Annotated in this window: 46 protein-coding genes and 3 pseudogenes (2 of these 49 running past the window's edge); 29 read left to right on the forward strand and 20 right to left on the reverse strand. The window is 69.7% G+C overall.

Annotation, left to right across the window (positions count from 1 at the left end; all coding sequences use genetic code 11):
* From P6166_RS07225 to P6166_RS07245, 5 genes are all read left to right on the forward strand, one after another.
* Positions 1-2447: the 3' portion of an SdrD B-like domain-containing protein gene (locus P6166_RS07225; RefSeq protein WP_277763797.1), read on the forward strand. Its footprint begins 7111 nt before the window's first position; only the last 2447 of its 9558 coding nucleotides appear in the window; its start codon lies off the left edge, out of view; its stop codon occupies positions 2445-2447.
* A complete protein-coding gene (locus P6166_RS07230) occupies positions 2444-5839 on the forward strand; it encodes a hypothetical protein (protein WP_277763798.1) in 3396 nt (1131 codons plus the stop codon). The genes P6166_RS07225 and P6166_RS07230 overlap by 4 nt, the downstream gene beginning before the upstream one ends.
* A gap of 22 nt (positions 5840-5861) precedes the next feature.
* A complete protein-coding gene (locus P6166_RS07235) occupies positions 5862-6884 on the forward strand; it encodes an OmpA family protein (RefSeq protein ID WP_277763799.1) in 1023 nt (340 codons plus the stop codon).
* A 133-nt stretch (positions 6885-7017) separates the two neighbouring features.
* On the forward strand, positions 7018-7719 hold the full coding sequence (locus P6166_RS07240; RefSeq protein WP_277763800.1) for a hypothetical protein: 702 nt from the start codon (positions 7018-7020) through the stop codon (positions 7717-7719).
* Between the two features lie 74 nt (positions 7720-7793).
* Positions 7794-8357 (forward strand): DUF488 domain-containing protein, encoded by a 564-nt coding sequence (locus P6166_RS07245; RefSeq protein WP_345781862.1) that lies wholly within the window; start codon positions 7794-7796, stop codon positions 8355-8357.
* A gap of 13 nt (positions 8358-8370) precedes the next feature.
* On the opposite strand, the gene P6166_RS07250 is transcribed toward P6166_RS07245, so the two are convergent.
* Positions 8371-9747, reverse strand: coding sequence for a hypothetical protein (locus tag P6166_RS07250; protein WP_277763801.1), 1377 nt, complete (start codon positions 9745-9747; stop codon positions 8371-8373).
* Between the two features lie 132 nt (positions 9748-9879).
* On the opposite strand from P6166_RS07250, the gene P6166_RS07255 reads away from it, so the two are divergent.
* The 3 genes from P6166_RS07255 to P6166_RS07265 all read left to right on the forward strand — a co-directional run bounded on the left by P6166_RS07255 (position 9880) and on the right by P6166_RS07265 (position 11469).
* On the forward strand, positions 9880-10272 hold the full coding sequence (locus tag P6166_RS07255) for a dihydrofolate reductase family protein (protein ID WP_277763802.1): 393 nt from the start codon (positions 9880-9882) through the stop codon (positions 10270-10272).
* A gap of 17 nt (positions 10273-10289) precedes the next feature.
* Complete coding sequence (locus tag P6166_RS07260; RefSeq protein WP_277763803.1) at positions 10290-10508, forward strand: dihydrofolate reductase family protein; 219 nt, start codon at positions 10290-10292, stop codon at positions 10506-10508.
* Between the two features lie 199 nt (positions 10509-10707).
* Positions 10708-11469: an alpha/beta hydrolase gene (locus P6166_RS07265; RefSeq protein WP_277763804.1), complete on the forward strand. Its 762-nt coding sequence runs from the start codon at positions 10708-10710 to the stop codon at positions 11467-11469.
* Between the two features lie 278 nt (positions 11470-11747).
* On the opposite strand, the gene P6166_RS07270 is transcribed toward P6166_RS07265, so the two are convergent.
* The 3 genes from P6166_RS07270 to P6166_RS07280 all read right to left on the reverse strand — a co-directional run bounded on the left by P6166_RS07270 (position 11748) and on the right by P6166_RS07280 (position 13083).
* Entirely contained in the window at positions 11748-12392 is a 645-nt protein-coding gene (locus P6166_RS07270) for a UdgX family uracil-DNA binding protein (RefSeq protein ID WP_277763805.1), read from the reverse strand.
* 70 nt (positions 12393-12462) lie between these two features.
* A complete protein-coding gene (locus tag P6166_RS07275) occupies positions 12463-12693 on the reverse strand; it encodes a DUF1653 domain-containing protein (RefSeq protein ID WP_277763806.1) in 231 nt (76 codons plus the stop codon).
* A 57-nt stretch (positions 12694-12750) separates the two neighbouring features.
* Positions 12751-13083, reverse strand: a complete 333-nt coding sequence (locus tag P6166_RS07280; protein WP_277763807.1) for a YegP family protein — start codon at positions 13081-13083, stop codon at positions 12751-12753.
* Positions 13084-13296: 213 nt separating this feature from the next.
* Between P6166_RS07280 and P6166_RS07285 the strand changes: the two genes are divergently transcribed.
* From P6166_RS07285 to P6166_RS07295, 3 genes are all read left to right on the forward strand, one after another.
* On the forward strand, positions 13297-14223 hold the full coding sequence (locus P6166_RS07285) for a CorA family divalent cation transporter (RefSeq protein WP_277763808.1): 927 nt from the start codon (positions 13297-13299) through the stop codon (positions 14221-14223).
* Between the two features lie 301 nt (positions 14224-14524).
* On the forward strand, positions 14525-15721 hold the full coding sequence (locus tag P6166_RS07290; RefSeq protein WP_277763809.1) for a YadA-like family protein: 1197 nt from the start codon (positions 14525-14527) through the stop codon (positions 15719-15721).
* A 110-nt stretch (positions 15722-15831) separates the two neighbouring features.
* Positions 15832-16647 (forward strand): OmpA family protein, encoded by an 816-nt coding sequence (locus P6166_RS07295; RefSeq protein WP_277763810.1) that lies wholly within the window; start codon positions 15832-15834, stop codon positions 16645-16647.
* Between the two features lie 44 nt (positions 16648-16691).
* Here P6166_RS07295 and treA read toward each other — a convergent pair whose 3' ends face one another.
* On the reverse strand, positions 16692-18263 hold the full coding sequence (treA, locus tag P6166_RS07300; RefSeq protein WP_345781865.1) for an alpha,alpha-trehalase TreA: 1572 nt from the start codon (positions 18261-18263) through the stop codon (positions 16692-16694).
* Between the two features lie 304 nt (positions 18264-18567).
* Here treA and P6166_RS07305 point away from each other — a divergent pair, with 304 nt between their 5' ends.
* Together P6166_RS07305 and P6166_RS07310 are read left to right on the forward strand one after the other, a co-directional pair.
* Positions 18568-19287, forward strand: a complete 720-nt coding sequence (locus tag P6166_RS07305; protein ID WP_277763906.1) for a lytic transglycosylase domain-containing protein — start codon at positions 18568-18570, stop codon at positions 19285-19287.
* 166 nt (positions 19288-19453) lie between these two features.
* Positions 19454-20458: a hypothetical protein gene (locus P6166_RS07310; protein ID WP_277763811.1), complete on the forward strand. Its 1005-nt coding sequence runs from the start codon at positions 19454-19456 to the stop codon at positions 20456-20458.
* Between the two features lie 168 nt (positions 20459-20626).
* On the opposite strand, the gene P6166_RS07315 is transcribed toward P6166_RS07310, so the two are convergent.
* On the reverse strand, positions 20627-23548 hold the full coding sequence (locus tag P6166_RS07315; protein ID WP_277763812.1) for a pitrilysin family protein: 2922 nt from the start codon (positions 23546-23548) through the stop codon (positions 20627-20629).
* A 352-nt stretch (positions 23549-23900) separates the two neighbouring features.
* On the opposite strand from P6166_RS07315, the gene P6166_RS07320 reads away from it, so the two are divergent.
* Positions 23901-25550: a M28 family metallopeptidase gene (locus tag P6166_RS07320; protein WP_277763813.1), complete on the forward strand. Its 1650-nt coding sequence runs from the start codon at positions 23901-23903 to the stop codon at positions 25548-25550.
* Between the two features lie 157 nt (positions 25551-25707).
* The gene (locus P6166_RS07325) at positions 25708-26112 is read left to right on the forward strand and encodes a DUF1801 domain-containing protein (protein WP_277763814.1); all 405 of its coding nucleotides are present in this window, start codon (positions 25708-25710) and stop codon (positions 26110-26112) included.
* 5 nt (positions 26113-26117) lie between these two features.
* Here P6166_RS07325 and P6166_RS07330 read toward each other — a convergent pair whose 3' ends face one another.
* Genes P6166_RS07330 through P6166_RS07345 form a run of 4 tightly spaced genes read right to left on the reverse strand, consistent with a single transcriptional unit; the run spans position 26118 to position 31736 of the window.
* Positions 26118-27236 carry a hybrid sensor histidine kinase/response regulator gene (locus tag P6166_RS07330; RefSeq protein WP_277763815.1) on the reverse strand — a complete coding sequence of 373 codons (1119 nt, stop codon included), beginning with the start codon at positions 27234-27236 and terminating at the stop codon, positions 26118-26120.
* Positions 27233-27814, reverse strand: coding sequence for a chemotaxis protein CheB (locus P6166_RS07335; protein WP_277763816.1), 582 nt, complete (start codon positions 27812-27814; stop codon positions 27233-27235). Before P6166_RS07335 ends, P6166_RS07330 begins: the two co-directional genes overlap by 4 nt.
* Complete coding sequence (locus P6166_RS07340) at positions 27811-28635, reverse strand: CheR family methyltransferase (RefSeq protein WP_277763817.1); 825 nt, start codon at positions 28633-28635, stop codon at positions 27811-27813. Before P6166_RS07340 ends, P6166_RS07335 begins: the two co-directional genes overlap by 4 nt.
* The gene (locus P6166_RS07345; protein ID WP_277763818.1) at positions 28632-31736 is read right to left on the reverse strand and encodes a response regulator; all 3105 of its coding nucleotides are present in this window, start codon (positions 31734-31736) and stop codon (positions 28632-28634) included. The genes P6166_RS07340 and P6166_RS07345 overlap by 4 nt, the downstream gene beginning before the upstream one ends.
* 187 nt (positions 31737-31923) lie before the next feature.
* Here P6166_RS07345 and P6166_RS07350 point away from each other — a divergent pair, with 187 nt between their 5' ends.
* Positions 31924-32283 (forward strand): response regulator, encoded by a 360-nt coding sequence (locus P6166_RS07350; protein ID WP_277763819.1) that lies wholly within the window; start codon positions 31924-31926, stop codon positions 32281-32283.
* A gap of 2 nt (positions 32284-32285) precedes the next feature.
* Here P6166_RS07350 and P6166_RS07355 read toward each other — a convergent pair whose 3' ends face one another.
* Positions 32286-34031 carry a hypothetical protein gene (locus P6166_RS07355; protein WP_277763820.1) on the reverse strand — a complete coding sequence of 582 codons (1746 nt, stop codon included), beginning with the start codon at positions 34029-34031 and terminating at the stop codon, positions 32286-32288.
* Between the two features lie 152 nt (positions 34032-34183).
* Here P6166_RS07355 and P6166_RS07360 point away from each other — a divergent pair, with 152 nt between their 5' ends.
* A complete protein-coding gene (locus P6166_RS07360; protein WP_277763821.1) occupies positions 34184-34378 on the forward strand; it encodes a hypothetical protein in 195 nt (64 codons plus the stop codon).
* Positions 34379-34444: 66 nt separating this feature from the next.
* On the opposite strand, the gene P6166_RS07365 is transcribed toward P6166_RS07360, so the two are convergent.
* Positions 34445-35635 (reverse strand): FAD-dependent oxidoreductase, encoded by a 1191-nt coding sequence (locus P6166_RS07365; RefSeq protein WP_277763822.1) that lies wholly within the window; start codon positions 35633-35635, stop codon positions 34445-34447.
* A 204-nt stretch (positions 35636-35839) separates the two neighbouring features.
* On the opposite strand from P6166_RS07365, the pseudogene P6166_RS07370 reads away from it, so the two are divergent.
* From P6166_RS07370 to P6166_RS07385, 4 genes and pseudogenes are all read left to right on the forward strand, one after another.
* Positions 35840-37057: pseudogene (locus P6166_RS07370) on the forward strand (histidine kinase); the annotation flags it as partial.
* A 134-nt stretch (positions 37058-37191) separates the two neighbouring features.
* On the forward strand, positions 37192-37968 hold the full coding sequence (locus tag P6166_RS07375) for a LytTR family DNA-binding domain-containing protein (protein WP_277763824.1): 777 nt from the start codon (positions 37192-37194) through the stop codon (positions 37966-37968).
* 27 nt (positions 37969-37995) lie between these two features.
* Positions 37996-38364 (forward strand): hypothetical protein, encoded by a 369-nt coding sequence (locus P6166_RS07380; RefSeq protein ID WP_277763825.1) that lies wholly within the window; start codon positions 37996-37998, stop codon positions 38362-38364.
* A 119-nt stretch (positions 38365-38483) separates the two neighbouring features.
* Complete coding sequence (locus P6166_RS07385; protein ID WP_277763826.1) at positions 38484-40094, forward strand: APC family permease; 1611 nt, start codon at positions 38484-38486, stop codon at positions 40092-40094.
* 68 nt (positions 40095-40162) lie between these two features.
* Here the strand turns inward: P6166_RS07385 and P6166_RS07390 are convergent, their stop codons facing one another.
* Positions 40163-40765, reverse strand: a complete 603-nt coding sequence (locus P6166_RS07390; RefSeq protein WP_277763827.1) for a hypothetical protein — start codon at positions 40763-40765, stop codon at positions 40163-40165.
* A gap of 228 nt (positions 40766-40993) precedes the next feature.
* On the opposite strand from P6166_RS07390, the gene P6166_RS07395 reads away from it, so the two are divergent.
* The gene (locus P6166_RS07395) at positions 40994-41911 is read left to right on the forward strand and encodes an oxygenase MpaB family protein (protein WP_277763828.1); all 918 of its coding nucleotides are present in this window, start codon (positions 40994-40996) and stop codon (positions 41909-41911) included.
* Between the two features lie 165 nt (positions 41912-42076).
* Here the strand turns inward: P6166_RS07395 and P6166_RS07400 are convergent, their stop codons facing one another.
* Positions 42077-44182 (reverse strand): M13 family metallopeptidase, encoded by a 2106-nt coding sequence (locus P6166_RS07400; RefSeq protein ID WP_277763829.1) that lies wholly within the window; start codon positions 44180-44182, stop codon positions 42077-42079.
* 194 nt (positions 44183-44376) lie between these two features.
* Here P6166_RS07400 and P6166_RS07405 point away from each other — a divergent pair, with 194 nt between their 5' ends.
* The gene (locus P6166_RS07405) at positions 44377-47355 is read left to right on the forward strand and encodes an EAL domain-containing protein (RefSeq protein ID WP_277763830.1); all 2979 of its coding nucleotides are present in this window, start codon (positions 44377-44379) and stop codon (positions 47353-47355) included.
* Positions 47356-47374: 19 nt separating this feature from the next.
* Here the strand turns inward: P6166_RS07405 and P6166_RS07410 are convergent, their stop codons facing one another.
* Positions 47375-48370: an aldo/keto reductase gene (locus P6166_RS07410; RefSeq protein WP_277763831.1), complete on the reverse strand. Its 996-nt coding sequence runs from the start codon at positions 48368-48370 to the stop codon at positions 47375-47377.
* 196 nt (positions 48371-48566) lie between these two features.
* Positions 48567-49544 carry a hypothetical protein gene (locus P6166_RS07415; RefSeq protein ID WP_277763832.1) on the reverse strand — a complete coding sequence of 326 codons (978 nt, stop codon included), beginning with the start codon at positions 49542-49544 and terminating at the stop codon, positions 48567-48569.
* A 193-nt stretch (positions 49545-49737) separates the two neighbouring features.
* On the opposite strand from P6166_RS07415, the pseudogene P6166_RS07420 reads away from it, so the two are divergent.
* Positions 49738-50549, forward strand: a pseudogene (locus P6166_RS07420) (class III extradiol ring-cleavage dioxygenase).
* A gap of 1 nt (position 50550) precedes the next feature.
* On the opposite strand, the gene P6166_RS07425 reads toward P6166_RS07420, so the two are convergent.
* Positions 50551-50937, reverse strand: coding sequence for a YciI family protein (locus tag P6166_RS07425; protein ID WP_277763833.1), 387 nt, complete (start codon positions 50935-50937; stop codon positions 50551-50553).
* A 163-nt stretch (positions 50938-51100) separates the two neighbouring features.
* On the opposite strand from P6166_RS07425, the gene P6166_RS07430 reads away from it, so the two are divergent.
* The 3 genes from P6166_RS07430 to P6166_RS07440 all read left to right on the forward strand — a co-directional run bounded on the left by P6166_RS07430 (position 51101) and on the right by P6166_RS07440 (position 54528).
* Positions 51101-52735, forward strand: a complete 1635-nt coding sequence (locus P6166_RS07430; protein WP_277763834.1) for a Na+/H+ antiporter — start codon at positions 51101-51103, stop codon at positions 52733-52735.
* A gap of 99 nt (positions 52736-52834) precedes the next feature.
* Positions 52835-53770 carry an ABC transporter ATP-binding protein gene (locus P6166_RS07435; protein WP_277763835.1) on the forward strand — a complete coding sequence of 312 codons (936 nt, stop codon included), beginning with the start codon at positions 52835-52837 and terminating at the stop codon, positions 53768-53770.
* Positions 53767-54528 (forward strand): ABC transporter permease, encoded by a 762-nt coding sequence (locus tag P6166_RS07440; RefSeq protein WP_277763836.1) that lies wholly within the window; start codon positions 53767-53769, stop codon positions 54526-54528. The genes P6166_RS07435 and P6166_RS07440 overlap by 4 nt, the downstream gene beginning before the upstream one ends.
* Before the next feature lie 159 nt (positions 54529-54687).
* Here P6166_RS07440 and P6166_RS07445 read toward each other — a convergent pair whose 3' ends face one another.
* Complete coding sequence (locus tag P6166_RS07445; protein WP_277763837.1) at positions 54688-54942, reverse strand: DUF3297 family protein; 255 nt, start codon at positions 54940-54942, stop codon at positions 54688-54690.
* A gap of 123 nt (positions 54943-55065) precedes the next feature.
* Between P6166_RS07445 and P6166_RS07450 the strand changes: the two genes are divergently transcribed.
* Complete coding sequence (locus tag P6166_RS07450; protein WP_277763838.1) at positions 55066-55611, forward strand: hypothetical protein; 546 nt, start codon at positions 55066-55068, stop codon at positions 55609-55611.
* Positions 55612-55666: 55 nt separating this feature from the next.
* Here P6166_RS07450 and P6166_RS07455 read toward each other — a convergent pair whose 3' ends face one another.
* A complete protein-coding gene (locus P6166_RS07455; protein WP_277763839.1) occupies positions 55667-55960 on the reverse strand; it encodes a DUF4031 domain-containing protein in 294 nt (97 codons plus the stop codon).
* Positions 55961-56025: 65 nt separating this feature from the next.
* Positions 56026-56451, reverse strand: a pseudogene (locus P6166_RS07460) (hypothetical protein); the annotation flags it as partial.
* Positions 56452-56572: 121 nt separating this feature from the next.
* Here P6166_RS07460 and P6166_RS07465 point away from each other — a divergent pair.
* Positions 56573-56893: the 5' portion of a BlaI/MecI/CopY family transcriptional regulator gene (locus tag P6166_RS07465; RefSeq protein ID WP_277763840.1), read on the forward strand. It continues 66 nt past the right edge of the window; the window shows 321 of its 387 coding nt (coding positions 1-321); the start codon lies at positions 56573-56575; the stop codon falls past the right edge of the window.

The following is a 56893-nucleotide window of genomic DNA, read 5'->3' on the forward strand; positions in this document are numbered from 1 at the left end:
TCACCAGCGCCGGCACGATCGACGGCGCCGCGGTGGGCACCGCCACCGGCCGCGACACGCTGCCTTCGGCGATCTCCGCCATCGTGCTGCCGATCGGCCGCAGCGCGGTGGACCACAACTTCGGCGAGATCGGCGATTCGCCGGACATGGTGGTCAGCAAGGCCGCCACGCCGGAACGCTTCACCGTCAACAACGGCGCCACCTATCTGATCAGCGTGCGCAATGCCGGCCAGCAGCCGACCCGCGCCGAGTACGTGGTACGCGAGCGCCTGCCCGACGGCGTGGTGCTCGCCGCCGCGCCCAGCGGCAACGGCTGGACCTGCGAAGGCGCGGTCGGCCAGGCGCGCTTCACCTGCCGCAGCAGCGCGGTGATCCCCGCGGGCGCCACCGCGACGGACCGCATCACGGTGCCGGTGGCGGTGAATGCCGCCGCGGCGACCGGCGCGCCGGTCAACAACGCCGTGCTGGTGGAAGGCGGCGGCGAAAACGAGAACCGCGCGCCGAGCGCCGACGAACGCGCCGCGTTCGAAGGCGACGTCACCGCGCTGCCGCTGTGCGATGCCGCCCAGCCCATGCACAACGCCTGCCGCCTGCCCACGCAGGTGCAGCTGGCCGCGTCGGTGTCGGGCACGGTGTGGTTCGAAAGTGGCGAGCAGACCCGCATCCTGGACGGCGGCGACCAGCGCCTGCCGAACTGGACGGTGGAACTGGTCGACCCGGCCACCGGCCAGGTGGCGCGCAGCGCGATCACCGGCGCCGACGGCACCTATCGCATCGGCGACGTGGTGCCCGGGCAGAAGTGGCAGCTGCGCTTCCGCCACCCGGGCTCCAACGCGGTGTGGGGCTGGCCGGTCAGCGGCGAGACCGCCGCGGGCGCGGTGGCGCCGTGCAATGCCGACACCGCGATGGCCGGCGGCACGGCGAGCAGCTGCCGCAGCACCGAGGGTGGCATCAGCGCGCTGGAAGTCGTGCTGAAGGCCGGCGAGAACCTGCCGCAGCAGAGCCTGCCGGTGGACCCGGCGGGCGTGGTGTACGACGCGGTTACCCGCGATCCGGTGCCGGGCTCGATCGTCACGCTGGCGCCGGTGGGCACCTGCGCGGGCTTCGACCCGGCCGGCAGCCTGCTCAACCTGGGCAGCGGCGGCTATCGCGTGGAAGGCAACGCGGTGTCGATGACCGTCGGCAGCGACGGCGCCTACCAGTTCCTGTTCGGCGCCAATGCGCCGGCGCGCTGCGAGTACCAGCTGACGGTGACGCCGCCGGGCGGCTACACGTTCGCCTCGACGATGATCCCGACCGAAGCGCAGACGCTGGCGCCGCCGGCGCAGGCGGGCGGCCGCTACGACGTGCAGCCCAACGCGCAGGCACCGACCGGCGCGGTGGGTACCGCCACCGCGTACTACCTGCGCGTATTCGCAGGCTCGGGCATGGCCGACATCGTGCACAACCACGTGCCGCTGGATACCGCGGTGGCCACGGGCTTGGCGATCACCAAGACCGGCGACCGCCAGACCGCGGAGATCGGCGACACCGTGCAGTACACCATCACGATCCGCCAGACCGCCGGCAGCCCGCTGCAGACGGTGAACGTGGTCGACCGGCTGCCGCGCGGCTTCACCTACATCGAAGGCACCGCGCGTGCCAACGGCGTAGCCGTGGCCGAGCCGCTGGGCAAGCCGGGCCCGAGCCTGGGCTTTGCCACCGGCCCGATCCAGGTGGGCCAGCAGATCGCCTTGACCTACCGCGTGCGCGTGGGCGTGGGTGCGCAGCAGGGCGACGGCATCAACCGCGCGCAGGCGCATGGCTGCTCGATCGCCGGCGGCTGCATCGACCCCGTGTCGCTGGCGCCGCGCCCCGGTTCGCTGCCGTCCAACCAGGCGCAGTACCGCGTGCGCGTGACCGGCGGCGTCTTCAGCGACGAAGGCTGCGTGCTGGGCAAGGTGTTCGTGGACTGCAACCACAACCACGTGCAGGACGCCGAGGAGATCGGCATTCCGGGCGTGCGGCTGTATTTCGAGGATGGAACCTGGGTGGTCAGCGATTCGGAAGGCAAGTACAGCTACTGCGGCCTGCCGCCGCAGAGCCACACGCTGAAGGTGGATGGCAGCACGCTGCCGGCGGGCGCTCGCCTGACCACCAGCAGCAACCGCAACCTGGGCGATGCCGACAGCTTGTTCATCGACCTCAAGAACGGCGAGCTGCATCGCGCCGACTTCATCGAAGGCAGCTGCGCCAACCCGGTGCTGGAGCAGGTCAAGGCGCGCCGCACGCAAGGCGAGGTGCGCGCACCGGAAACGGAACCGGGCCAGGCACCGCTGCGCTTCAGCAGCAAGCCGGCGCGCGCGCCGCAGCAGGCCACCGACAGTGCGGCGCAATCGCCACGCATCGTGCAGCCGCGAGGCGCCACCGCCACCGATGCGGCGGCCGGACAGGAGGTGCAGCCATGAGCCGCCGCCACTTGCCCGCCCCGCGCCGTGGCCACGGGCGTTCGCCGCGGATCAGCGTGCTGGCCTGCGCGCTCGCCGCGTTGACCAGCGCGCCCGTGCTGGCGCAGCAGAGCGTGGGCAGCAGCCGCTTCACGCCGGTACTGGGCGAGGGCAGCACGCTGTATCCGCGCTCGCCCGCCAGCGTGGACGCCGACGCGCGCCGCCCGCTGGCGCGCGGCGAGTCGCCGGCGTTGTCCGGCATGGACCAGGTCGTGGTCGAGGTCGATCGCGATGGCGTGCCGGCCGACGGCCAGAGCGCGGTGCAGGTCACCGTGCATCTGCTCGATGCCCAGGGCCAGCCGCTGCCCGGCCAGCGCTTTGCCACGGTGGAGATCAGCGGTGGACGCCTGCGCCTGCCCGGCTCGCGTACCGACGAGTTCGGCCCCGGCGCGGCCGATGCCGACAAGGTGGTGCCCGGCGTGCAGGTGCTCGTCGAGGACGGCTTGGCGAACTTCGCGCTGATCGCGCCGGACCAGCCGCAGGACGTGACCTTGCGCGTGAGCGCGGAGGGCCAGAGCGCCGAGGGCACGATCGGCTTTGTGCCGGAAATGCGCGAGATGCTCGCCACCGGCCTGATCGAGGGCGTGATCAACTTCGGCCGCCGCGACAACAGCGGGCTCATTGCGCCGGTCGACCACGACGACGTATTCGAACGCGATATCCGCCGCTGGGAGAAGCAGTTCAACCACGGCAAGGCCAACGCCGCCGCGCGCACCGCGTTCTTCGTCAAGGGACGCATCAAGGGCGAGTACCTGCTGACCGCCGCCTACGATTCGGACAAGCAGGTGCGCGGCCGCCTGCTGCGCGACATCCAGCCGGAGGAGTTCTACCCGGTGTACGGCGACTCGTCGCTGCGCGGCTTCGACGCGCGCTCGGCCGAGCGCCTGTACGTGCGCATCGACAACCAGCGCAGCTACCTGCTCTACGGCGATTTCCAGACCGGCGACACCTTGGCCACGGCCACCGGCGTCGGCGCGCATGGGCCCATCCCGCAGCGCAGCCTGGGCACCTACAACCGCACCGCGACCGGCCTGGGCTGGCACTACGAGAATCCGCGCGTGCGCTCGAACGTGTTCGCGATCCAGGATTCGCTGCGGCAAGTGATCGAGGAGTTCGCCAGCCAGGGCAGCGGCCCGTATGCCTTGCGCAACAACGCCGTGCTGGAAGGCAGCGAGCGCGTGGAAGTGGTCGTGCGCGACCGCAACCAGCCTTCGCGCATCCTCTCGGTGCAGCCGCTGGCGCGACTGGTGGACTACAGCTTCGAGCCGTTCTCCGGGCGCATCCTGCTCAACCAGTTCCTGCCCACGTTCGACAGCAACCTCAATCCGGTCTCGCTGCGCATCACCTACGAACTGGACCAGGGCACCGAGAAATTCTGGGTGTACGGCGCCGACGCGCAGTGGAAGGCGACCGACGCGCTGGAGATCGGCGGTTCGGCCGTGGACGACGAGAACCCATTCGCGCGCTTCCGCATGGGCAGCGCCAACGCCGGCTACCGGTTCGGCGAGCACACCGCGCTGGCGGTGGAGTTCGCGCGCACCGAGAGCGAGATCAACACCAACAGCATCAACCAGAACGCCACGCCGGGGCTGCAGGACCTGACCGGCCTGGTCGATGGCGATGCCTGGCGGGTGGAGTTCGGCCACGACGGCGAGAAGCTCGACGCCAACCTGTTCGCCGGGCGTACCGATCCGGGTTTCAACAACCCCGCTTCGCCGCTGTACGGCGGGCGCGGCGAGTACAACCTGGACGTGACCTGGCACCTCAACGAGCGCCTGGACCTGTACGTGGAAGGCCTGCGCAGCGAGGACCGCAACCCGGACGGCGGCAAGCGTGACGCCGGCGGCGCCGGTGTGCGCGTGGAAGCCACCGAGCGCCTGACGCTGGACGTGGGCTGGCGCTCGATCCGCGAGACCATCGGCGCGTATTCGCCGTGGACCACGCCACTGGGCTACGGCGATGCCGGCGGCCTGACCGGCGGCTTCGCCAGTGGCGCCGGCGGTGGTGCGCTGGGCTACGGCCAGCAACCGCTCGATACGCTCACCGGCTTGCCGGTGATCGGCAGCAGCAGCGCGCTGACCGGCACCGCCAGCGACCTGCCGATCGGCACGCGCCTGTCTTCGGACAGCGCCCGCCTGGGCGCCGGCTACCGTGCTGGTGAAAAGCTCACCCTCGGCGGCGAGTACGAACAAGGCGTGGCCGGCGAAGCGCGCCACCGCGTGGCGGCCGGCGTGGACTACCAGGTGTTCGAGCGCAGCCGGTTGTACGGCCGCTACGAGCGCCAGACCGGCTTGACCAGTGCCTACGGCATCACCACGACCGACCGCGAGGCCGACGCGCTGGTGTTCGGCGTGGACACCAGCTACGTGCGCGATACCCAGGTGTTCTCCGAATACCGCATGCGCGATGCAATCAGCGGCCGCGACGTGCAGGCGGCCTCGGGCATCCGCAACAACTGGGACATCGCCGAGGGTGTGCGCCTGAATACCTCGGCCGAGCACGTCAAGGTGTACGACGGCAACACCGGCGATGCGACCGGCCTGTCGATCGGCCTGGACTACAGCGCCAACCCGCTGTGGCGCGGCGCGGCGCGGCTGGAGCACCGCATCAGCGGCGACGTGGCACGCACCGAGACCGACGAAGCCTTCGATACCACGCTGGCGCAGTTCATGGTGGCGCGCAAGCTCAGCCGGGACTGGACGCTGCTGGGTCGCAACTACCTACTGTTCACCGACTACGCCGCGCGTGGCGACGTGCTGCAGAACCGCTTCCAGCTCGGCGTGGCGTACCGCGATACCGATACCAACCGGGTCAACGCGCTGGCGCGCTACGAGTACAAGCTCGAGCGCGACGAGAGCGGGCTGACCCTGGTGGACGGGCAGGCGGTGGATGGCAGCAGCCAGGACATCCGCACCCGCGCGCACATCGTGTCCACGCATGCCGACTGGCATCCCTCGCGCGCGTGGTGGATGACCGGCCGGGTCGCGGGAAAGTGGCAGCAGGATCGCTTCGCCTATGCCGATGGCGGGCGCGTGGACAGCCGCTTCCATGCGGTGCTGTTGTCCGGCCGCCTGGTCTACGACATCACCGAACAGTGGGACATCGGCGTGCTGGGCGCCACGTTCCGCGGCCAGCAAGGCGGCAACCAGTACGGCTATGGCCTGGAAGTGGGCCGCCTGCTGCGGCAGAACCTGTGGCTGTCGGCCGGCTACAACTGGTCGGGCTTCGAGGGTGACCGCGACCTGTCCGGCTACGAGTACACGCAGCGCGGCTTCTTCCTGCGCCTGCGCTTCAAGTTCGACGAAGACCTGTTCCGTCCCGATCCGGTGCGCTACCGCGACCCGACGCGCTGAGGACCCCATGACGATGACTGCCATGCCTATCCGTTTCGCTTCTTCCGCCCTTGCCATGGCGCTGCTGGCCGCCGGCGCGCTCGCCGATGCCTCCGCGCAGACGCAGTTGGCGCCGCCCCAGGCGCGTATCACCGACGAGGTCATCGCCGCCGACCTGGACGCCTACCAGGCGCTGCAGGAACGCCTGCGCGCGCTCAACGCCGCCGGCCGGCCGTTGCGCGACTACGGCATGGCGAAGGCGCAGTGCTGGCTGGACGTGTCGTTCCACGAGTACACGCGCAACGATCGCAGCGCTTTCCCGCAGGCGGCGCTGGCCGAATCGGAGAAGCTCGTCGTGCTGATGGAGCAGGGCGCCCACCCGTTGCCGACCGAGACGCCGCTGGTCAACGACGCGCGCTACCTGCGCGATGACCTGTGGCAGCGGCTGCGTGCCTTGCAGGCCGGCCCGGCGGCCGCATGCGCCGCGCAGGCCGTCGCCTGCGGCGAGGTGGAACTGGTGCACGCCGGCAACGAGTTCAACCAGCAGCAGTGGCGGCATGCCAAGCCGTACATCCAGATGGCCGAGGATCTGGTCAACGAGGCCGAAGCGGCCGGCCGCCAGTGCGCGGTAGCGCCGGCAACGGCGGAAGGCGTGGCCGCCACCGCGCCGTTGGATCCGCTGGTGGCCAACGTGCTGTTCGACTTCGACCGCCATGCCTACGGTGATATCCGCACGTACTCGCTGGAATCGCTCGACCGCGCGCTGGCGCGCATCCAGGCCGAGGGCCTGAGCGTGCGCGCGGTGGAAGTGATCGGCCACGCCGACCGCATGGATGGCCGCGGGCATGACTACAACGAAGCGCTGTCCGCGCGCCGCGCCGAGACGGTGCGTGCCGTGCTGGTGGGCCGGGGCATCGACAACGCGCTGATCTCGTATGCGTATCGGGGCGATCGTGAGCCGGTGCAGCGCTGCGAGGGCGTCAAGCCGCGTGCGGCCCTGCTGGAATGCCTGTTGCCGAACCGGCGGGTCGAGGTGCGCTTCGTGGTGGCGCGGCCGGATCGCTGACCGCCCGTCCGCTTTCGGCGGACCGGCACAGTGACTTCAGGCAGATGACTGCCTCCCGCGCGGCGTGTTGCCATGTCGCTACACGCCGGGTGGGTGATCGGGCCTGGCGCCCATGCCGAAAGGAGGCAAGGTCATGCATGCATCGCGTTCGATTTTGTGGCTGGCGCTCGCCGTCGCCACGCCGGCCCTGGCCCAGCAGAACCTGAGCAAGGTGTCCGGCGACATCACCACCCAGGCCGGGCAGCAGTACGGCGCGCTCTCGTCGGTCAGTGGCGATGTCCACGTGGCCGGCAATGTGCAGGCAGCGGGTGTCCACACCGTCAGCGGCGATATCCGCATCGACTCGGGCGCCACCATCGGCAATGTCGGCAACACCAGCGGGAACATCAAGGCCGCGGACAACGTCAAGCTGGCCGATCTCAAGACGGTGAGCGGCAACATCCAGCTCGGCCGCGAGGTGCAGGTGAATGGCGACGTGGCCACGGTGAGCGGCGATATCTTCACCGACCGCGGCACCCATATCACCGGCGCGATCAACTCGGTCAGCGGTTCGATCGGCCTCGTGCAGACCGTGGTGGACGGCGGCATCACCTTCGCCAGCAGCGATCTCACCGTGGGCGTGGATTCGCACGTGAAGGGGCGCATCTACCTCAAGAAGCCCAACTTCAGCCACCTCGACCACCCGCCGCGCATCGTGATCGGCCCCCAGGTGGTAGTGGACGGTCCGCTGGATTTCGAACTTCCGGTCCAGCTTTACGTGCACAGTTCGGCCAAGACGGGGAAGATCACCGGCGCCACGCCCATCGCGTTCTCTTCCGCCACGCCGCCGAAGTAAGCCGGAGAGCCTGCGCCGCGGCGCCCGCCGCGCCGCCTGACGCCGCGTCCACACCGCCGGCGATGTAATGCGGCATGCCTTCCCGCATGCCCGCGCCGGCGACGCTGCCCACCGTGTGGACCCTGGGGCACTCCACGCGCGGTTGGGAGGAATTCCTGGACGTACTGCGCGCGCATGACATCCGGGCCATCGCCGATGTGCGTCGGTTTCCGGGTTCGCGCCGCTATCCATGGTTCGCCAGCGATAACCTGGCCCAGCAGCTGCCCGATGCCGGCATGGCCTACACGTGGTTGCCGGCGCTGGGTGGGCGCCGCAAGGCGCAGCCTGGCTCGCCGAATGGCGGGTGGCGCAACGCGGCCTTCCAGGCCTATGCGGACCACATGACCAGTGCCGAGTTCGAGCAAGGCCTCGGCGTCGTGCTGGAGCTTGCAGCTCGCCACCGCACCGCGCTGATGTGCGCCGAGTTGCTGTGGTGGCGGTGCCATCGCCGCCTCATCGCCGACCTGCTCCGGCACAGGGGCCACGAAGTGCTGCACATCCAGGATGAAAAGCCCGCGCAGGCGCACCCGGACAACCCGGCGGCGCAGCCGCGCGGGCGCGACCTGATCTATCCGCCGGTACAGGCGGCGTTGTTCTAGGCGATTGCCGCGGTCACGAGCCGTCGGGGTCGTACCAGAACGGAATGGCGTAAGTGCGCCGGCGCGACGGGCCCCTGTCCTTGCTGTTCGGATTCCACACCAACTGCAGGTCGTGCCGGCCGGGGCCCTTGCCGCGCAGGTCGATGTAGCCCATCAGGCCGCGCATGCCCAGGTCGCGGCGTTCGGCGGGAAGGAAATCCTCCAGCGGCACGGGCGCGCCATCCAGCGTGACCGTCCACATCGAGGCGATGCATTGCGCGGCGAGCTGGGCGGCGGGCGCGCCTTCGGCCACGTTGCGGCCGTTTTCCAGCCGTTCGCATGTGTCGCGGGCGAGCGGGTTGTCCAGGCGCACGCGGTTGGGAATGAAGAGCCGCAGCTGGCGTGACTCGATCCGGTCGGCGGGAATCATGGGCTGCCGCACGACCGCATCGGCCGGACCCCGCAGGGACTCGTAGTGCGCGCTGGCCACGCCGTAGTCCACCGCTTCACTGGTCACCACCTGGTAACTGGGGAACAGCGAGAAGTTGATCGCGCCGAGGATATGCGCCGCGCCAAACACCAGTGCCAGCGTGGGCACCAGGTAGTAGATCGGCGTGAAGCCACGACGGCTCAGGTTGCTCTGCAAGGTGAGCTGCACCGGTGCGATGAGCCGCAGCGGCAGCATCGGCACGAGCACGCGCAGCAGGCCCAGCGTGGTGCGCCGCAGCCCGGCCGAGGGCAGGCCCTTGGCCTCGCGCCGGGCGACGAGCTTATCCAGGACGGTGATCCCGATGCTCAGCAGCATCACCACGCCGTTGAGCACCGCGAAGCAGATCACCGTGGCGATCTCGCGGTCCGGAAACAGCAGGCCGACCAGGAGGGACGGGATGACCAGCACCGCGCCGAACAGGCCGGTCCAGGCGATGCCGATCGCGATGATGATCGCGCTGACGAACAGGACCGAGGCGGTACGGTCCACGCGGTCGATCACCTCGCCCAGCTCTCCGACCATCGGCTGGTAGAACGCGCGCGCCACCGGTCCCAGCAGCGGCAACCGATCCCAGTCGATGCCGTTCGGGAAACCCGACTTCAAGCCGATCAGCCCCACCCAGTAGCCGCGGATGGCCAGGTGGATCACGAAGGCGATGCCCAGCGCGTAGCTCAGCCCGATGGCCAGCATGCAGCCGAACTGCACGGCATACCAGATCACGCCATCGGCGTGGATCTCGTTGGCCACCCACGCATCGAGCAGGCGGGGCGGCAAGGTGAGCAGGGCAAAGGCCAGCAGGCCGGAGATCAGCAGCTCCAGCTCGTCGCTGCGCTCGCGCAGGCGTTCGAAGGCAATGCGTCGGCCTGCCGGCATGACGCCCGGTGCGGCGTCCGCGCCGCCGGCATTCTCGATCTGGGTCATCCTGAAATCCCCTTCCAGTGGGCCGAGTCTAGCCGGTTCGCCCCAGGACAGGGCCGGATGTCGGCCGGATGTCGATGGGCGCCGCGCTCGTCCGTCGCCCTTGCAACCTCGGTTCTTATGGCGGAGCACGACATGCGCAGACTGATCGCCTCGGTTTTCATCAGCCTCGACGGCGTCATCCAGGGCCCAGGCGGCCCGGAGGAGGATCGCAGCGGCGATTTCCAGCTCGGCGGCTGGGTGGCCCCGTATGCCGATCCGCGGATCGGCGAGAACCTGCAGGACCTGATATCCGAACCGTTCGAGCTGCTGCTGGGCCGGCGCACCTACGACATCTTCGCCGCCTATTGGCCGCATGTGCCGGCGGAGGCGCCCAGCCACGCACTGGCCGAGCGGTTCAACCGCGTGCCCAAGCACGTGGCCACGCATCGCCCCGACGGGCTGGCGTGGCGCGGCAGCCGGGCATTGGCGGGGGCGCTGGGCGCGGCCGTGCACGAGCTGAAACAGCAGCCCGGCGACGCCTGCTGACCTTCGGCAGCGGGGAGATGCTTCGCGCGCTGATCGCCGCCGGCTTGGTGGACGAATTGCGGCTGCAGGTCCACCCGATCGTGCTGGGGCGCGGTCGCCGCTTGTTCGGCGACGACGCGCCCGCCTGCGCCTTCACGCTGGCCGAGTCGGTGCGCACGCCCGGCGGCGTGCTGTTGAATCGCTACCTGCGCGCGGGCGCGGTCGGCACGGGCGCGGTGGGGTATCGCCGGGCCTGAAGCGCGCGCCGTACCACGGCGCCAGCGGTGCCACGGGTCGCGTTCCCCATGCCGGCGCGCGCCGGAAGCGCGTGGCCCTGCACGGGCGGCTAAACCGCTGTACGATCGCCTCGCCCCCTGTCCGCCACGCCGCGGGCACCCCCCCTGGGGCCACGCACCGGCCTACCACCACCGCTATGCATCACCACCAGGGGAAACCATGAGCGATCTTCCGTTCGTTCTCGTCCACGGCCTGATCGGCACCTTGCAACACGACGAAGTGCTGCGGCACTTTCCCGCCGGCACGCTCGCGCCGGCGTTGCTTGGCTACGGGCCGCATGCGGGCGTCGCGCCGCATCACGTGCACCTGGAAGGGCAGGTCGAACATCTGCATGCGTGCATCACCGCCGCGTTCGGCCCCCGGCCGGTGGTGCTGGTGGGCCATTCGGTGGGAGGCGTGGTCGCGGCCCTGTATGCGGCACGGTATCCCGCGCGCGTGGCGCAGCTGGTGAGCGTGGAAGGTAACTTCACCTTGCGCGATGCGTTCTGGTCTTCGCGCGTGGCGCAGATGACACCGCAGGCGGCCGACGAGATGCTGCTGGATATCCGCCAGGACCCGGTCGGCTGGCTGGCCGGCAGCGGCGTCGCCGGCGCCGAGCGGATGGCCGACCTGGCGATGCGCCTGCTCGACGACCAGCCTGCCTCGACCATCCGCGCGATGGCGCGCAGCGTGGTGGAGGTCACCGGCAAGCCGGACTATCTCGACCAGCTGCACGACCTGATGCACGAGGTGCCGATCCACCTGCTCGCCGGCGAGCGCACCCGCGAAGGCTGGGACGTTCCGGACTGGGCGATCCCCATGGCCGCCAGCTTCGTCGAGCTGCCTGACGTGGGCCACATGATGATGCTCGAGGACGCAGCGGGCTTCGCCGCCGCGGTGCGCAGCTGCTGCCGCAGCCTGGGCGAACCGCTGCCGGCCTGAGCACGGAGAGGGCGCGGGCGGCTACGCCGCCGCCATCCGCGCCATCTCCACCCCGGCCAGCTTGGCCGCGTGCAACGCCGCGCCATCGTGCGGCTCGAAACACGGCGCACGCAGTGCGAAGCCAATCCGCTGCGCTCCCAGGGGTATTACCGGCTATAGCCGGTCCTTCAAGCTGAGCATGGCGCTGAAGTTCTGAGTTCGGCGCCGGCCGCGGCCCGGCGCTGACCCAGGCCGGCATTCGATGCCACCGCGGCCCTCCCGGGCGCGGCGGCTTCTTCTCAGTCGCCTGCGTCGAGTTGCGCGCGGACGGCGCGCAGGTCCGCCAGCAGCAGGGCACGGGTGGCCGTGCGCTCGGGTTCGCGCATGCGCAGGATCGCCGACGGATGCCAGCTGGCCATCGCGCGCGTGCGATCGTCCAGATCGCGCCACTGGCCGCGTTCGGCGGTGAGGCGGAAGCCGTTGCCAAACACCGTCTGGGCCGCCATCGCACCCAGTGCCAGGACGATCCTCGGGCGCACGCGCAGCAGTTCGGCGGCCAGCCAGGGCCGGCATGCCGCCTGTTCGCCCGCGTTTGCGCGCTGGTGGAGCCGCCGCTTGCCGCGCGGGGTGAACTTGAAATGCTTGACCGTGTTGGTGAGCCAGACTGCCGACGGGTCCAGGTCCGCCGTTTCCATCAACCCGCGCAGCAGCTTGCCGGCGGGGCCGACGAAAGGTTCCCCGGCGAGGTCTTCCTGGTCACCCGGTTGCTCCCCGATGATCATCAGCCGCGCCCTGGCCGGCCCGGCGCCAAACACGGTCTGCGTGGCCGGCTTCCACAGATCGCAGCGGCGGCACGCGCCCGCCAGGGTACGCAGCTGCTTGAGGCTGCCGGAGGGCACCTCGGCGACCGGCTTGGCGAGCGGCGGGGAAGGCGTGCGTGGCAAGGCGGAGGGCTCCGCGGACCGAAGCCTCAACCTAATGCCGGGTGTGCCACGGCAGCGTGATCGCGCGTGGTCAGTCCAACCGGGCGAAACGCGGCTGCGGCACGCCTTCGACCTCCACCGTCTCGACGAACATCGCGTAAGGCCGCACCCACAGTCCACCCTCGCCATACAGGGCGCGGTACACCACCAACGGTGCAAGCGTCTCGCTGCAGCGAGCCACCGCGACCACGTCGTACTGGCCACCCTTGTAGTGGCGGTAACGGCCGGCGGGCAGCGTGGGCAGGGGCGGCAGGTCGGCCATGGCGGTCATGCGGAGGGAAGGCCGCGCCATCATACGCCGCCCCGCGCACGCGCCAGCTCAGTCCACCGGGTGGCGCAGGGGTGCCTGCGGGGCGTTGAGCACCACCGAGGCGATGCCCTTCTCCCGCGACGCCGCGGTGCGGTAAGTCTCGCTCGTGCCGACGATCTCGCCGTTCTTCGCCACCACGTTGAACATCGGCTCGCCATTGCGCGCCAGCGTGCGGACGATTCCGCGCTCGGCCACGGCGCTGCGGCGCACCGCCTCGATCCCCTTCAGCGCGGCCGCCTGGGTCGTGTAGCGCTCGCTGCTGAGGATCGTCCGATGGTTCGGGGCACGCAGCACGAAGTGGAACTGCGGACCCGAGCGCGACAATTTGAAGTAAGCGTTCATCCTGGTCTCCCGGTTGGAAGCGCCATGCTTGCCGGCGGGCACTGACCTGGACATCCGATCTTTCGTATCCAAGTCGGTGGAAATGTATCCATGCCCGCGCCGATGCTGCCGGTCCGGCCCGCGGGTCGCGGCTGCGCCCGGTGGGCTGACGTTGACGCCTTCGCGGCGCCGGCGCGAGCATGCTGGCCACTCCTGACCGGTTTCCGCCTGCCCATGCTCCGCTGCGTCCCCTACAACGCCCCCGATGCCTCCCCCCAGTGGTACGTCGACCTGTGCCAGCCGACGCCGGAAGAGCTGGCCGATGCCTCGATGCGGCTCGGCTTCGAGATCCCGGACCGCGCGGGCATCGGCGAGATCGAGTTCACCAGCCGGATCCGCTACGAAGGCGATGCCCTCGTGCTGAACCTGCCGCGCTTCCAGTACGAGGCCGAGCATGTGGTCGCGCCACTCGGCTTCGTGGTGGCGCCGCAGGCGATGGTGATGCAGCGCGAGTACGAGATACAGGCGTTGGACAACCTGCACGACGAGTTGCAGGCGCATCCGGCCAGCGGTGCGCACGACCTGTTCCTGCGCATCATCGAGCGCATCGTCGATCGCCTGGCCGACCTGCTCGAATCGCTCGAGAACACCATGAGCGAAACCTCCCGCGAGGCGTTCCGCCGTTCGAAGGACCGCCGTGCCACGCGGCACCTGGAGCGCATGCTGCAGGAGGTGGGGCAGATGGGCCGCCGCATCGGGGCGCTGCACAACACACTGCATGGCCTGCTGCGCATGATCACCTTCCTCGACGAGACCGCGCCGGAAGGTTTCTCCAGCGAAGAGATGCACAAGCGCATCAAGCTCATCCACAAGGATCTCACCTCGCTGGGCGAGTTCGAGCAGCAGCTGGGCGACCGCATCGAGTTCCTGCTCGACAGCGTGCTGGGCCTGATCAACATGGACCAGAACGAGGTGATGAAGGTCATGGCGATCGCCTCGGTGGTCGGCATCCCGCCAACGGTGCTGGTGGGCGTGTGGGGCATGAATTTCGCCAACATGCCCGAGCTGCACTTCCATCACGGCTATGCCATCGCGCTGGGTGCCATCGCGTTGAGCATCATCGTGCCGCTGGTGTGGTTCCGACGGCGCGGATGGCTCTGATCGCGGTTACGCGTCAACGGGAGGCGCTTCATCGAAGCGGCCAGATGCTTGTCAGGGACTGCCTGGTTGTGGCGAGGTCTTGATCAGTTGATTGCGTAGGAAAACTACGTGTTTTCAGCGGGAATATTCTTCGAAGCAGGCAGCGCAATGCCTTGCCAATGTCAGTGATTCTGGCAACTTCTTCTTCCTGCGATACATCTAATGGATGGTGCGTGATGTGACTCGTTGAAATGTGTCGTCCACGCGGAGGGCTCCAGGCCCGCCCGCGTGGCCTCACATCATCAGCCAAGGAAACATCGCGATGAATCGCATCTACAGGATTGTCTGGAACGCCACGATCAACCGCTGGGTCGTGGCCTCGGAAGTGGCGAAGGGACGAAAGAAGCAATCGGCTGGCGAAGCGCGCCCCAGCGGCCACGCAGCGGTGATGTTCGCCGCCACGCTGATGGTGGCGGGTGCTGCATGGACACCTCAGCCTGCCGAGGCATTCCTGGTGAAGTGCAATCTGGGCTGGGGGCCGTGCCCGAAGGTCACGCACCCCACCAATCCCGCCCCGGCGCCGACGCCGGCGGCCGACTACGACTGGGCAGCCTCCACCCACAAGTACTTCCGCGCCAACGACAACGGCAAGCCGGCGGAGCCGCTGGGCAGCGGCTCCGTCGCGATCGGCGGCAACTCGCGCGCCCGTGATGCGTACACCCTCGCCGCCGGCAACAATGCCAAGGGCAGTGGATACAGCGCGGTCGCGGTAGGCGGCTGGTCGCATGCCGCCGGCTCCAGTGCGGTGGCCGTGGGCAATACCGCTTCGGCCAAGCAGGAACACGCCATCGCCGTGGGCGGCTACTCGCGTGCCGAGGGCGAGGACGCGATCGCCCTGGGCTCGCACAGCAACGCGCTGGGCGAGGGGGCGGTGTCCCTCGGTAGCGGCAGCAGTGCCGAGGTGGCGTTTGGCAGCGCCTTCGGCACGGGGGCTCGCGTGCTGCCGGGCGCCGACGGCGCGGTGGCGCTGGGTGCCTATTCGGTAGCCGACCGCGACGACACGGTGTCGGTGGGCGATGCCAAGGGCGACAAGCGCCAAGTGGTCAACGTGGGCGCCGGCACCGAAGGCTATGACGCCGTCAACGTGAACGTCGCCGACGGCGTCCGTGATACGGATGTGGCGACCGTGCGGCAGATGAACCAGGCGCAGACGTCGGCGAAGGAATACACCGACACGCGGATCAACGATGCCTGGAACACCATCACCCGCGATATGGATGACATGAACCGTCAGGTCAACCGCGGCATTGCCGCCTCGGCCGCGCTGATCAACGTCACGCCCTACCTGCCGGGCCGCACCGCGCTCAATGCCGGTGTCTCGTCCTATCGCGGCGAGGCGGCGCTGGGCGTGGGCCTGTCGCGGTGGAGTGACAACGGTCGCGTGAACTTCAACGCGGGCATCTCGGCTGCCAAGGACGATGAGCCGATCTACCGCGTCGGCATGGGCATCGTGTTCTGACATGACGCCCCGCGTGGAGGGCCGGCGGGGGCTTCCTGCCCGCCGGCCCTCCACCGATTCCAGTTGCGGCGGTGCTCCGGCACCGCCGCCTTCGACGAGAGTGAACTTCCATGTTGAATCTGAAATCCGCACCGGCTGCGTGGCGGGTCTTGCCCGTGGTCGCCTTGCTGGCGGGCTGCGGGGGGTATAGCCAGGTGCGCGACGGTGTCGCCGAGCAACCGGTATGGCCCGACGCGGGCGAGGCGCGCCCGATCGTGCCGGAGACGGTCCGTCCGGACCTGGACAAGCTGCGCAAGGTGCAGGCGGGCATGACCAAGACCGAGATCTATCAGTTGATCGGCCACCCGCAATATCGCGAGGGCTTGGCCGGCGTGCACGAGTGGAACTTCGCCTTTCTGTTGCCCGATGGCAGCGGGGGCGAGGTGTCCTGCCAGTACAAGGTGCTGTTCGACGATGCGATGCTGGCCCGGTCCTTCCACTGGCATCCGGAAGCGTGCGCGGCGCGCGTGAATCCGCCGGCACCGGCGGCCGTCGCGCCGGCCGCGCCGCAGACCCGCACGCTCGATCTGTCCACCGACATGCTGTTCGAGTTCGACAGTGCCCGCCTACGTCCGGAGGGCATCCAGGCTCTGGACGAGCGCGTCGTCGCTGCGTTGACCGACGCCCAGCGCCTCCAAGGTATCCGTCTGAGCGGCTATGCCGACAGGTTGGGCGCCGACGATTACAACCTGGCGCTCTCGCAGCGTCGCGCCGACGCGGTGAAGACGCATCTGGTCGCGAAGGGTGTGCCGGCGGAGAGCGTGCAGGCCGAGGGCCGTGGCGAGGCCGATCCCGTTGTCGATTGCCAACAGCGGAGCTGGCCGGCGTTGATCTCCTGCCTGGCGCCGAATCGACGTGTTCGGGTCGAGATCACCGTGGACAAGTAAATCTATCCGCCCGGCCTCCGCAAGAGGCCGGGCGCCGATGCCCCTCAGCGATCTGGACGCGCGGCGGGCGCTGGATACTGGATCATCAGTGCCCGCGTCACGCCGTTGCTCCAGCCAAAGCCATCCTGCAGCGGATACTCTCCGCCGCCGCCTCGCGTGTCGGCATCGCTGGAATACTTTTCCACCAGCTTGCGGTCCTGGGTATAGACCGTTTCCACCTGCGCCAGAAAGCCGCGTGCGATGCGCTCGGCCAGCGCATGCTCGCCATATCGTTGCAAGCCTTGCACCGCCACCCACTGCAATGGGGCCCACAGGTTGGGCGCATCCCATTGCTGTCCCGTACGCTCGCGGGTGGTCGCCAGCCCGGCCGGGGTCAGCAGTTGCGACTGCGCGATCCGCGCGGTATCGCGCGCTTGTGCCGGACTCGAAAGCCCTGCGTACAGCGGGAAGAACATCGCCGCCGTCGGCTGGTCGCTGGTCTTGCGTCGCATCCAGTCGTAGTCGGCCCAGAAGCCGGACGGGTTCCAGAGATACCGCTGCATGGCCTGCCGGCGTGCCTGCGCATGCGCGCGAAAATCGCGCGAGCATCCGGCATCAGCCACCTGCTCGCAGGCGACGGCGATGGTGGTTTCCAGGTGGTAGAGCAGGCTGTTGAGATCCACCGGCACGATCGCAGTGGTACGGATCGTCCGCAGGTGCTGTCGGTCGCCCAGCCATCGTGAGGAGAAGTCCCAGCCGCTCTCGGCGGCGGCGCGTAGATCGCGATATACCTCGGTGGCGGGCCGATCCGTTGCTTCCGCCGCGGTCCGGACATCCTGCAGATAGGATTCGGTGCGCGGCGTATCCAGCGCATCCCAGTAGCGGTTGAGCACGCTGCAATCCGCCAGCCGCACCACGTGCTGGCTGGCCTGCCCGGGCGCCAGGTCCTGCGCGCCCGCCATCCAGTAAGCGTACTCGCGGCGCAGTTGCGGCAGGTAGCGCACGCGCAGCGACGGCCCGTCCTGCGCAGCCTCCAGTTCCACCATGTGCGAGAAGAAGGGCGGCTGCGAACGGGACAGGTAATAGCTGCGCGTGCCGTTGGGAATGTGGCCGTAGTGGTCGATGAGGTGGGCGAAATCCTCCAGCATGTCGCGCGCGCGCGAGGCCTCGCCGCTGGCATGCAGGCCTACCATGGTGAAGTAGGAGTCCCAGTAGTACATCTCCCCGAAGCGGCCACCCGGCACCACGTAAGGGCGTGGCAGCGGCAGCTGGCTGCTGTACGTGGGCACCTGGCGGCTGTCGCGGCTGAGCAGCGGCCACAGCGCATCGATGTGCGCGGCCAAGGATGCGTCGGCGGCCAGCGCGGGGGTGGTCGGTGGGGGCGTGGCGCGGAAGTGGCTGTCGACGAACGTCTTCAGTGCGAATCCCGGGGTGTCGCGGCGCGCCAGGTAATCGGCCTCGATTTGCGAAGGTGCCTGTTGGGGCTGCAGGTCGGGAAACGTCTTCTGGTCGTCGAACAGCTGGCTCCGTTGCACGGCCTGGAACAGCGCGGGCATCGTCGTGTCGGGGGTGGCCGGGGCCTGCGACGCGACCGCGGCTGCGGATGCCGGCGGCGCGGGGCGTTCGCGTGCCGGCATGGCGCAGGCACACAACGAAGCAGCCAGGCCGGCAGCCAGCCAGCGGGTCATGGCGGTTCGGTCGAGCATGGGCGTCACTCCCGTGGAAACCGGACCACCGTAACGCACCCGTGCGTGACGCACCGTGCGCGATGGGCACATCCGCTATCACGGCAGGACGCACACGCCGGCTGCACGCGGCGCATGGTTTCTTCTGCCGCGCCGCCGCCACCTGCGCGCCGGCGAAAGGAAAACGCGCGTGCCCAAGCCCCTGCTCCACGGAACCTTGCTGATTGCCCTGTGCGCGAGCCTGTGCGCCGCGCCGATGCTGCACGCGCGCACGATCTACCGCTGCGTTCGCCAGGGCACCGTGAGCCTGGCGACCGCGCCGGAGCCGGGCTCGCGCTGCCAGCCGCACGAGGTGGACGACAACGCCGTGCAGACCCCGAACCTGTGGGGCAATTTCGGCGTGTTCAGCGGCACGCTGTACGAACGCGAGCAGGATGGCGTCACGGTGTATTCCACGCGCAACCTGCCCGGATCGCGACCATACCTGCGCTTCACGGTGAACACGCCGCCGGGCGAACCCGCGCATCCGGGCCTGGGCCATGTCGGCAAGCCGCAGCTGGATCGTTACCCGAAAGCCTTCCGCGCCGCCGCGAAGAAAACCGGCGTCGAGGAGGCGTGGCTGCGCGCCATTGCCCATGCCGAAAGCGGCTTCGAAGCCCGCGCGGTGTCCGCGAAGGGGGCGCTGGGCGTGATGCAGCTGCTGCCGGAAGTCGCCACCGAATATGGGGTGGCCGATCCGTTCTCGCCGGAGCAGTCCATCGATGGCGGCGCGCGACACATGCGCTGGCTGCTGGCGCGCTACCATGGCGATCGCACGCTGGCGGTCGCCGCGTACAACGCCGGCGTCGGCGCGGTGGCGCGCTACGACGGGGTGCCTCCGTATGCGGAGACCCGCGAATACGTGGCCAAGGTATTCACGCTCTACGCGCGCTATCGGGAGGCGATGGGCCAGCCCCTCGAACGTCCCGCGCCTTGAAGGTGAACGCGCGCTGCACCCGGCCGGGCACAGAACGATTTCCAAACGCTTGCGGTCGGCCACCTCGTTAGATTTGTCGACTTCGACCGGGGGCCAAGGCACGGACGAACTCGACGGCACAGCCATCGCCCACACGCGGGCGCGGCGCGACAGGTAATGGAATCTCGTGGCGGCAACAGAACGGACAAGCTGGGACGAGACTTTCGCGCATCGCGCCGGGGCGGCGCTGTTCACCGTGCTGGTGCTGTTGATGATGTTCCGCGTGCTGCTGCATGCGCCCACACCATCGTCGCGCACGCAGGCCGATGCGCTGCAGGTGACCTTCATCCCCCGTGAGCAGGCCGCGCCGCCGCCGCGCGTCGTGCCGCCCGCCGAGGCGTCGCCTCCCGAGCGCCGCGTCGCGCCGGCCGCGGTCCCGGCTCGGGCGCCGTCGCCCGCAACGGCCACGCCGCCGCCGGTCACCCCGCCCCAGCCCGCCGGCGAGCGCATGGCCGCCACGCTGTATTCGCGCAGCGGCAGCGCGCGCCTGCCCGACGCCGCAGCGGTGGACCCCTTCGCCGAGCCCGATGGCTCGCCGCCCGGCACCGAAAATGCGCGCGAGCTGGCGCGGGCAAAGAAGGTACTGGAGCGTCCCAACCCCATCGACTACAAGCCCACCGCCTTCGACAAGGACTGGACCACCGATGGCACATTGGGCGACGTGGCGATGCAAGGCATCGGCCGCGGCATGAAGAAGCTCAACAAGGCGATCTTCGGTCCGGACATCCAGCCGGCGAAAGCACGTCCGCCGCCGGATGTGCGCTTCAATCCGGCCTTGCACGAACGCCAGCAGGATCTGGGCAGCGAGGCGACGGGCGATGCCTACAAGGCCGCGCCCATCGCCTTCGAGAAGGCGCCGGGGCATGACGGCGAGGCAAGCCGCCGCATCCGCCAGGCCCTGGCCGAACTGCAATCGCAGGCGGCGGCCTGCGCACCGGAACGGATGCAGCCGTTGCTGGCGACCGTGCGCAAGCACCTGGGTGAGCTGGAACAGGTCGAGCGCGCCTTCGCGAAGGGCGCCGACCCGGTGATGGCCGAGCAACTGCTGCCGCGCCAGGCAGACAGCGCCTACGACCTGGCGCGCCGCGCGCTCTGGTACGCCCGCGAGAAGACGGCCGACTGCCGGCGTTGAGCATCCTCGCATCCCAGGGCAGGACACCACGGCGCGCGCGATGAAGCATCGGCGCGGTCATGCCGCCCGGTCGACGAGCCACGAGCACTCCTCACTCCACCCGCAGACATAAAAAAGCCGCGGGGCGTGCGCCCCGCGGCTGGCTGGCATGCGGCTGGCCGCGGCCGCTTACTTCTTCGCGGCCTTCGTCGCCTTCACGGCCTGGCCGGCGACGGGCTTGCCGTCGGCGTCGAGGATCTGCACCTCGCCCAGGTTGAGCGCGCGCACCGGGGCCTCGATCTTGTCCAGGTCGCCGACGATCACCCAGGTCATCGCCTTCGGCTGCACGATCTCCTCGATGGCCTTCTGCGCGGACGGCTGGTCCACCGCTTCCAGGCGCGACTTCAAGGTCTGCACGTAGTCGTCCGGACGGTTGAACTTGACGATCGCCTCCATCGCGCCGAGCACCGCGCCGGTGGTCTCGTAGCTGCCGGGCAGGGCGCGGATGCGCTGGTTGCGGATCTTCGCCACCTCGGCCTCGGTCAGCGGCTTGTCGCCGGTCACCGCCACCGCTTCCTTCTGCACCTCGGCCGCCGACTCGGCGGTCTTGTCGGTCTGCACCGGGGCGAAGAACAGGAACGGGCGCTGGCCCTGCGCATCCATCAGGAAGCTCTGCGCGCCATACGCCCAGCGCTTGTCCTCGCGCAGGTTCATGTTCAGGCGCGAAGTGAAGGTGCCACCAAAGGCGCCGTTGGCCACGCCGATGGCGAGGTTGTCCGGGGCCTTGGTCGAGGGCGCCAGCAGGCCGGCGAGGATCAGCGATTGCGGCGCGTCATCGCGGTTGATCAGGAACACGCGCGGCTTGGCCTGCGCGGCCACTTCGCCGACGTTCTTCTTCGGCACCGCGCCGGCCGGGGCCTGCCAGTCGCCGAAGGCGGCATCCAGCTGCGGGATGATCTTCTCCAGCGTGGTATCGCCGGCCACCAGGATGCGCGCGTTATCCGGGCGCAGCCACTGCGACTGGAAGCGGCGCAGGTCCTCGGCGGTCAGCGACTTGATCGAGGCCTCGTCGCCGCTACCGGTCAGCGGGATGCTGTACGCATGGCCCTTGCCGTACAGCAGCGGCGGCAGGGTGCGCAGCGCCAGGCCGTTGGGCTGGGTCTTCTCCTGCGCGATGCCGGCCAGCCACTGCGCGCGGATGCGCTCGACGTCCTCGGCCTTGAACGCCGGGTTGCGCACGGTGTCGGCGAACAGTTCCAGCGACGGCTGCAACTGGTCGTTGAGCGCGTTGAGCGAAGCGCCGCACACGTCCAGGTCGCAATCGGTGCCGATGATCGCGCCCAGGCGCTGGCGGCGCTTGGCCACTTCCACCGAATCGAGCGACTGGGTGCTCTCGCCCAGCAGCGCAGCGGTGAAGCTGGCGGTGCCGAGCTTGCCGCCCTGGTCGGCCGCGTAGCCGCTGTCGAACATCAGCTGCACCTGCGTCACCGGGATGGTGTGGCGCTCGGCCAGCACGACCTCGATGCCGTTCTTCAGCTTGCCGCGCTGCAGCTGCGGGAAGCTCAGGCTCGGGAACTGGCTGGTTTCCGGCACGCCCTTGCTGCGGTCCACGGCGCTCTTGGCGACCTTGAACTTGCTGTTCGCGCTGGCGGGCAGCTGGGTTGCCGGCTTGCCTTCGGCGGCGGGCAGGGCGACGACGGCCTTGTCCTCGGCGGCCGGGTCGAAGCCTTCGCCGGCCGGCAGCACGGTGAGCAGGTAGTCGCCCTTGCCGAACCAGGCCTGCGCGGCCTTCTGCACCGAGGCCGGGGTGGCGGCCGCGGCGCGCGCCAGATCCTTGCGGTACGCGCCCGGGTCATTGCGGTACACCTGGCCCTCGGCCAGGATCACCGCCTTGCCGCCGAAGCCACCCACCTTCTCCAGCCCGCGCACGAAGCCGGCGCGATAGGCCACCTGCGCGCGCTGCAGTTCGTCGGCGGTCGGGCCTTCGGCCAGGAACTTCTTCAGCTCGTCGGCAATGGCCGCTTCCACCTTGGCCGGGTCCACGCCGTCCTTCACGTCGGCCTGGATCTGCACCTGGCTGGCGAGGGCGAACGGCTGGATCGCCGCGGAGACGTCGTCGACCAGCTTGTCCTGGTAGACGAGCCGCTGGTAGAGGCGCGAGGTCTTGCCGCCGCCGAGCACGGTGGTGGCCAGGTCCAGCGAGATCGCATCGTCGGTGCCCAGCTGCGGGGCGACCCAGGTGCGGTAGATGCGCGGCTGGGAGACGTGGTCGTGCTGCACGCCGCGCGTCTGCTTCGGCAGCGCGGTGATCCACGGCTGCTGGCGCGCCACCGGCTGGCCGGCGGGGATGTCGCCGAAATACTTCTCGGCCTTCGCCTTGGCTTCGGCCACGGTGATGTCGCCGGCCAGCACCAGCGTGGTGTTGGCCGCGCCGTAGTTATCGGTGAACCACTTCTTGACGTCTTCCAGCGAGGCCGCGTCCAGGTCCTCCATCGAGCCGATGGTGTCGTGCTGGTACGGGTGGTTGGCCGGGAAAACGTTGGACAGGATGTTCTGGTCCACGCGGCCATAGGGGCGGTTCTCGCCCTGGCGCTTCTCGTTCTGCACCACGCCGCGCTGGGTGTCGAGTTCGGCCTGGCCGATCGCACCGAGCAGGTGGCCCATGCGGTCCGATTCCATCCACAGCGCGGTATCCAGCGCGGTGGTGGGCACGGTCTCGAAGTAGTTGGTCCGGTCGAACCAGGTCGTGCCGTTCATGTCGGTCGCGCCGACTTTCTCGAACGGCTGGAAATACGTGCCCTTGTGGTTCTCCGAGCCGGAGAACATCAGGTGCTCGAACAGGTGGGCGAAGCCCGTGCGGCCGGTCGGCTCGTCGGCCGAACCGATGTGATACCAGATGCTGACCGCCACCACCGGCGCCTTGTGGTCCTCGTGCACGACCACCGTCAGCCCATTGGGCAGGGTGAAGCGCGTATAGGCGATGTCCGGGATGCCCGCCTCGGCGGCAGCGTTCTTGGCCAGCGATTCGGGCGCGGCGAAGGCGTTCGGCGCGGCGAGCCCGGCACCGGCGGCCAGGGCACCGGCGATCAGCAGGGAAAGCGGTCGGATCATGGAGTCCTCCTTGGACGTGTTGAACGACCGAGGCTAGACGTTCGGGCGGCTGACGGAAAGTGACCAACGGCAGGGAGTGCGGGCCGCCCGGCCGGGCGTGGCAGCCCCGGGCCCACCCGGGCGGAGCCGCGCTTGCGCGGTCCTTCCCGTTTCGACGGGCCGTTGCCGGCCGCTCGGCGTGCCCGGGCGCTTTGCCGGGCCGCGCCGTGTCGCGTATCCGCAACGAACTGTCCCAGCCGCGCGAGGACCGGGGCGGGGTGCTTCGCAAGACGCCCCACCCCAAAAGTCACATGCCAGCCCACCCCGGCCCTGCCTACACTCGGGGATTGTTCCAACTCCTCGGAGGTACAGGGTGAAGCGAGTCATGGTGGGAATCCTGGCGTTGTCGGTATCGACGGCGCTGTATGCGGCCGCGCCGCAGTTCGACGGCCAGCGCATTTCGCAGGACGTGAAGGTCCTGGCGTCCGACGAATACGAAGGCCGCGCCCCGGCCAGCGCCGGCGAGGAGAAGACCATCGCCTACCTCAGCCAGCAGTTCCAGGCCGCCGGGCTGCAACCGGGCGGCGACCTGCAGGACGGCAAGCGGCTGTGGACGCAGGCCGTGCCGCTGCGCAAGGCCGATATCGTCGGCACGCCCCGCCTGGCGATCGACGTCAAGGGCCAGGCGCAGCCGCTCACGCAGGGCCAGGAGATCGCGATCCGCGCCGCGCTCGATGGCTCCAGCAGCGTCGATGTCGCCAACGCGCCGCTGGTGTTCGTGGGCTACGGGGTCAAGGCGCCGGAGCGCAACTGGGACGACTTCAAGGGCGTGGACCTCAAGGGCAAGATCGCCGTCGTGCTGATCAACGACCCCGACTTCGAAACCGGCAAGGGCGATTTCGACGGCAAGGGCATGACCTACTACGGCCGCTGGACCTACAAGTACGAGGAAGGCGCGCGCCAGGGCGCGCTGGGCGTGCTGGTGGTGCACGAAACGGCACCGGCGTCGTATGGCTGGGCCACGGTGGCCAGTTCCAACACCAACACGATGTTCGACGTGGTGCGCGACCAGCCGGCCGCGGCGCATCCGAAGATCGAGGGCTGGATCCAGCGCGACCTGGCGGTGCAGCTGTTCAAGCAGTCCGGCCTGGATTTCGACGCGCTCAAGAAGCAGGCGCAATCGCGCGATTTCAAGCCGGTAGTGTTGAAGGGCGAGGGGCTGAGCGCGCGCTATGACGTCAAGAGCGAGGTGATCACCTCGCACAATGTGGTGGCGCGGCTGGAAGGCAGCCAGAAGCCGGACGAGACGCTGGTCTACAGCGCGCACTGGGACCATATCGGGGTCGGCAAGCCGGATGCGAACGGCGACACCATCTTCAACGGCGCGCTGGACAACGCGAGCGGCACGGCGGCGCTGCTGGAACTGGCGCGCGGTTTCGCGGCGGGGCCCAAGCCGGAGCGTTCGGTGGTGTTCCTGGCGGTGACGGCGGAGGAGAAGGGCCTGCTGGGCTCGGAGTACTACGCGTCCAAGCCGCTGTACCCGCTAGAAAAGACGGTGGCGGTCATCAACATGGACGGGATGAGCCCGTTCGTGCCGTCGCGCGATTTCGGCATCTATGGCACGGCGAAGCTGGAGCTGCTGGACGACCTGAAGAAGGTCGCCGGCGAGCGCGGCCTGCGCTACACGCCGGATCCGAAGCCGGAGGCAGGCTACTTCTTCCGCTCGGATCATTTCTCCTTTGCCAAGCGGGGCGTGCCGGCGCTGTCGTACTCGGCGGGGCAGGATTGGGAAGTGGGCGGGGTGGCGGCCGGCAAGGCGGCCTCCGACGACTACACGGCCAAGCGTTATCACCAGCAGGGCGACGAGTGGAAGCCGGACTGGACGTTCGCCGGTGCGGCGCGCGATCTGTCCGTGCTCTACACGCTGGGCATGCAGCTGGCCGATTCGGGCCAGTGGCCGAACTGGAGCAGCGATTCGGAGTTCCGCGCCACGCGCGATGCGAGTGCCTCGCAGCGCAAGTAAGTTCCGGCGCTTGAGATCGGGAAGGGCGGCGCCGGGGTGCCGCCCTTTTTTTTACGACGCGGGCCCGATGGGCTGCTTATCGGCCGGGCGCGGCAGGCCAGCACGACGCCCGGCGGAAAGAGGTAATGTCTGCGCACCTTCCCGCGGCCCGATCGCCATGAGCCCCACGCGCGCCAAACCCGAGGTCCCGTCCCAGGCCGATGCGCCGCAGCGCATCGATGCACGCATCGCCGAGTTGGGCGACTGGCGCGCGCAGGCGCTGGCCGAGGTGCGGGCCTTGATCCACGCGGCCGATCCGCAGGTGGTGGAAGAGATCAAATGGCGCGGCACGCCGGTGTGGTCGCATGACGGCATCCTGTGCACCGGCGAAAGCTACAAGGACAAGATCAAGCTGACGTTCGCCAAGGGCGCTCGCCTGGCGGACCCCAAGGGCCTGTTCAATTCCAGCCTCGACGGCAACACGCGGCGCGCGCTGGACATCTTCGAGCACGACACGCTCGACGCGGCGGCCTTCAAGGCGCTCATCCGGGCGGCGGTGGCCGCCAACCAAAAGACGCGCTGAGCGCGCTACACCGTCCGGCGCGGCAGCCGCATCTCGAAACGGACCTCGTCGTCGGCGTTGCTGGCGGTCAGCTCCCCGCCGTGCGCGAGCACGAACTGGTGGGCGATGAACAAGCCCAGGCCCAAGCCGTGGCTGGCGTGGAAGCGGGTCTTGAACGGTTCGAACAGGCGCGGCAGCAATTCGGGGTCGATGCGCCCGCGATTGCTGACCACCAGCCGCACCCGCGCGGCCTCGTGGCCGTCGATCTCCACGCGCACCGGGGCGCCGCCGCCGTGGATCAGCGCATTGCCGACCAGGTTGGAGAGGATCTGCGAAACGCGGTCCGGGTCGGCGTGCACGCGCAGGTCGCCTTGCGCGCGCACGTCCAGCTGGGCGTCGGCATGCAGGCCGCGTGCTTCCTCCAGCACGGCCTCCACCACTTCGCCGCAGTGGCAGGCGGCCGGCTGCAAGGCGATGCCGCCGGTGCGGATGCGCGAGAAATCCAGCAGCTGCTCCACCATGCGCGCCATGCGCAACCCGCTGCTCTCCATCTGGCCCAGCGTGCGCTGCACCGGCGCGTCGGCCGGCAGCTGCATCGCCAGCTTCTCGGCGCACAGCAGCACCACCGACAGCGGCGTGCGCAGGTCGTGGGTGAGCACCGCCATCATGGTTTCGTTGAGCGTAAGCGCGCGTTCCAGCGATTCGTTGCGCAGCTTCAGCAGCCGCCGCTGCTGGTACAGCTCGATGAAGACGTTGATCTTGCCCAGGATGACGTGCGGCTCGATCGGCTTGTGCAGGAAATCCACCGCGCCGGCGCCATAGCCCTGGAACGAGCGCACCGGGTCGCTCGGCGAGGCGGTGAGGAAGATGATCGGCACCTCGCGGCTGCGCGCGGCGCCGCGCATCAACTCGGCCAGCGAGAAGCCGTCCATCTCCGGCATGTGCACGTCCAGCAGCGCGACGGCCACCTCGTGCTGCAACAGCATCTCCAGCGCCTCGGCACCGGAGCGGGCGCACAGCACGCGCACGCCGTCGCGGCGCAGCAGCGCTTCCATCGCGATCAGGTTTTCCACGACGTCATCGACCACCAGCACGTTGGCGGTGTCGGTGGCGTCGGGGGGCGGCGTGGGGGCAACCAGGTTCATGGGTGGAACTCCGCCAGTCGTTGGCACAGGGCGTCGAGGGTCAGCACCGCATCGGCACCGGCGTGCGACAGGGCAGAGGCCGGCATGAGGGGCGCGACGGCGTCGGCCGGCAGCTGGATCCAGGCGGCGCCCCCGTGCTCGCGCACCGCCGCCACGCCCTGGCTGCCATCGCTGCTGGCGCCGGTGAGCAGCACGGCCAGCAGGCGTTCGCCAAAGGTATCGGCGGCACTCTCGAACAAAGGATCGATCGCCGGCCTGGAGAATAGCACCGGCTCGTCAACGGAAAGTGCGAGGGTGTCGCGGTCTTCGACCAGCAGGTGGTAATCGGGCGGTGCGAAGGTCACCGTGCCGGGCAGCAGCGGCTGCTTGTCGATGGCCTCGCGCACCGGCAGTGCGCAATCGCCGTCGAGCACCTCGCTGATGCTGCTCGGGCGGTCGCGCGGCAGGTGGATCACGATCAGCACCGGCACCGGCAGGTCGGCCGGCAGGGCCCCGAGCACGGCGCGTAGCGCGGCCACGCCGCCGGCGGAGGCGCCGATGACGATGGCATCGAAGCGGCGGCCCAGGGCGCTGCTCATGCGACCTTCCGGTACAGGCGCTGCTCGCGCGCGCACGATTCGAAGGAGGTGGCGTGCGCGCCGAATTGCAGGCTTTCCTTGCTGCCCAGGCCGAGGAAACCGCGATGCACCAGCGCTTCGCGGAACAGGCCCACGGCGCGGTCCTGCAGCCCGCGGTTGAAATAGATCAGCACGTTGCGGCACGACACCAGGTGCACCTCGGAAAACACATTGTCCGTGGCCAGGCTGTGGTCGGCGAAGACGACCTGGCGCTTCAGGCGCCGGTCGAACAGCGCGCCGTTGTACGCGGTGCTGTAGTAATCCGAGAGCGACGCGCGCCCGCCGGCCAGGTGGTAGCTGCGGCTGAACTGGGCCATGCGCGAGATGTCGTACACGCCCGCTTCGGCGGCGGCGAGCGCTTCGGGGTTGATGTCGGTGGCGTAGATCAGCGTGCGGTCCAGCAGGCCTTCCTCGTGCAGCAGGATCGCCAGCGACCACACCTCCTCGCCCGTGCTGCAGCCGGCGACCCAGATCTTGCTCGACGGGTAGGTGCGCAGCACCGGCACCACCTGTTCGCGCAGCACGCGGAAGTAATCCGGGTCGCGGAACATCTCCGAAACCTGCACGGTGAAGTACTGCATCGCCTGGGCGAACAGCTCCGGCTCGTGCAGCAGGCGGTGCTGCAGGTCGGACACGCGCGTGCAGTCGAACCGGCCCATCGCCTGGCGCACGCGGCGCCGCAGCGAGGAGATGGCGTACTGGCGGAAGTCGTAGTGGTAGCGGCGGTAGACCGCTTCCAGCAGGACGCCCAGTTCCAGGTCGAACAGCGCGCCCTCGCTCATTGCCGCGCGCACCACACCCGGCACAGGGAGACCAGCTTGTCCACGTCGATGGGCTTGGCGATGTAGTCGTTGGCGCCGGCGGCCAGGCAGTGTTCGCGGTCGTCGGCCATCGCCTTGGCGGTCAGGGCGATCACCGGCAGGCTCTGCCATTCCGGCTTGCGGCGGATCTCGCGCATCGCGGCCAGGCCGTCCATCTCGGGCATCATGATGTCCATCAGCACCAGGTCCACCTCGCGCTCGGCCAGGCGCTCCAGCGCCTCGCGGCCGTTGCGCGCGATTTCCAGGTTCACGCCGAGCGGTTCCAGCACACTGGAGAGGGCGAAGATATTGCGCACGTCGTCCTCGGCCAGCAGCACGGTGCGGCCGTCGAGCACGGCGTCGCGGCGGCGCGCTTCGCGCAGCAGGCGCTGCTGGTCGCTGGGCAGCGAGGCCTCCACGCTGTGCAGGAACAGCGTCACCTCGTCGAGCAGGCGCTCGGGCGAGCGCGCCCCCTTGATGATGATGCTCTTGGAATAGCGGCGCAGGCGCTGCTCCTCGTCGCGGGTGAGCGCGCGGCCGGTGTAGACGATCACCGGCGGGAAGGCGACCGCGTCGTGGCCGGCCATGCGTTCGAGCAGGTCGTAACCGCTGCCGTCCGGCAGCGCCAGGTCGGTGATCATGCAGTCGAACGGCGTGCCGGTGAGCTGCTCGATCGCCTCGGCGATGGTGCCCACGCCGACGATCTCCAACTGGTCGCGCGCCAGCAGGCGCTGCAGGTTCTCGCGCAGGGACTCGTCGTCTTCCACGATCAGCAGGCGGCGCACGGCGCGCGCGCTGGTCTCCTCCAGCTGGGCGATGGCACTGGCCAGGCGCTCGCGCGTGGCCGGCTTGATGAGGAAGCCCACCGCGCCGAGTTCCATCGCCACCTGGCCGCGTTCCAGCGCCGATACCACGTGGACCGGGATGTGGCGGGTGGCCGGGTCGCGCTTGAGCCGTTCGAGCACGCTCAGGCCGGAAACATCGGGCAGGCCGATGTCCAGCAGGATGCCGCTGGGCCGCAGCTCGGCCGCCAGCGCCAGGCCTTCCTCGGCGGTGGTGGCCGCCACGCAGTCGAAGTCCAGCTCGTGGGCGAGGTTGACCAGGGCGCGCGCGGACTCGACATCGTCCTCGACCACCAGGATCAACCGGCCCGGCCGGCGCCGCTGGCCGCGATCGTCGTCGACGCTGGCCGGCGTGGCGGCCGCGGCGGGCGGGGCGGCGACGGCCACGCGCGCGGCGATCTGCTGGATCGCATCTTCCACGCGGGCGTGCGCCGGCGGCGGCAGCGGCGCCTGCGCCGCATCGGCCGGTGCGCCATCGGTGGGCAGTTCCAGCGTGAAGCAGCTGCCGCGGCCCGGCTCGCTCTCCACGCTGATGCCGCCGCCCATGCGCAGCGCCAGGTCGCGCGAGATCGACAAGCCCAGGCCGGTGCCGCCGAAGCGGCGGCGCGTGCTGCCGTCGGCCTGGCGGAACGCCTCGAAGATCACGTCGGTCTGGTCGCGGGCGATGCCGATGCCGGTGTCGTTGACCACGAAGCGCAGGCGGCGCGGCCCATGCGCCTGCACCCGCAGCGACACGCTGCCGTGTTCGGTGAACTTGACCGCGTTGGCGAGCAGGTTCTTGAGGATCTGCTGCAGGCGCTGGCCATCGGCGATGAAATGCGCCGGCGCGCCCGGATCGCTGCCGATCTCCAGCTGCAAGCCCTTCTGCCTGGCCAGCGGCTCGAAGGTTTCGCGCAGGCGGGCCAGCAACGTGTCGGTGGCCAGCGTGTCGTCGGCCAGTTCGACATGCCCGGCCTCGATCTTGGACAGGTCCAGGATGTCGTTGATCAGGGCCAGCAGGTCGTTGTTGGACGAATGGATGGCCTGGGCGTACTTCACCTGCTCGGCGGTCAGCGTGCCGTCGCGGTTGTCGGCCAGCAGCTTGGCCAGGATCAGCGAACTGTTCAGCGGCGTGCGCAGCTCGTGGGACATGTTGGCCAGGAACTCGGACTTGTAGCGCGAGGCGCTCGCCAGTTCGGCGCCGCTGCGCACCAGGTCCGCCTGCGCGGCGAGCAGGTGCTGGCGCTGGGATTCCAGCTCGTGCGTGCGCTCCTCGAGCTGCACGTTGGTCTGCTCCAGCTCGGCCTGCTGTTGTTCGAGGTTGACCTGCGACTGCTGCAGGCTGCGGCTTTGCTCCTCCAGTTCCTCGTTGGCCACGCGCAATTCTTCCTGCTGGGCCTGCAGTTCCTCGCCCTGGCGCTGGGTTTCCTCCAGCAGTTCGAGCAGTTCGGCGCGCAGCAGCGCCGTGCGCAGTGCCACGCCGATGGTCTCGCCGCAGCGGCGCAGCAGTTCCAGCGCGCTGCCATCGTGATGCGGCCCGGCGATGCGGGCGATCTCCAGTACGCCGACCACGTGGCCATCCACGCTGACCGGCGCGATGAGCAGCTCGTGCGGCGCGCTGCGGCCCAGCGCGGTGGTGATGGACAGGTGCGATGCATCCACGCCATGGATGCGCCGTGCCACCGCCTGGCGCAGTGTCTCGCCCAGCTGGCCCTGCGCGGCGGGCAGTTCGCGCGGCACATCGGCCGGCAAGGCCACGCCGCCGCACAGCAGCAAGCGTTCGCCGTCCAGCCGGTACAGCACGCCCACCTGCGCGTCGGTATAGCTGCACAGCACGCCCAGCGCGGAACGCGCCAATTCGTGCGGCGCCTGCTCGCCCTGCAGGCTCACGGCCACGCCGTTCTCGCCTTCCTGCAGCCACAGCGCCACTTCGGCCTGGCGGCGTGCGCGAATGGCCTGCATCACCACGAAGGCGGTCAGGATGAAGCACGTGCCGCCGATGCTGCGGTTGACGAAGGAGAAGGCCGAGTTGTTGCTGGCCGGCGCGATGTTGTAGCCGACCACCAGCAGGACGCAGGAAAGCAGGGCCACGGCGACCGGCAACGCGGGCCGGTTCTGGAACACGGTGACGGCCACCGCCATGAAATACAGCAGCCACACCGCGTAGCCGAGCGGCGTGATGGATTCCAGGCCGATGGTGGCCGAGGCGAGCGCAATGGCGGTCACCCCGATCGCGGTGTCGCGGCCGGTGGCTTGTTTCATGGTCCCCGTTCCGATGCGGAAAACCGGGGATACTAACCGATGGATTGCGACCGCCGCGCAGCGACCGCCCGCGTGTGCGTCCTCCACGCTGCCTTCACGCAGCGATCTGAATGCTTCTGCGTTTTTCCGTCCAGGGGGACACCATGCACCACGATCTCGCCACGCCCGTGCGCGCGGTACGCGGCCGATGAACGCACCCCTCCGGGTGCTGCTGGTCGAGGACCAGGAGGACCTGCGCGAGCTGCTCGCCGATGTGATCCAGGGCACGGGCGCGGAGGTACGCACCGCCGAGACCGCCAACGCCGCGATGGCGCTGCTGCACGAGGGCTACTGCTGCGATGTGCTGTTCAGCGACATCCATATGCCCGGCACGCTCAGCGGCGTGGACCTGGCCGAGCACGTGCAGCGCACCCTGCCGGCGGCGACGGTGATCCTGGCCTCCGGGCATCCGCGCTTCCAGCTGGCCCCGCTGCCCGGCAGCGCGCTGTTCCTGCAGAAGCCCTTCCGCCTCAACCAGTTCATGGAGCTGATCCAACCCCGCCCGTAGCCTCAGGCGTGGATCCAGAAGGCGAACTCGGCGAAGGTCTCGCGGTTCCACCAGGCGCCCTGGCCGGTGCCGTAGCGGAAGTTGCTCGCGCCGGCTTGGCTTTGCAGCGGTGCGGTGACCTGGCCGCTGGCGTCGCGCCGCGCGCGCTGCGTGTCGGTTTCCGGCACCACCATCACGATGTGGCCGGAGCGGCCATCCTCCTTGCGCCGTGCCACGATCAGCCCGAGCGCGCCCTGGTTGGCGGCCAGTTGCAGCTTGTCCAGCGTGCCGGTCTGGCGCCAGCCGAAATCCGGGCCGAAATCGCGCAGCCAGCGGAACAGGTCGTTGGCGCGCATCTCGCGCAGCGTGTCGCCGATCAACGGCGGCACCGTCTGCCCTTGCTGCCACTTCAACAGCGCCGGCGAGGACCACCACACCCGCGGCAGGTAGGCGCCTGCGAGGTGGCAGAAGTCGTGGGTGTAGATGTTGCAGAACGTGAGCCCGGCGCGCGGCTGGTAGCGCTTGTAGGCCGGGTTCTCGCAGTCGAGCCAGGCGATGATCGCGGCGATCTCCGCGCGCAAGGCCTCCGGCGTGGTGCCCTGGCGGGCCGGCGCGTTCGGCTCGTTGAGCGAATGCGCGTCGGCCGGCGCGGTGCGGCGCGTGATGCTGTTGCCGGCGCGCGGCATCCACACGGCCGGGATTGGGCCGTGCGCGACGGCGCGCACATCCGCCGCGCCGGGCGCGGTGGTGGTGGCCGGCGCAGCGGGCAGTACCGGAATCTCGTGCAGGTCCGGGGCGGGCACCAGGTAGCGCGTGGCGGCCCAGCCGCGCAGCAAGGCGCCCGCCAGGCTGGTCTCCACCGCGAGGAAGCCGTTCACCGGCGTGTCGTCGAGCGCGCGCACGGGTTGCCCGTCGGGCAGTTCGCCCACCACGTTGGCGCGCGTGGGCGTGCTGATCTGCGGCGCGCTGCGCAGGTACAAGGTCGACACGCGCGTATCCACGCGCAGGAACGCCCCGGACGCGGTGACCGGCGAAGGGGGCGGCACGATGGCCTCGCCGGGCGCGGCAGGCGCGATCAATGCCGGCGCGCCGCCGCCGGCCACGGTCTCGCTCAACCGCAGGTAGTCGAGTATGGCCTCGCCGTAGTACTTGCCGCCCGGCGGGCGGTAGCCCTGCTGCAATCCCTTGCGCGGATCGTAGCGGCCGGTGTTGTAGGCAATCGCCACGGCGACCATGTCCAGCACGCTCATCGGGTCGCGCTGGCCCAGCCCGATGCGTGCGCGTTTCTCCGTCAGCTCCTGCAAGGCCAGGGCGAGCGTGTCGGCGAAATGCGCGTAGCGCTGCTGAAGGAAGTACGCCGGGTCGGTGCGAAAGAACTGCAGGTCGCGCTGGAACAGGCCGAAGCCGTGGCAGAACTTGTCCGGCTTCTTCGCCGCGGGGGCGTAGGCGGGCACGTACTGCGCCATCTCCACCAGCGCCTGCCGGGCGATCTTGAACATCTGCGGGCCTTGCGGCGCGGCTTCCAGTTCGGCGCGCGTGCGCGGGAAGGCGCCGCGGCCGGCGCTGGCATCGAGCGTGTCGCCGACGCACAGCGCCAGGATCTGCGCCTCGGGCAATCCGGCCCGACGCAGCAGGGGCCAGACCTCGCCGGTTTCCTGGCAGGCCAGGGCGACGAGAAAGTCCAGGCTGAAAGGGGTACCCGCCAGGGCGGCTTGCAGTCGCGCGGCAAAGGTCTGTTTGAACCACGCGATATCTTCCCGGTTCGGCATGACACGGCTCCTTGAAAGGGACGGGTGGCTTCCTGCGTTGTACGGCCGGCCACATCGGGGGACAACGCCGTTCCCCGCGCGGGGCGGACAGCGCTGACGCCGGAATCACCGCCGCCGGTGCACGGTGGCGCGGGGCCACACAGGAGGACGCCATGACGCCGTTGGACAAACCGCTGCGCCGCGAGCTGCACGTGGACGGGCGCGCCTACACGCTGACCGTGGACCCGGAAGGGCTCAAGCTCACCGAGAAGGGGCGGCGCAAGGGCATCGCCCTGGCGTGGACGGACCTGCTGAACGGGGACGCCGCGCTGGCGGCGGCGTTGCAGGCATCGGTGCGCGAGGGTTAGCCCGCGCGGGCAAGCCGCCCCGGCGCGTGGGCGGCAGCAAGGCCCCGGAGGTCGGCCGCGCGGCGGCTACCCGAACAGCTTCGCCAGCTGGCGCACCGCTTCTTCGGACAACGCGCGGTCCGGGGTGATGTCCGCGTTGTCGTAGTCGTCGTCGCGCTGCGCCTGCACCAGCAGGCCATCGCGGCGCGGGATGACGTTGAGGTTGTGGCCGCGCCAGAACAGCGAGTAATCCACCTCCGGCTGCGGCACCAGCCGCGCGGTCTGCCCGCGCACCGGGATGATGCTTTCGTCGCCCAGCAATGCGCGCGCGCCGTAGCCGGTGGCGTTGAACACCACTTTTTCGCGCAGGTCGGCGAACTGCCGCGGGCTTTCGAATTCGCGCGTGTGCACGGTGCCGCCGTTGGCGAGGAAATCGTCCATCAGCAGCCGCGAGTAGGCGGTGATGTTGAAGGTCATCTGGGTATAGCGACGCGCGAAAGGCACCGGGAAGGGATGCTCGCCCGGCGCCAGGGTGCGCGACCCGGGGTGCAGGTCGGCCAGCAGGCGATGCTCCAGGTCCGGATATTCGGGCTCGCGGCTCTCGCTGTCCGGACCGGCGGGCTGGTCGAACGGAACATCGGACAGAAAATAGCCGTCGCGCCACTCCACCGGCTCGCCCGGCAGCCCGAGCAGGGTCTGGAAGCGGTGGAACGAGGTGCGCGCCATGGTCTCCCAGCGGCGCTCGAATTCCGGCGTGGTGTGCGCCCGGGCGATGACGCGCGAATCGGGCGACCATACGCCGGTGGCGTAGAACGAACGCACGTCCGGCAGCCGGTCCTTGGCGTAGATGCGCACGCGCAGGCCGGCGCGCTGGGCGACCAAGGCGGTGGTCAGGCCGATCGCGCCGCAGCCGATCACCGCCACCTCCTCGCCAGCGGGCACCTGCGCCAGCCCCACCGCCAGCGCCGCCGAGCCCCACGACAGCGACCAGCCGCTGCCGCCGTGGCCGTAGTTGTGCACCACCGTCTTGCGGCCGATCCGCTCGGCCTCGATGCGCGGTCCCTGCAGCCGGAACGGCCGCGTGCACACGCTCAGGGCGACGATGCGATCGGCGCTGGCGCGCATCGGGGCCAGGGCGCGGGGGGCGGCGAAGTGGTCGGCGATGGCGTCGCTGGGCGGTGGCGGCACCGCAGCCGCGCGCGGTGGCGCGGCGAACGCACCGGTCGATACCACCGCCACCGCGGCACCGGCACCGCGCAGGAACTGACGTCGTTGCATGGGGCATCCTTTCATGGGCGACGCGGCAGCATAGCCGCTCGGCCCGGCGCGTCGCGCGGCCGCGCCCCGAACCGCGACGCGGGGCCGGATTCGCGGCCCCGATCCGGGCTTTCGTCGCCGGGCCGGGCGCCTCGTCGCGGCCGCATCCCCAAGCCTGCCGGCGCGGTCTATGCTCGGCCCCACTGAAAACCTCGAGTCCGTCCCGTGTCCGCCAGCCTGTTCCTGATCGCCCGCCTGCTGTTCGTCTGGATGATCGTGCTGATCGTTATCGCCAACCTGTGGGGCGAGCTGTTCGGCCATACCGGGACGCTCTACACGCTGATCACCTTCGCCACCCTGGCGATCGTGATGACCAGCGTCTTCACCCACCTGCGCCGGGTGAAGCTGATCGCCGGCCGCCTGGACCACGACACGCTGAGCAGCCGCCAACGCCGCCAGATCGAGGTGCCGCTGGACGGCAACGCCGCCTTCGGCGTGGTCGAGAGCGCGATCCGCCAGCTGCCGCGGGTGGAGGACATCGAGAGCTCGCCGGGGAGCCTGCAGATCCGCGCCAAGGTGCGCCGCATCGATGCGCGGGACGATGACCAGGTCTCGCGCTGGAACGTGTTCGCGCGCTTCGCCATCAAGCGCAATCAGGTGCTGGCCACGCTCACGCCGGGCACCGGCGTCAGCAGCGTGACCCTGCTGTGCGAGCCCGATGCCGGCGCGTGGGTGGACCTGTTGATCGTCGATGAAGGCAGCAACTACGAGAACGCCGAGGCGGTGACCCGCGCGATCACCAACCGCGTCTCGGACCAGCGCCGCGACGAGCAGGCCGCGGCGGTGCAGTCGGAGACCGAGAAGGAGCTGGCGGTGGCGCGCTTGAACCTGCTGCACGCGCAGGTGGAGCCGCACTTCCTCTACAACACGCTGGCCAGCGCGCAGGTGCTGACCCGCACCGACCCGCCGCGCGCGGATCAGATGATCGGCCACCTGATCCAGTACCTGCGCCGCTCGCTGCCCAGCGCCGACGATGCGATGTCCACCCTGGGCGAGGAACTGGAGCGCACCCAGGCCTACCTGGAGATCCTGCGCATCCGCATGGGTGCGCGGCTGGCGATGCAGGTGGAGGTGCCATTCGAGCTGCGCCGCCTGCAGCTGCCTTCGATGATGCTGCAGACGCTGGTGGAGAACGCGATCAAGCACGGGCTGGAGCCCAAGCCCGGCGGTGGCACGATCTGGATCCTGGCGCGCCCGTTCGAGGACCACGCCACCCTGACCGTGGCCGACGACGGCCAGGGCTTCAACAGCCACAGCCGCGGCACCGGCGTGGGCCTGCGCAATCTGCGCGAGCGCCTGCGCCTGACCTACGGTAGCGCGGCCTCGTTCGCCATCGTCTCCAATTTCCCCACCGGCGTGGCCGCGACGATCACCTTGCCGCTGCGCTACGCGCCCCAGCACACGCCGCCGCCGTGGGTGTCGCCCGAGACGCCGGCCGCCGAAGCCGCCACGCGCGAGGCGGCCCCCGCCGCGCCGCCGCCGCTGCCCGGCAGTGCGCCCAGTGCTGGAGGTGCCGCATGAACCCGGTGCGCGCGCTGGTGGCCGAGGACGAAGCGCTGCTGCGGCAATCGCTGCTGGGCCTGCTGGCCGAAGTGTGGCCGGGGCTGCAGGTGGTGGCCGAATGCGAGGACGGCGCCAGCGCGCTGGAGAGCATCGCCGAACTGCAGCCGGACGTGGTGTTCCTCGATATCCGCATGCCGGGCCTGACCGGCATCGAGGTCGCGCGGGCCATGGGCGAGGCCAGCCCGCGCTCGCAGGTGGTGTTCGTCACCGCCTACGATCAGTATGCCATCGACGCCTTCGAGCAGGGCGCGATCGACTACCTGCTCAAGCCGATCTCGCGCGAGCGGCTGGCCGCCACCGTGCAGCGCGTGCAGTCGCGGCTGATGGCCGGCCAGCCGGACACCGATGTGCTGGACGCGTTGCTGGCGCGGCTGTCCGCGCGCCCGGGCCAGCCGAGCGATCGCCCGCCGATGGCGTGGATCACCGCCAGCAGCGGGCGCGAGACGCGGCTGATCCAGCTCGACGAGGTGGCGTACTTCCAGGCCGACCACAAGTACACCGTGGTGATGACCGCCGAGGGGGAGTCGGTGCTGCGCACCTCGCTGCGCGAACTGCTCGACGTCCTGGACCCGCATGCGTTCAAGCAAATCCATCGCTCCACCATCGTGAACATGAAGGCCGTGGCCTCGGTGATCCGCGACGACACCGGCAAGGGCAAGCTGCGGCTGAAGAACCGCCCGGAAACCCTCACCGTCAGCCAGCCGTTCATGACCCTGTTCCGCGGCATGTAGGCCGCGGCGAGAAAGGAGAAGGTCCTCATGCGTAGCCGTAGCCTTGTCGTGATCCTGGGGGGCGTGTTGGCCCTGGCCGGTTGCCATCCACGCGGCGGCGTCACCTCCACCACGCGCGCCACCACCGATGGCCACGACACGCTCTTCAGCCAGGTCGAGCAGCGCGAGGGCGTGGCGGATTTCCACTGCCTGGCCAGCACCACCGGGCATTGCCACTACCTGGTGTTCGTGGAGACCTGCCCGGGCGGCGGCGGGCAAGGCGCGGCTTGCCCGCGCACGACCCTGCAGCGGCTGGACCTGAAGTCGGGCCAGACCCAACAGGTCAAGGGCCTGCCCAAGGGGTTCGGCCAGTGCGTGGACGTCAAGGCGCCCACCGAGGATTGCGCGCCGGGCTGAGGGACGGGTGCGCCGGGCTTGCACCGCCGTGGTGCATCGCCCGGCGATGGCGCGGCGCGCTATGACTTGGCGGGGTCGGTTCTGCGATCATGCGTGATTCTTTGCCGTCCCGATCGCCCATGACCGTTCCCCAGCATCCCACCGCGCTCCGCCGCGAAGTCGGACCCTTTGCCCTCATGCTCACCGGCCTGGGCTCGATCATCGGCTCCGGTTGGCTATTCGGCGCCTGGCGCGCCGCCGGCCTGGCCGGCCCCGGCGCGGTCTGGGCCTGGGTGCTGGGCGCGGCCATCATCACCACCATCGCGCTGGCGTATGCCGAGCTGGGCGCGATGTTCCCCGAGTCGGGTGGCATGGTCCGCTACAGCCACTACTCGCACGGCTCGCTGGTCGGGTTCATTGCCGGCTGGGCGAACTGGATCGCCATCGTCTCGGTGATCCCGGTCGAGGCCGAGGCGTCGGTGCAGTACATGGCCTCCTGGCCGTGGCAGTGGGCGCAGGATCTGTACGTGTCGCACCCCGGCGGCGCCGGCGAGCTGACCGTACCCGGCCTGCTGATCGCCGCGGTGCTGGTGCTGGTGTACTTCCTGCTCAACTTCTGGAGCGTGAAGCTGTTCGCCCGCTCCAACACCGCCATCACCGTGTTCAAGCTGGTGGTGCCGGCGCTGACCGGCATCATGCTGGTCGCCAGCGGTTTCCACAGCGAGAACTTCAGCGTCGGCGTGCACGGCGACAGCCACGTGATCGACTTCGCCGCCGTGCTGACCGCCGTGGCGACCGCCGGCATCGTCTTCAGCTTCAACGGCTTCCAGAGCCCGGTGAACCTGGCCGGCGAGGCGCGCAACCCCGGGCGCAGCATCCCGTTCGCGGTGCTGGGCTCGATCGCGTTGGCCACGGTGGTCTACGTGCTGTTGCAGGTCGCCTACCTGGGCTCGGTGCCGCCGGACCTGCTGGCGAAGGCCGGCTGGCACGGCATCGACTTCCGCTCGCCGTTTGCCGAGCTGGCGATCATCGTCAACCTGCACTGGCTGGCGATCCTGCTGTACGTGGATGCCTTCATCAGCCCTTCCGGCACCGGCATCACCTATACCGCCACCACCGCGCGCATGATCTACGGCATGGAGAAGAACGGCACGATGCCGAAGATCCTCGGCCAGGTGCATGCGCACTGGGGTGTGCCGCGCCCGGCGATGCTGTTCAACCTGGCGGTGTCCTACCTGTTCCTGTTCTTCTTCCGCGGCTGGGGCACGCTGGCGGCGGTGATTTCGGTGGCGACGATCATCTCCTACCTCACCGGCCCGGTCAGCGTGATGTCGCTGCGCCGCACCGCGCCGGAGTTCCATCGCCCGCTGCGCGTGTTCGCGCTGCCGCTGATGGCGGCGGTGGCGTTCGTGATGGCGACCGAACTGCTGTACTGGGCGCGCTGGCCGCTGACCGGCGAGATCATCCTGCTGATGGTGGTGGCGCTGCCGGTATACGCGTACTACCAGGCCAAGGCGCGCTGGCAGGATTTCGGCCGCCAGCTGAAGGGCGCGTGGTGGATGATCGTCTACCTGCCGGTGGTCGCGCTGTTGTCTTGGGCGGGCAGCACCACGTTCGGCGGGCATGGCTACCTGCCGTATGGCGTGGACCTGGTGGTGGTGGCCGCGGTGGGCCTGGTGTTCTACGTGTGGGGCGTGCGCAGCGGGTGGCGCACGCCGGCGGTGGAGCAGGCGGCCGTCGCGGCGCACTGAGCGCCCCTGAGCGGATAAAAGAAAACGGGGGCCTTGGCCCCCGTTTTCATTTCGCCGCCGTGCCGCGCTCAACTCGCGTTGGCGACCAGTTTCGGCGCGCCGTCGTAGCGGTCCAGTTCGCGCACCAGTTCCGAATACTGCCGCATGCGGCCCATCTCGCGCATGATCACGATGTCCTCGTGGCGCATCTCGCGGTGGCGGGTCACCTCCTGCTTGTAGCGCAGCACTTCCGGGTAGCGGCGCGCCATCTCCAGCGCGTCGGCGACGCATTCGACCGTGTCCGCGTCCGGCGCGAGCCGCGCGCGGCTGTTGAATGCGCGCAGCCAGCGCTCGAAGCCCGCGCTGTGGTCGAACAGGTCGGCGATGTACCACAGCACGAACAGGATCGAGATCCACGAGGTGAACACGATGACCACCCGGCTGAAGGTGATGTGGTAGTCGTGCTGCCACAGCTGGTGCGCGATGACGCCCAGCAGGATCAGCGAGATCGCCTGCCAGCCGATGATCGAGGCGATCACCCATTGCTTCTTGGCGACGGTGAGCAGGGCGACTTCCTCGTCGATCTGCCGGTCGCTCTTGTCGCGCCAATGCGCGACCTGGGCTTCGAACGGCTCATGATGAAGCGCGTTGTCTTGCAGCAACAAACCCAAACCCTTGAACAAAGCGATCATGACGAGCTCCCGAACGGTTGGCTGGTACGAACGGCTTGCGACGCTGGCGGATCTTCAGGCGCTTCCTTTCTAGCACTTTCGCCGCGCTTGGCAATGGGGGGCGCCGGGCCGTCGCCGCCTTGCTGCGACCGCACATGCCGGCGTCGAGGGCAGGCACGCCGCGTCAGGCGACGGTTCCAGTATCCAAAGCGCGGGTCGGCATGGCGTGATCGCGCTAGGATCGCGTCCATGCCCCCTCTGATGCGAACGCTCGCCGCGCCGGCCGCCGCGCAGGTCCGCCGCTGGGTCCTGGATGCCTTTCCGCGCGAGGGAAGCGGCATCGAGTACGACGTACCGGCCGGCGACCCGGGCCTGTTCGGGCCGGACAGCGTGACCTGGCGCATCCACGCCGAGTTCCCCGGCATGCTCGCCGGCGGCCTGTGCGCGCTGATGTTGCAGACCTTGCATCCGCGTGCGCTGGCCGCGGTGTACGACCACTCCAACTTTCGCGGCGACCTGGTCGGCCGGCTGCGCCGGACCACCGATTTCGTCGCCGGCACCACATATGCGCCCGAAGGCGAGGCGCGCAAGCTGATCGCCCGCGTGCGTGCGATCCACGCGCGCATCGGCGGGCACACCGCGGACGGGCAGGCGTATCGCGCGGACGATCCCGCCTTGCTGAGCTGGGTCCACGTCACCGAGGCCTACGGCTTCCTGGAGGGCTGCCGGCGCTACGGGCGCGAGGTGCCGGTGAAGCTCGCCGACCGCTATTACGACGAGGTACGGCGCATGGCCGAAGCGCTGGGCGCAGTGGAGGTGCCGGGCAGCGAGGCCGAGGTGGCCGCCTATTTCGCGCGCGTGCAGCCGCAGCTGCGGGCCGACACGCGCACGTGGGAAGTGCTTGGCGTGCTGGCGCGCGCCCGCCTGCCCGTGCCGGCGGCGGGCTTGTCGCGTGACGTGTTCCTCGGCGCCGGCGCCGCGCTGCTGCCGGGGTGGGCGTGCGAACGGCTGGGGCGCACGCGCTGGCAGCGGATGCGGGACCGCGCATCGGCGCGGATGATGCGGGCGATGGCGCCGCTGTTCCGCGTGGCGCTGCCCGATGGCCTGGCGCAGCGGGCATGCCGGCGGATGGGTTTGTCGCCGGCGGTATTGGAGCGCTGGCCGTAAGTGCCCCGGCAATTCCCTTGGATGCCCTTGCGGGAGCGGGTTCCGCCGCGAGTGCCTTCGATCAGGGGTCGCGGCTGAAGCCGCTCCTACGACAGGGCGGGGTGCCTCTGAAAACAAACGGCGGCCATCGGCCGCCGTTTGTCGTTCCAGGCCAGCGTCAGGCGCCTACCAGATCTTCACCCGCTGCGCCGGCGCCAGATACAGCTGCTGGCCCGGCTTCACCTCGAATGCCGGATACCACGCATCGAGGTTGCGCACGGTCTGCGCGCGGAAGGCGCCCGGTGCATGCACGTCGGTCAGTACCGCGTTGCGCAGCGCCGCGTCGCGGTACTTGCCGCGCCAGGCCTGCGCGAAGCCGAGGAAGAAACGCTGGTCGGGCGTGAAGCCTTCCAGCGTCTGCGCCGGCTTGCCTTGCTGGGAAAGCACGTAGGCATCGTGCGCGGTCGCCAGGCCGGCCACGTCGGCGATGTTCTCGCCCAGCGTCAGCTTGCCGTTCACCGCCAGGTCGTCGAACGGCTTGTAGGCACTGAACTGCGCGGCCAGCGCATCGCCGGCGGCCTCGAACTTCTTCAGGTCCTCGGCCGTCCACCAGTCGTGCAGCGCGCCGTGTTCGTCGAACAGCGCGCCGGTGTTGTCGAAGCTGTGGCTGATCTCGTGGCCGATCACCGCGCCGATGGCGCCGTAGTTCACCGCATCGTCCGCCGCCGGGTCGAAGAACGGCGGCTGCAGGATCGCGGCCGGGAAGATCAGCCGGTTTTCCAGCGGCACGTTCAGCGCGTTGACGGTCTGCGGCACCATGTACCACTCGCCGTGGTCCACCGGCTGCCCGAGCTTGGCCACGTTGCGCTTGTACTCGAACAGCTCGGCGCGTTCCACGTTGCCCAGCGCATCGTCGCGGCGCACGTCCAGCGCGCTGTAGTCGCGCCACTTGTCCGGGTAGCCGACCGCCACGGTGAGCCCGGCGATCTTCGCCTTGGCATGCGCCTTGGTCTGCGCGCTCATCCATTCGACCTGGTCGATGCGCCGGCCGAAGGCGTCGATGAGGTTGTGCACCATCGCCTCGGCGCGCGCCTTGGTCTCTGCGCTGACGTACTTGTCCACGTAGCGCTTGCCCACGGCCTCGCCGAGCGCGTCGTTGGTGGCGTCGATGCCGCGCTTCCAGCGCTCGCGCTGTTGCGGGGTGCCGTTCAACGTGGCGCCGTAGAAGGCGAAGCGTTCGTCGGCGAACGCCTTGGACAGGTACGGCGAGGCGCGATCCAGCGCACGGAAGGCCAGGTATTCCTTCCACGTCTCCAGTGGTTGGCGGGCAACCAACGCGGCGATGCCGCTCACTGCCCGCGGCTGCCACACGATGAAATCCTGTTGCGCGGACAGCCCGGCCGCCTCGAAGAACGCGTTCCAATCCAGGCCCGGCGCCTTGGCGGCGAAGTCGGCCTGCTTCCAGGCGTTGGCGCCGGCCTTCACGTCGTTGGTCTGCTCCTGGCTGGCGTGCACGCGGGCGATATCGGTCTCCAGCGCCAGGATGCGCGTGGCCTGGCCCTGCGGATCCGGCTGGCCGGCGAGTTCCAGCACCTTCGCGATGTGCGCCTTGTAGGCCTCGCGCAGCTGCGCCATGCGGCCGCCTTCCAGGTAGAAGCTGCGCTCGGGCAGGCCCAGGCCGCCTTGCACCAGGTAGGGCGCATAGCGCTCGGGCTGCATGAGGTCGGCGGTGACCCACAGGCCGAACAGGCGGTCGGTGTAGAAGTCGGTGGCGTTGAGCAGGTCCACGTCGGCGCGCAGCTCGCTGCCCAGTTCGCGTGCCAGCGCCTGCTTGTCCTCGATCTGCGCGATCGCGTCGAGCGTGGGCTGCACCGGCGCCACGCCCTTGGCTTCGATGCCGGCCTCGTCCATGAAGGCCGCGTAGTAGTCGCCGATCTTCTTCTCTTCGCCGGTGGCGCGGTCGTTGGCCGAAGCGCCCTCGATGATGTCGCGCGTGTGCTGCTCGGTGTCCACCACGATGCGGGTGAAGCTGTTGTAGCTGGAGCGGTCGGCGGGAATCTCGGTGGTCTTCACCCAGGTGCCGTTGGCGAAACGGAAAAAGTCATCGCCGGCGGCGACGCTGCGGTCCATGCCCGCGGCGTCGAAGCCGAATGCGCCCAGCTGCGGCTTGGCGGGGGCGGGTGGCGGCGTTGCGGCGGAGGCCGCGGGTTCGGCGGCGTGGCGTTGGCAGGCCGCTAGGGGCAAGGTGGACAGCAGGGCGAGGAGCAGGGCGGAGCGGTGCAGCTGTGGCATGGAGCGGCTCGACGATGCGGCAAACGGAAACGACGCAGTGTAGGCCGGGCACGCGCGAGGGGGTACCTTCGCGCGCCTGAATGGGGTGATTTCACCTCGCGCGCGCCCGGTGCGGTTCAGTGTGGCGGACAACGCCGTTCAAGAACCTCGCCGCGCCGCCGATGAGCGGGGGAACCCGGAGACGAACGACCGCAATGCCGCCGCCCGCCGTCGCACCGCCTTCCCCACCGGCCCCACCGGACATGCCGCACCTGCGGCGCGTCACCTGGGCCGGGATCGTGCTGGGCGTGCTGCTGTGCGTGGGGCTGGCGCTCGTGCTGGCGCACGACTGGCACGCGCGTAGCGAGGCGGCCCAGCGGCAGGCGATGGCCCTGGCCACCGGCACGCAGCGCTTGATGGCGCTGGAGCTGCGCAACCTGGAGCGCGCAATGCGCGGCATCGCCGGCGATGCGCACGAACTGTTCAGCCGCGTGCCGGAGCAGGCGCCGGACCTGCTGAGCGAATCGATGCGTGGCGTGGTGAGCCGGCACGCGGAAATCGAGAGCATCGTGGTAGTGGACGACCACGGCCGCGCGCTCACCGATGGCCGCAGCGATCGCACGCTGGCGGACTGGGCCGTGCCCGCGCGGCGCGGCGGTGGCAGCGATCTTTACATCGGCGCGCCCGAGCGTGGCCCGGACGGCGAGTGGCTGTTGCGCCTGGCCGTGGACATGGGCGATGACCGCTGGGTGCTGACGCGCCTGCGTCGCAGCGAATTGCAGCGCCTGATCGCCGACCTCGACGTGGGCCGCCGCGGCGTGGTGTCGATGAGCGACGCGGAGGGCTGGGTGCTGGCGCGCAGCGCGGACCCGCCGAACGCGCACGCGAACACCCCGTCGCGCATGCCGCCCGGCAGCTTTCCACCCACTTCGCGGATCCTGCCGATGGGCGAGCACGTGAGCGTGCTGGACGGCACGCGCCGCATCGCCGCGGCGGGCACCTTGCCGCCCTATCCGATTCGGGTGTACGCCGGCCTGGACAAGCGCGAGGTGCTGGCCCCGTGGTGGACGCTGTTCGCGCTCTCGGTGGGGGTGCTCGCCTGCTACGTGGCCGGCTTCGTGTACCTGCTGCGCAGCCTGCGCCGCGCCGCGCGGCGGCAGATGCGCTTGCAGGCCGACCTGCGCGCGGGTGACGAGGAATTGCGCCTGGCCCACCAGGCCGGTGGCATCGGCACCTGGTCGATCGCCCCGGACGGCAGGCAGCTGCTGTGGTCGACGCAGGCGGCGGAGATCTTCCTGTCGCAGCTGCCGGGCCTGACGGTGGAGGAGTTCCTGGAGCGCGTGCACACGCAGGATCGCCGGCGGCTGATCCGCGCGCTGGCACGCGCGTGGCGCGGCGAGGAGCCGCTGGACATGACCTTCCGCCTGCAGCTGCCCGAGCTGGGCGAGCGCTGGGTGTCGGTGCGCGGCGCGCTGGTGCCCGACGGGCATCCGAGCCGGCGCATGACGGGCACGGTGGTCGACATCAGCGAGCGGGTGGAGATCCAGTCGCTGGCGCTGGATGCGCAGCGGCAGTTCCGCTTGATCTTCGAGCTCAGTCCGCTGCCCTGCTGGCTGTTCGATGCCGAGACGGGGATGTTCCTGGAGGTCAACCCGGCGGCGGTGCGCGAGTACGGCTATACCCGCGAGGAATTCCTGCGCATGCACCTGGCCGACATCGAGCCCGCGCTGCAGGACCGCCAGCATGCGCCCGCGCTGTCCCCGGCCGACGACAGTGTGGCGCCGCTGCTGCACGTGCATCGGCGCCGCAACGGCAGCCTGATGGACGTGCGCGTGCACACCTCGCAGCTGGAGATCGCCGGCATCCGTGCGCGCCTGGCGCTGGCCGAGAACGTCAGCGACCACATGGCCTACCAGCGCGAGCTGGCTTACCGCGCCAGCCACGATGCGGCGACCGGCCTGCTCACGGTGCGCGCGCTCGCCGAATGGCTCGACCGCGAGCAGGGCCAGGGGCGCTACCACGTCGCGCATGTCGAGCTGCGCGGGCTGCAGCTGATCGGCGACACGCTGGGGCGCGAAACCGGCGAGGCGGTGCTGCGCAATCTCAAGCAGCGGCTGAAATCGCTGGCCGATCGTTATGGCTGGCTGGCCTTCCAGCCGGCGGAGGATTTCGTCTTCGCCATCGCCGGGCAGCATGCGCTGGACATGGTGGTCGAGGTGCTGGTGGCGAGCTTGTCCGAACCGGTGCAGGGGCGCGATTCGTTCCACCAGCTGGACCTGCGCATCGGCGTGGCGAGCCACCCCGACGATGGCGGCCGCGCCGAGGAGGTCATCGCCAAGGCCGCGCAAGCCGCGCACGCCGCGCGCGAGGAAAGCGAGCCGGTGGTGCGGTTCCATGCGGGCATCGAGGCGCGCCTGAGCGAGCGCCTGCGCCTGGCCGGGCGGCTGCACCAGGCCATCGACCGCCACGAGTTCGTGCTGCATTTCCAGCCGATCACGCACTGCCGCAGCCGCCAGCCGGTGGCGCTGGAAGCGCTGTTGCGCTGGCAGGCCCCCGATGGCAGCTGGATATTGCCCGGCGAATTCATCCAGCTGTGCGAGGACACGGGCTTGATCCTGCCGCTGGGGCGTTGGGCGCTGCGCGAAGCGGCGCGTGCGCAGCGCCGCCTCGCCGAGCATGGCTGGCGCGATCTGCCGATCGCGGTGAACGTCTCGGCCTTGCAGTTCCACCACAGCGACCTGGCGGCGGACGTGGCGGCGGCATGCGAGGAGCATGGCGTGGCACGCGGCGGCCTGCACGTGGAACTCACCGAGAGCAGCCTGATGCGCCAACCGCTGCGCGCGCTCAAGGCGATGCACGGGTTGCATGCGCAGGGCGTGTGCATCTCGCTGGACGATTTCGGCACCGGCTTCTCCAGCATGAGTTACCTGCAGCACATGCCGCTGGATTCACTGAAGATCGACCGCTCCTTCGTCGTGGACGTGGAGCGCGAGGAACGCAATGCCTCGATCTGCCGCGCGTTGATCACGCTGGGCCACAACCTGGGCCTGAAGGTGATCGCCGAGGGCGTGGAGCACGAGGCCCAGCTGCAGTGGCTGGCCACGCACGGCTGCGACCAGGTGCAGGGCTGGCTGCTCGGCCGGCCGGCGCCGCTGGAGCAGGTGCTGGCGATGATGCGCCGCGCGCCGGGGTGAGCCGGCGCGCGGCGATGTCTCAGCCGTTGAGCAGGGCCGTGGGCGCTTCGGGATAGCGCGCGCCGGCCGCGGCGTCCGGCGGGAACACGGCGTCGATCTGCGCCAGTTCGTCCGGGGTGAGGCTGACCTCCAGCGCGCCGAGGTTTTCCTCCAGGAACGCGATGCGCTTGGTACCCGGGATCGGCACCAGGTCGTCGCCCTGCGCCAGCACCCACGCCAGCGCGAGCTGGCTGGCGGTCACGCCCTTGGCGGCGGCCATCGCGCGCACCTTGTCCACGAGGGCGAGGTTGCGGGCGAAGTTGTCGCCCTGGAAGCGCGGCGAGCGGCGGCGGTAGTCGTCGGCGTCGAAGTCCTCCGGCGAGCGGATCGCGCCGGTCAGGAAGCCGCGGCCGAGCGGCGAGTAGGGGACGAAGCCGATGCCGAGCTCGCGCGTGGTCGCCAGCACCTGGTTGCTCTCCGGGTCGCGCGTCCACAGGGAATATTCGGTCTGCACGGCGGTGATCGGATGCACGGCGTGCGCGCGGCGGATGGTGCCGGCGGCGGCTTCGGACAGGCCTAGGAAGCGCACCTTGCCTTGCTCCACCAGCCGCGACATGGCGCCAACGGTGTCCTCGATCGGCACCTGGGGATCGACGCGGTGCTGGTAGTACAAGTCGATGTGGTCCACGCCCAGCCGCTTGAGGCTGCCTTCGCAGGAGGCGATGACGTACTCGGGCCGGCCATCGGCGCCGCGCGCGGCGGGGTTGTCCGGGTCCAGGCGGATGCCGAACTTGGTGGCGAGGAACACGCGATGGCGGCGGCCGGCGATGGCGCGGCCCACCAGCACCTCGTTGGTATGCGGGCCGTAGATATCGGCGGTATCGAGCAGGTCGACGCCGAGGTCGAGCGCGCGGTGGATGACGGCGATCGACTCGGCGTCGTCGCGGCCACCGCCGTAGAAGGCGCTCATGCCCATGCAGCCGAGGCCGAGGGCGGAAACCACAGGGCCTTGGCGGCCGAGCGTGCGGGTGTGCATCTGGAACTCCTGGAGCGTGGGGGATCGGTGCGTGGCATGCCGTGCGCACGCCTTTCACGGACAGCATGGCGCAGCGGAAGTTGCAGTGACGTCACGGGCCGCGCGCGATCGTCACACGCCGAGGCGGCGCGGCTGGCGGGTCGCGAAAAGAAGAAGGGCGGCCCTTGGCCGCCCTTCCTTGCGCAAGCCGGTGTTCTCAGAAAGCGAACATCACCGACAGCTGCGGCGAGAACAGTTCGGCGCTGTTGCGCCCGTCCACCGAAACCAGCGCCCCGCCGATGATGCCGACCTTGCGCGAAGGGTGGTATTCGACCGCCGGTGCCACCGACAGGCGCCAGGAGCTTTCACCGCGCACGTTCTCGCGATAGACACCCGCCGCGGTGTCCACGCGGCGGTGCAGCGTGTCGCCTTCGGCACGTTCGTACAGCAGGTCGGCCGCCAGCACCCACTTCGGGTTGAAGCTGTATTCCGCGCCGGCCAAGGCTTGGAAGGCGCTGCCCAGATGCACGCGGCCCGTCTCGCCGTGCAACGTGCCGTAGCCGCTGCGGTCGCGCACGGTGACGCCGGCGCCGGGCACGCGGTAATGCAGGTTCACGCGCGCGCGCAGGTTGCGCTCGGGCAGGAAGTACGCCTGGCCGTACAGGCCGAGCATCGTGAAGGCCGCGCCGCTGCCGGTGGCGTCGGCCAGCCCGCGGCGGTCGAGCTGGTCGTGGCGTCCGGTCGGCATGCTCTGGCGGATGCCGATCGCCAGCGTCGGACGCGCCGCGCCGTTGCCCGCATACAGGCTGTACTGGCCGAACAGCCCGGTGTCGCCCATCGCCCAGCGGCGCTCGGCTTCGTCGGTGCGCGCGTAGACGCCGCGCAGCGTCGCGCCGATGGTGAAGCGGTCGGTGACGCCGTAGGTCATCGGCAGCAGCACGCGCCAGTCGTCCGCCGCACCGTCCACATCGTGGCGGCGGCCGTCGGCGTCGTAGCGGCCGGTGACCTGGGTCTGCACCACGTAAGGCTGCACAATCAGCGTGCCCTGCCGCAGCGGCGGGCCGCTGCTGAGCAGGGTGCCGGTGTAGTTCGCTTCGCGAACCGGCGGCGGGGCCTCCTCGGCCTGGCCATGGGCGGCGGCGGAGCAGAGCAGGGCGAGCGCCAGCAGGCGGGCGGGAGCGATACGAAGGAGCATGGCAGCGAGGGCGTTGGGAAAGCGCCATACGGTGCCGATGCCGGATTTTGGGCGGAATTGGACGAATCTAACGAGTCGGCGGACAGGGCGCCGCCGAGGCCATCGTTGCCCATATGAAACAAACCTTCGATGCGGAAGGCCTTTCGCGCGATGGGCGTAGCGCTAGCCTATCCGCCTCAGTTGGGAGAACACCATGGCTACGTTGCCTTCGCTCTATGTTTCGCATGGTTCGCCGATGACCGCCCTCGCGCCCGGCAGGTCGGGCCGCGCCTGGCGGAGATCGGCCAAGCGCTGCCGCGGCCGCGCGCGATCGTCGTGGCGACGGCGCATTGGCTGGCGACGCGGCCGATGGTGGGCGCGGCGGCCAAGCCGGAAACGGTCCACGACTTCGGCGGCTTCCCGCCGGAGCTCTACACGCTGCAATACCCGGCCGCGGGCGACCCCGCGCTGGCGGCGGACATCCAGCAACTGCTGGACGACGCGGGCCTGCCGACGCTGCAGGATCCCACGCGTGGCCTCGACCACGGCGTCTGGGTGCCGCTGCGCTTCCTGTATCCGCAGGCCGATATCCCGGTCGTGCCGATCTCGATCCAGCCGCGGCTGGGCCCGGCGCACGCCTTCGCGGTCGGCCGCGCGCTCGCGCCGCTGCGCGCACGCGGGGTGCTGGTGATCGGCTCGGGCAGCATCACCCACAACCTGCACGACTTCCGGGGCGGTTATGGCGAAGGACGCGAGGCGCCCTACGTGAAGCCCTTCATCGAATGGACCGAGTCGCGCCTGCGCGCCAGCGACATCCCGGCGCTGCTCGACTATCGGCGCCAGGCGCCCTATGCCGAGCGCGCCCATCCCACCGACGAGCACCTGCTGCCGCTGTTCGTGGCGGCCGGCGCGGCCGGTGGCGAGGCGCTCGGCGCGCAGCGCATCGATGCCGGCATCGACATGGGTTTCCTGGCGATGGACATCTACCGCTTCGACGGCGCCGACGCGCAGCGGCAAGCCGCCTGAGTCAGGGCGCGGGCGGCGCGCCGACGTGGCGCCGCACCGCGTCCATGTCGCGGATCGGCCGCACTTCCACGCAGCCGGTGCTCGCCCAGGGGAAGTGGCGCGCGATCTCGACCGCTTCTTCCAGGCTGTCGGCCTCGATCAGGTTGAAGCCGCCCAGCATCTCGCGCGTTTCGGCGAACGGACCATCGGACACGCTCAGCCGTCCGTCGCGAATGCGCACGCTGCGCGCCTGTTCGGGCGCTTCGAGCTGCTGGGATTGCAGCAGCTGGCCCTTGGACTTCATCTCGTCCGCACCGGCGAAGCAGTGGCGCATCATGCGGTCCGCCTCGCCCTCCGGTAATGCCTCCAGCAACGAGGCATCGGTGTAGATCAACAGCAGGTACTGCATGGGCCGCTCTCCCTGGGTGACAGGCGCGAGTGTAGCGGCGACGTGCGCCCGGCGGTTTTCCCGGCGCCGCCTCGCGGGTTAAGGTTCGGGGATGGGTGGCGTTGCCGCGTCGCCTGGTTTCCCTGCCGCCGTGCGCCGGTGGCGCTCTCCCCCTGGATCCGTCATGCATTCGATCGACGTCGTCCTGGCGATGCTGCTGGCCGTGGCCGCCAGCGGCTACCTGGTACGCCTGCTGCCCTTCTCGCTGCCGTTGCCGCTGGTGCAGATCGCACTGGGCGCGGTGATTTCCGGCGTGTTCGACCGCGGGCACGAACTGGAGCCGGAGCTGTTCTTCCTGCTGTTCCTGCCGCCGCTGCTGTTCCTCGATGGCTGGCGCATTCCCAAGCAGGGCCTGTTCCGCGACAAGGGCGTGATCCTGGAGCTGGCGCTGGGACTGGTGGTGTTCACCGTGGTCGGCGCGGGCCTGCTGATCCACTGGATGATCCCGGCCATGCCGCTGGCGGTGGCCTTCGCGCTGGCGGCGGTGATCTCGCCCACCGACCCGGTCGCGCTGTCGTCCATCGCCGCCAAGGTGCCCATTCCCAAGCGGCTGATGCACATCCTGGAGGGCGAGTCGCTGCTCAACGATGCGTCGGGCCTGGTGTGCTTCCAGTTCGCCGTCGCCGCGGTGATGACCGGCGCCTTCTCGGTGGCCTCGGCCTCGGCCACCTTCCTGTGGGTAGCCTTGGCGGGCGTGGCCTGCGGGGTGCTGGCCACCGTCGCGCTGAGCCGGGCGCAGAGCTGGATCTGGCGCCACTTCGGCGAGGAGCCGGGCTCGGCCATCCTGGTCAACCTGCTCACGCCGTTCGCCGCCTACCTGGCGGCCGAGGCGATCCAGGCCTCGGGCATCCTGGCGGCGGTCGCGGCGGGCATCACCATGAGCTACGTGGAGCTGCGCGGCAACGCGCCCGGCGCACTGCGCGTGCAGCGCGGCGCGGTGTGGGACACCGTGCAGTTCACACTCAACGGCATCGTGTTCGTGCTGCTCGGCGAACAGCTGCCGGGCATCCTCGACGGCGCGGTGCACAGCGTGCGCGAGGCCGGCCACGTCAACCCGTGGTGGCTGGTGGGCTACGTGCTGGCCATCAATGCCACGCTCGCGCTGCTGCGCCTGGTATGGGTGTGGGTCTCGCTGCGCTGGAGCCTGTTCACCGCGCACCGTCGCGGCGAGACGCGCGCCAGCCCGCCGTGGCGCATCGTGGTGGCCACCTCGCTGGCCGGCGTGCGCGGGGCCATCACCCTGGCCGGCGTGCTGACCATCCCGTTGCTGCTGCCCGACGGCACGCCTTTCCCGGTGCGCCAGCTGGCCATCTTCCTGGCCGCGGCGGTGATCCTGGTCTCGCTGCTGGTCGCCAGCCTGGTGTTGCCGCGCCTGCTCAAGGGGCTGGAGCTGCCGGAGGAATCCAGCGAGGAGCAGCAGGAGGACCTGGCGCGCGTGGCGTCGGCCAAGGCCGCGCTGGAAGCGGTGGAGCAGCTGCGCCGCAAGCTCGTGGCCGACGAGGCCCATGCCGAGCAGTACAACCGGGCGGCCGAGCGGGTCAGCCAGCTGTACCAGCGCAAGCTGGGCGAGAACGACCTGGCCGACACCGATCCGGAGCAGGCCAAGGCCTACGAGCAGGCCCTGCGGCGGCTGCGCAGCGCCGGGCTCACCGCCGAGCGCAACGCGTTGTTCAAGCTGGCGCGGCGCGGCGAAATTTCCGACGAACTCTCGCGCCGGCTGGTGCGCAACCTGGACCTGATCGAATCGCGCCAGCGCTAGGCGCGCGCCGGCGTGGGACGGATTCTCCCGCCGGCGGGCCTTCTAACCCGCCGGCGCTGGCACTACGCTGTGCGCCCATTGCCCCATTCCGGATGCTTCGTGGATCCCATCGTTTCCATCCAGGGACTCAACAAGACCTATGCCGGCGGCTTCCAGGCCCTGCGCGGCATCGACCTGGAGATCCGCCGCGGCGAGATCTTCGCCCTGCTCGGCCCCAACGGCGCCGGCAAGACCACGCTGATCAGCATCGTGTGCGGGCTGGTCAACCCGAGCGCCGGGCATGTGCGGGTGGACGGGCACGACATCGTCTCCGACTACCGCGCCGCGCGGGCGTTGATCGGCCTGGTACCGCAGGAACTGTCCACCGACGCGTTCGAAAGCGTGTGGGCGACGCTGCGCTTCAGCCGCGGGCTGTTCGGCAAGGCGCCGGACGACACGCTGCTGGAGCGCGTGCTGCGCGACCTCTCGCTGTGGGACAAGCGCCACAACAAGATCTCCACGCTCTCCGGCGGCATGAAGCGCCGCGTGCTGATCGCCAAGGCGCTGGTGCACGAGCCCAAGGTGCTGTTCCTGGACGAGCCGACCGCCGGCGTGGACGTGGAGCTGCGCCACGACATGTGGCAGATGGTGCGGCGCCTGCGCGAGCAGGGCACCACGATCATCCTCACCACGCACTACATCGAGGAGGCCGAGGAGATGGCCGACCGCGTCGGCGTCATCACGCGCGGCGAACTGGTGCTGGTGGAAGACAAGCACACCCTGATGCGCAAGCTGGGCAAGAAGCAGCTCACGCTCACGCTGCAATCGCCGCTGGCGGCCATCCCGGCGGCGCTGGCCGGCCTGCCGCTGGAACTGGCCGGCGATGGCACCAGCCTGGTCTACACCTTCGATGCGCAGGCCGAGGACACCGGCATCGGCCCGCTGCTGCGCCGGCTCAACGAGCACGGCATCGACTTCAAGGACCTGCATTCCAGCGAGAGCTCGCTGGAGGACATCTTCGTCAGCCTGGTGCACGGCGCGGAGGGCCGCCCATGAACCTGTACGCGATCCGCGCGATCTACCGCTTCGAGATGGCGCGCACCTTCCGCACGCTGATGCAGTCCATCGCCTCGCCGGTACTGTCGACCTCGCTGTACTTCGTGGTGTTCGGCGCGGCCATCGGCTCGCGCATGGGCGCCATCGACGGCATCAGCTACGGCGCCTTCATCATCCCGGGCCTGGTCATGCTCTCGCTGCTGAGCGAGAGCATTTCCAACGCCTCGTTCGGCATCTACATGCCGCGCTGGTCGGGCACGATCTACGAGGTGCTGTCCGCGCCGGTGTCGTGGCTGGAAATCGTGGTGGGCTACGTGGGCGCGGCGGCGACCAAGTCGGTGATGCTGGGCCTGTTGATTTTGGCCACGGCGCGCGTGTTCGTGCCCTACGAGATCGCCCATCCGCTGTGGATGCTGGGCTTCCTGGTGCTCACCGCGGTCACCTTCAGCCTGTTCGGCTTCATCATCGGCGTGTGGGCCGACGGCTTCGAGAAGCTGCAGGTGATCCCGCTGATGGTGATCACCCCGCTGACCTTCCTGGGCGGCAGCTTCTACTCGATCTCGATGCTGCCGCCGCTGTGGCAGAAGATCACCCTGTTCAACCCGGTGGTGTACCTGATCAGCGGCTTCCGCTGGGCCTTCTACGGCAAGGCGGACGTGCACATCGCGGTGAGCACGGGCATGACGCTGGTGTTCCTGGGCGTGTGCCTGCTGGTGGTGTGGCTGATCTTCCGCAGCGGGTATCGACTCAAGTCGTGACGTAGTCCGCTTGGCGGACTACGTCCCCAAGGTTTGCTGCGCAAACCTCGGGCCCCCACTCCCGCCTTGCCTATCCCCCGCAGCTGTCGCCGCGCCCCCCTTAACAGAAGGGGGGCTTTGCTCCAGAGGCTCTGCTTGGGGCTGGGGCGAGTGGGTGGCTTACTCTGCCTTGGCGTTGAGGTTCAGCCAGTACGGCTCGACCGTGCCCTTGACCTTCATCGTCATCGGGTTGCCGCGGCGGTCGCGCGACTTGCCGACCTGCACCTTGATCCAGCCTTCGCTCACCGAGTACTCCTCCACGTTGTCGCGCTCGATGCCGTTGAAGCGCACGCCGACGCCGCGCGCCAGCACGGCCTGGTCGTGGAACGGGCTGCGGGGATCGACGGCGAGATGGTCGGGCGGGGTATCGGACATGGCGCGAAACTCGGTGGAATGAGCGCGCTAGGATAGCCGGGATCGCCGGCGCGTTGGCCGGCGATTGCCCGCCGGCCGGGTTCGCGGGCAGACTTTCCCGATCTCCCCATCGCTCCTGCCGCCATGCCCGACAACAGCGCCGATTACGAAGACGACGAAGGCCTGATTTCCGATTTCGACGACGTCGACGGCCACGCCGCGCGGGTCTGGAACCTGCTGGTGCTGATCAATCCCGGCGACGAGGAAACCGCGCTGCGCCAGTTCGACGATTGGCGCCAGACCCTGGCCGAAGAGGCCGACGATCCGGAGAGCGAGCGCTGGTTCGAGGTGCTGGCCGAGTCGATCGACTGGACCTCCGGCTTCCACGTGGCGGCCGACGATGTGGAATCGCTGGTGACCGCGCTGGACGAGCTGGCCGCGCGCTGGAACCTGCGCATCGACTGGGGCGGCGACCTGGACGATGAGGATTTCGCCGACGCGGTGGACGTGCCGACCCTGCTCGGCGTGGCCTACGACGGCCTGCGCGAGCACGGTTATTCGCTGTGGACCTGGAACACCGGCGGCGATGGCCATGCCGGCTGGGTGGCGCTGAGCCGCGACGACGAGGCGATGCTGGCGCTGTGCTCGCTGCTGGGCGTGGAAATCCGCCCGGCCAGCGATCCGTTCTAGTCCGCGAGGCTGGAACGGTTCACGGGATTGGCTTGGCCAATCCCGTGCGGGCAGGTCACCCGGCGTTGTCCTGCTCGCCGCGCGCCTGCGCGCGGGCATTGGCGATCACCGCCTTGAGCAGTTCGCGGTCGGTATGCCGCGAGATCGGCCGTGCGCCCAGGGCGATGGCCTGCTCGCGCAACGGCGCGGGCACGTCGTAGTGCGCGCCACTGAGCTTGTTCTGGAAGGCGCGGCGGGGAATGCCCAGCCGCGCGGCCATCGCGTGCAGTTCCGGCAGCGTGTCGGCCATCAGGTGCGCCCAGCGCTGGTCGCGCCATAGCTGGACGGCATCGTCGATGTAGACCGCCACCGGAGCGCTCAGGCGTCCTTGGGCGCCGGCGCGGCGTCGTCGCCGTCGTCGTCGGTGGCCGCCGGGGCGTCGGCGTCGGATTCCTCGCCTTCGTCCTCGGCCGCGCCGGTGTCCTCGAACTCGGAAACCAGCATCGCCAGGTAGTCCTCGGCGGACTTGCCCTCGTCGGCGGCCAGGTCGTCGATCATCTGCTGCAACTGCTCGGAGTACTGCACGCTGACGGTCTTGCCTTCCTTCTCCTGCAGGTTGGCCAGGTGCTTGAGCATCGCCAGCATCGGCACCGGGTTGTCGGCGTTGCCCATGGTCTGGCCGCCGATGGACAGCAGCCATTCGCCGCCTTCCTGCAGGCCGATCGCCGCCACCACGCGCTGCTCGTCGTCGATCATCACCGCATGGTTGACCACCTGCTGGTCGCGGTTGAGGCGCAGGAACGGGCGCTTGGGCTGGCGCTTCTTGCGCTGGTCGCGCTTGGCCTTGGAATTGCGGGACATCGGCGGGGCTCGGTTCGAATGGACCGCCATTCTACGGCGTGGGCGCGGACGCTCAGGCGCCTGCTTGACTACAGTTGTCGACAGGGGTAGCGTGTCTACAAACGTAGACAGGAGTCCCCGCATGTCTCGCAAGACCATTGGCGACCAGGAACTGGCGCTGCTGCAGTTCGTGGCCAGCGAAGGCGATGCCTCGGCCAGCGAGGTGGCCACCGCGTTCGGCGAACCGCGCGGGCTGGCGCGCTCCACCGTGCTGACCATGCTCGAACGCCTGCGCGGCAAGGGCTACCTGCGCCGTCGCCAGGCCGGCGGCGTCTACCGTTACGCGAGCGCCGCGCAACCGGAAGAAGTGGTGCGCTCGGCGGTGGGGCAGTTCGTGGAGAAGACCTTGCAGGGCTCGGTATCGCCTTTCGTGGCCTGGATGTCCGAGCGCCGCGATGTGAGC

Source organism: Stenotrophomonas sp. HITSZ_GD, from assembly GCF_029543105.1.
Taxonomy (GTDB): Bacteria; Pseudomonadota; Gammaproteobacteria; order Xanthomonadales; family Xanthomonadaceae; genus Stenotrophomonas_A.

Excerpts from the sequence above, each read along its gene's own strand:
- P6166_RS07295 (WP_277763810.1), top strand. The coding sequence starts at position 15,832 with ATGTTGAATCTGAAATCCGCACCGGCTGCGTGGCGGGTCTTGCCCGTG.
- P6166_RS07325 (WP_277763814.1), top strand. The coding sequence starts at position 25,708 with ATGAGCCCCACGCGCGCCAAACCCGAGGTCCCGTCCCAGGCCGATGCG.
- P6166_RS07305 (WP_277763906.1), top strand. The coding sequence starts at position 18,568 with ATGCTGCACGCGCGCACGATCTACCGCTGCGTTCGCCAGGGCACCGTG.
- P6166_RS07280 (WP_277763807.1), bottom strand. The coding sequence starts at position 13,083 with ATGAACGCTTACTTCAAATTGTCGCGCTCGGGTCCGCAGTTCCACTTC.
- P6166_RS07410 (WP_277763831.1), bottom strand. The coding sequence starts at position 48,370 with ATGCACACCCGCACGCTCGGCCGCCAAGGCCCTGTGGTTTCCGCCCTC.
- P6166_RS07290 (WP_277763809.1), top strand. The coding sequence starts at position 14,525 with ATGAATCGCATCTACAGGATTGTCTGGAACGCCACGATCAACCGCTGG.
- P6166_RS07360 (WP_277763821.1), top strand. The coding sequence starts at position 34,184 with ATGACGCCGTTGGACAAACCGCTGCGCCGCGAGCTGCACGTGGACGGG.
- P6166_RS07345 (WP_277763818.1), bottom strand. The coding sequence starts at position 31,736 with ATGAAACAAGCCACCGGCCGCGACACCGCGATCGGGGTGACCGCCATT.
- P6166_RS07250 (WP_277763801.1), bottom strand. The coding sequence starts at position 9,747 with ATGACCCAGATCGAGAATGCCGGCGGCGCGGACGCCGCACCGGGCGTC.
- P6166_RS07385 (WP_277763826.1), top strand. The coding sequence starts at position 38,484 with ATGACCGTTCCCCAGCATCCCACCGCGCTCCGCCGCGAAGTCGGACCC.
- P6166_RS07395 (WP_277763828.1), top strand. The coding sequence starts at position 40,994 with ATGCCCCCTCTGATGCGAACGCTCGCCGCGCCGGCCGCCGCGCAGGTC.
- P6166_RS07405 (WP_277763830.1), top strand. The coding sequence starts at position 44,377 with ATGCCGCCGCCCGCCGTCGCACCGCCTTCCCCACCGGCCCCACCGGAC.
- P6166_RS07450 (WP_277763838.1), top strand. The coding sequence starts at position 55,066 with ATGCCCGACAACAGCGCCGATTACGAAGACGACGAAGGCCTGATTTCC.
- P6166_RS07365 (WP_277763822.1), bottom strand. The coding sequence starts at position 35,635 with ATGCAACGACGTCAGTTCCTGCGCGGTGCCGGTGCCGCGGTGGCGGTG.
- P6166_RS07260 (WP_277763803.1), top strand. The coding sequence starts at position 10,290 with ATGCTTCGCGCGCTGATCGCCGCCGGCTTGGTGGACGAATTGCGGCTG.
- P6166_RS07415 (WP_277763832.1), bottom strand. The coding sequence starts at position 49,544 with ATGCTCCTTCGTATCGCTCCCGCCCGCCTGCTGGCGCTCGCCCTGCTC.
- P6166_RS07400 (WP_277763829.1), bottom strand. The coding sequence starts at position 44,182 with ATGCCACAGCTGCACCGCTCCGCCCTGCTCCTCGCCCTGCTGTCCACC.
- P6166_RS07315 (WP_277763812.1), bottom strand. The coding sequence starts at position 23,548 with ATGATCCGACCGCTTTCCCTGCTGATCGCCGGTGCCCTGGCCGCCGGT.
- P6166_RS07285 (WP_277763808.1), top strand. The coding sequence starts at position 13,297 with ATGCTCCGCTGCGTCCCCTACAACGCCCCCGATGCCTCCCCCCAGTGG.
- P6166_RS07390 (WP_277763827.1), bottom strand. The coding sequence starts at position 40,765 with ATGATCGCTTTGTTCAAGGGTTTGGGTTTGTTGCTGCAAGACAACGCG.
- P6166_RS07240 (WP_277763800.1), top strand. The coding sequence starts at position 7,018 with ATGCATGCATCGCGTTCGATTTTGTGGCTGGCGCTCGCCGTCGCCACG.
- P6166_RS07430 (WP_277763834.1), top strand. The coding sequence starts at position 51,101 with ATGCATTCGATCGACGTCGTCCTGGCGATGCTGCTGGCCGTGGCCGCC.
- treA (WP_345781865.1), bottom strand. The coding sequence starts at position 18,263 with ATGCCGGCACGCGAACGCCCCGCGCCGCCGGCATCCGCAGCCGCGGTC.
- P6166_RS07350 (WP_277763819.1), top strand. The coding sequence starts at position 31,924 with ATGAACGCACCCCTCCGGGTGCTGCTGGTCGAGGACCAGGAGGACCTG.
- P6166_RS07245 (WP_345781862.1), top strand. The coding sequence starts at position 7,794 with ATGCCTTCCCGCATGCCCGCGCCGGCGACGCTGCCCACCGTGTGGACC.
- P6166_RS07330 (WP_277763815.1), bottom strand. The coding sequence starts at position 27,236 with ATGAACCTGGTTGCCCCCACGCCGCCCCCCGACGCCACCGACACCGCC.
- P6166_RS07425 (WP_277763833.1), bottom strand. The coding sequence starts at position 50,937 with ATGCAGTACCTGCTGTTGATCTACACCGATGCCTCGTTGCTGGAGGCA.
- P6166_RS07335 (WP_277763816.1), bottom strand. The coding sequence starts at position 27,814 with ATGAGCAGCGCCCTGGGCCGCCGCTTCGATGCCATCGTCATCGGCGCC.
- P6166_RS07340 (WP_277763817.1), bottom strand. The coding sequence starts at position 28,635 with ATGAGCGAGGGCGCGCTGTTCGACCTGGAACTGGGCGTCCTGCTGGAA.
- P6166_RS07255 (WP_277763802.1), top strand. The coding sequence starts at position 9,880 with ATGCGCAGACTGATCGCCTCGGTTTTCATCAGCCTCGACGGCGTCATC.
- P6166_RS07375 (WP_277763824.1), top strand. The coding sequence starts at position 37,192 with ATGAACCCGGTGCGCGCGCTGGTGGCCGAGGACGAAGCGCTGCTGCGG.
- P6166_RS07230 (WP_277763798.1), top strand. The coding sequence starts at position 2,444 with ATGAGCCGCCGCCACTTGCCCGCCCCGCGCCGTGGCCACGGGCGTTCG.
- P6166_RS07235 (WP_277763799.1), top strand. The coding sequence starts at position 5,862 with ATGCCTATCCGTTTCGCTTCTTCCGCCCTTGCCATGGCGCTGCTGGCC.
- P6166_RS07275 (WP_277763806.1), bottom strand. The coding sequence starts at position 12,693 with ATGGCCGACCTGCCGCCCCTGCCCACGCTGCCCGCCGGCCGTTACCGC.
- P6166_RS07355 (WP_277763820.1), bottom strand. The coding sequence starts at position 34,031 with ATGCCGAACCGGGAAGATATCGCGTGGTTCAAACAGACCTTTGCCGCG.
- P6166_RS07380 (WP_277763825.1), top strand. The coding sequence starts at position 37,996 with ATGCGTAGCCGTAGCCTTGTCGTGATCCTGGGGGGCGTGTTGGCCCTG.
- P6166_RS07440 (WP_277763836.1), top strand. The coding sequence starts at position 53,767 with ATGAACCTGTACGCGATCCGCGCGATCTACCGCTTCGAGATGGCGCGC.
- P6166_RS07265 (WP_277763804.1), top strand. The coding sequence starts at position 10,708 with ATGAGCGATCTTCCGTTCGTTCTCGTCCACGGCCTGATCGGCACCTTG.
- P6166_RS07445 (WP_277763837.1), bottom strand. The coding sequence starts at position 54,942 with ATGTCCGATACCCCGCCCGACCATCTCGCCGTCGATCCCCGCAGCCCG.